Origin of the sequence: Pontibacter roseus DSM 17521 (assembly GCF_000373265.1) — a bacterium.
GTDB lineage: Bacteria > Bacteroidota > Bacteroidia > Cytophagales > Hymenobacteraceae > Pontibacter > Pontibacter roseus.
This window is the reverse complement of sequence record NZ_KB890761.1, coordinates 971,564-1,029,234: the sequence shown is the minus strand read 5'-3', so window position 1 is coordinate 1,029,234 and position 57,671 is coordinate 971,564. Positions and strand designations below refer to the sequence as shown.

Annotated in this window: 34 protein-coding genes, 1 tRNA gene and 1 pseudogene (1 of these 36 cut by a window edge); 22 read left to right on the top strand and 14 right to left on the bottom strand. The window is 50.8% G+C overall.

Going from position 1 to position 57,671, the window contains the following annotated elements; translation table 11 throughout:
- Both B051_RS0104770 and B051_RS0104765 read left to right on the top strand, forming a co-directional pair.
- Positions 1-83, top strand: partial view of an O-methyltransferase gene (locus tag B051_RS0104770; RefSeq protein ID WP_018477038.1) — the end only. Its footprint begins 562 nt before the window's first position; the window shows 83 of its 645 coding nt (coding positions 563-645); its start codon lies beyond the left edge, outside the window; its stop codon occupies positions 81-83.
- A 295-nt stretch (positions 84-378) separates the two neighbouring features.
- Positions 379-2,775, top strand: coding sequence for a LysM peptidoglycan-binding domain-containing protein (locus tag B051_RS0104765; protein WP_018477037.1), 2,397 nt, complete (start codon positions 379-381; stop codon positions 2,773-2,775).
- 117 nt (positions 2,776-2,892) lie between these two features.
- Here B051_RS0104765 and B051_RS0104760 read toward each other — a convergent pair whose 3' ends face one another.
- A complete protein-coding gene (locus B051_RS0104760; RefSeq protein WP_018477036.1) occupies positions 2,893-4,221 on the bottom strand; it encodes an MFS transporter in 1,329 nt (442 codons plus the stop codon).
- 440 nt (positions 4,222-4,661) lie between these two features.
- Here B051_RS0104760 and dnaE point away from each other — a divergent pair, with 440 nt between their 5' ends.
- Positions 4,662-8,285, top strand: a complete 3,624-nt coding sequence (dnaE, locus tag B051_RS0104755; protein WP_018477035.1) for a DNA polymerase III subunit alpha — start codon at positions 4,662-4,664, stop codon at positions 8,283-8,285.
- A 326-nt stretch (positions 8,286-8,611) separates the two neighbouring features.
- On the top strand, positions 8,612-8,938 hold the full coding sequence (gene trxA, locus B051_RS0104750) for a thioredoxin (protein WP_018477034.1): 327 nt from the start codon (positions 8,612-8,614) through the stop codon (positions 8,936-8,938).
- Positions 8,939-9,012: 74 nt separating this feature from the next.
- On the opposite strand, the gene B051_RS0104745 is transcribed toward trxA, so the two are convergent.
- The gene (locus B051_RS0104745; RefSeq protein ID WP_018477033.1) at positions 9,013-9,507 is read right to left on the bottom strand and encodes a DUF421 domain-containing protein; all 495 of its coding nucleotides are present in this window, start codon (positions 9,505-9,507) and stop codon (positions 9,013-9,015) included.
- A 44-nt stretch (positions 9,508-9,551) separates the two neighbouring features.
- Positions 9,552-11,480, bottom strand: coding sequence for a hypothetical protein (locus B051_RS0104740; protein WP_157578499.1), 1,929 nt, complete (start codon positions 11,478-11,480; stop codon positions 9,552-9,554).
- Positions 11,481-11,624: 144 nt separating this feature from the next.
- On the opposite strand from B051_RS0104740, the gene B051_RS0104735 reads away from it, so the two are divergent.
- From B051_RS0104735 to B051_RS0104725, 3 genes are all read left to right on the top strand, one after another.
- Positions 11,625-12,038 (top strand): DUF5329 family protein, encoded by a 414-nt coding sequence (locus B051_RS0104735; RefSeq protein WP_018477031.1) that lies wholly within the window; start codon positions 11,625-11,627, stop codon positions 12,036-12,038.
- A 77-nt stretch (positions 12,039-12,115) separates the two neighbouring features.
- A complete protein-coding gene (locus B051_RS0104730) occupies positions 12,116-12,478 on the top strand; it encodes a SpoIIAA family protein (protein ID WP_018477030.1) in 363 nt (120 codons plus the stop codon).
- A gap of 248 nt (positions 12,479-12,726) precedes the next feature.
- Positions 12,727-13,443 carry an OmpA family protein gene (locus B051_RS0104725; RefSeq protein ID WP_018477029.1) on the top strand — a complete coding sequence of 239 codons (717 nt, stop codon included), beginning with the start codon at positions 12,727-12,729 and terminating at the stop codon, positions 13,441-13,443.
- 79 nt (positions 13,444-13,522) lie between these two features.
- On the opposite strand, the gene B051_RS0104720 is transcribed toward B051_RS0104725, so the two are convergent.
- Together B051_RS0104720 and B051_RS0104715 are read right to left on the bottom strand one after the other, a co-directional pair.
- Complete coding sequence (locus B051_RS0104720; protein WP_018477028.1) at positions 13,523-14,047, bottom strand: hypothetical protein; 525 nt, start codon at positions 14,045-14,047, stop codon at positions 13,523-13,525.
- A 90-nt stretch (positions 14,048-14,137) separates the two neighbouring features.
- Positions 14,138-15,277 carry a cystathionine gamma-synthase gene (locus tag B051_RS0104715; RefSeq protein WP_018477027.1) on the bottom strand — a complete coding sequence of 380 codons (1,140 nt, stop codon included), beginning with the start codon at positions 15,275-15,277 and terminating at the stop codon, positions 14,138-14,140.
- Between the two features lie 173 nt (positions 15,278-15,450).
- On the opposite strand from B051_RS0104715, the gene B051_RS0104710 reads away from it, so the two are divergent.
- Positions 15,451-16,170, top strand: a complete 720-nt coding sequence (locus B051_RS0104710) for a TVP38/TMEM64 family protein (RefSeq protein ID WP_018477026.1) — start codon at positions 15,451-15,453, stop codon at positions 16,168-16,170.
- Between the two features lie 68 nt (positions 16,171-16,238).
- Positions 16,239-16,312 (top strand) — tRNA-Arg (locus tag B051_RS0104705).
- A 204-nt stretch (positions 16,313-16,516) separates the two neighbouring features.
- Here B051_RS0104705 and B051_RS0104700 read toward each other — a convergent pair.
- From B051_RS0104700 to B051_RS0104690, 4 genes and pseudogenes are all read right to left on the bottom strand, one after another.
- Positions 16,517-18,472: a T9SS type A sorting domain-containing protein gene (locus B051_RS0104700; RefSeq protein ID WP_018477025.1), complete on the bottom strand. Its 1,956-nt coding sequence runs from the start codon at positions 18,470-18,472 to the stop codon at positions 16,517-16,519.
- Between the two features lie 133 nt (positions 18,473-18,605).
- A pseudogene (locus B051_RS23035) lies at positions 18,606-18,749 on the bottom strand (hypothetical protein); the annotation flags it as partial.
- A 190-nt stretch (positions 18,750-18,939) separates the two neighbouring features.
- Positions 18,940-19,200: a hypothetical protein gene (locus B051_RS0104695; protein ID WP_018477024.1), complete on the bottom strand. Its 261-nt coding sequence runs from the start codon at positions 19,198-19,200 to the stop codon at positions 18,940-18,942.
- Positions 19,178-19,537: a hypothetical protein gene (locus B051_RS0104690; protein ID WP_018477023.1), complete on the bottom strand. Its 360-nt coding sequence runs from the start codon at positions 19,535-19,537 to the stop codon at positions 19,178-19,180. The genes B051_RS0104695 and B051_RS0104690 overlap by 23 nt, the downstream gene beginning before the upstream one ends.
- A 252-nt stretch (positions 19,538-19,789) precedes the next feature.
- Between B051_RS0104690 and B051_RS0104685 the strand changes: the two genes are divergently transcribed.
- From B051_RS0104685 to B051_RS0104660, 6 genes are read left to right on the top strand one after another with little or no spacing between them, the layout of a single operon-like run.
- The gene (locus B051_RS0104685) at positions 19,790-21,352 is read left to right on the top strand and encodes a type I restriction-modification system subunit M (RefSeq protein WP_018477022.1); all 1,563 of its coding nucleotides are present in this window, start codon (positions 19,790-19,792) and stop codon (positions 21,350-21,352) included.
- A gap of 27 nt (positions 21,353-21,379) precedes the next feature.
- Positions 21,380-23,062, top strand: a complete 1,683-nt coding sequence (locus B051_RS20905; RefSeq protein ID WP_018477021.1) for an AlbA family DNA-binding domain-containing protein — start codon at positions 21,380-21,382, stop codon at positions 23,060-23,062.
- 2 nt (positions 23,063-23,064) lie between these two features.
- Complete coding sequence (locus B051_RS0104675; RefSeq protein ID WP_018477020.1) at positions 23,065-24,528, top strand: type I restriction-modification system subunit M; 1,464 nt, start codon at positions 23,065-23,067, stop codon at positions 24,526-24,528.
- Positions 24,525-25,757, top strand: coding sequence for a restriction endonuclease subunit S (locus B051_RS21925; RefSeq protein ID WP_018477019.1), 1,233 nt, complete (start codon positions 24,525-24,527; stop codon positions 25,755-25,757). The genes B051_RS0104675 and B051_RS21925 overlap by 4 nt, the downstream gene beginning before the upstream one ends.
- A 10-nt stretch (positions 25,758-25,767) precedes the next feature.
- Positions 25,768-28,734 carry a type I restriction endonuclease subunit R gene (locus B051_RS0104665; RefSeq protein ID WP_018477018.1) on the top strand — a complete coding sequence of 989 codons (2,967 nt, stop codon included), beginning with the start codon at positions 25,768-25,770 and terminating at the stop codon, positions 28,732-28,734.
- Between the two features lie 32 nt (positions 28,735-28,766).
- Positions 28,767-29,381 (top strand): hypothetical protein, encoded by a 615-nt coding sequence (locus B051_RS0104660; RefSeq protein ID WP_018477017.1) that lies wholly within the window; start codon positions 28,767-28,769, stop codon positions 29,379-29,381.
- 50 nt (positions 29,382-29,431) lie between these two features.
- Here the strand turns inward: B051_RS0104660 and B051_RS0104655 are convergent, their stop codons facing one another.
- Positions 29,432-30,088, bottom strand: coding sequence for an SOS response-associated peptidase (locus B051_RS0104655; protein WP_018477016.1), 657 nt, complete (start codon positions 30,086-30,088; stop codon positions 29,432-29,434).
- A gap of 274 nt (positions 30,089-30,362) precedes the next feature.
- On the opposite strand from B051_RS0104655, the gene B051_RS0104650 reads away from it, so the two are divergent.
- Both B051_RS0104650 and B051_RS20895 read left to right on the top strand, forming a co-directional pair.
- Complete coding sequence (locus B051_RS0104650) at positions 30,363-30,869, top strand: hypothetical protein (RefSeq protein WP_018477015.1); 507 nt, start codon at positions 30,363-30,365, stop codon at positions 30,867-30,869.
- A 60-nt stretch (positions 30,870-30,929) separates the two neighbouring features.
- Complete coding sequence (locus tag B051_RS20895; RefSeq protein ID WP_018477014.1) at positions 30,930-31,547, top strand: hypothetical protein; 618 nt, start codon at positions 30,930-30,932, stop codon at positions 31,545-31,547.
- Between the two features lie 1,029 nt (positions 31,548-32,576).
- Here the strand turns inward: B051_RS20895 and B051_RS20890 are convergent.
- Together B051_RS20890 and B051_RS21920 are read right to left on the bottom strand one after the other, a co-directional pair.
- On the bottom strand, positions 32,577-41,462 hold the full coding sequence (locus B051_RS20890) for an MBG domain-containing protein (protein ID WP_169336194.1): 8,886 nt from the start codon (positions 41,460-41,462) through the stop codon (positions 32,577-32,579).
- A 692-nt stretch (positions 41,463-42,154) separates the two neighbouring features.
- Positions 42,155-42,844, bottom strand: coding sequence for a helix-turn-helix transcriptional regulator (locus B051_RS21920; RefSeq protein ID WP_018477012.1), 690 nt, complete (start codon positions 42,842-42,844; stop codon positions 42,155-42,157).
- A gap of 472 nt (positions 42,845-43,316) precedes the next feature.
- Between B051_RS21920 and B051_RS0104630 the strand changes: the two genes are divergently transcribed.
- The 5 genes from B051_RS0104630 (at position 43,317) to B051_RS21810 (ending at position 49,186) form a co-directional block, all read left to right on the top strand.
- Entirely contained in the window at positions 43,317-44,174 is an 858-nt protein-coding gene (locus B051_RS0104630; protein ID WP_245539579.1) for a DUF3575 domain-containing protein, read from the top strand.
- A gap of 251 nt (positions 44,175-44,425) precedes the next feature.
- Positions 44,426-46,399 carry a hypothetical protein gene (locus tag B051_RS0104625; RefSeq protein WP_157578497.1) on the top strand — a complete coding sequence of 658 codons (1,974 nt, stop codon included), beginning with the start codon at positions 44,426-44,428 and terminating at the stop codon, positions 46,397-46,399.
- A 287-nt stretch (positions 46,400-46,686) separates the two neighbouring features.
- Positions 46,687-47,022 carry a hypothetical protein gene (locus B051_RS0104620; RefSeq protein WP_157578495.1) on the top strand — a complete coding sequence of 112 codons (336 nt, stop codon included), beginning with the start codon at positions 46,687-46,689 and terminating at the stop codon, positions 47,020-47,022.
- Positions 47,023-47,500: 478 nt separating this feature from the next.
- Positions 47,501-48,289 (top strand): hypothetical protein, encoded by a 789-nt coding sequence (locus tag B051_RS0104615; RefSeq protein ID WP_018477008.1) that lies wholly within the window; start codon positions 47,501-47,503, stop codon positions 48,287-48,289.
- A gap of 402 nt (positions 48,290-48,691) precedes the next feature.
- On the top strand, positions 48,692-49,186 hold the full coding sequence (locus B051_RS21810) for an SOS response-associated peptidase (RefSeq protein WP_281163453.1): 495 nt from the start codon (positions 48,692-48,694) through the stop codon (positions 49,184-49,186).
- A gap of 155 nt (positions 49,187-49,341) precedes the next feature.
- Here B051_RS21810 and B051_RS0104605 read toward each other — a convergent pair whose 3' ends face one another.
- On the bottom strand, positions 49,342-51,444 hold the full coding sequence (locus B051_RS0104605; protein WP_018477005.1) for an Ig-like domain-containing protein: 2,103 nt from the start codon (positions 51,442-51,444) through the stop codon (positions 49,342-49,344).
- 584 nt (positions 51,445-52,028) lie between these two features.
- Positions 52,029-57,671: Ig-like domain-containing protein (locus tag B051_RS20875; RefSeq protein ID WP_071594846.1), on the bottom strand; the 5,643-nt coding region annotated here is incomplete at its 5' end.

Sequence of the window (57,671 nt, the reverse complement as noted above, 5' to 3'; positions counted from 1 at the left end):
ACCGCAAGGTGCATGAGGACCAACGGGTGGAGAACATCCTGCTCCCCGTGCGGGACGGGCTGTTGGTGGCCAGAAAAAAATAAAGAAGGGCGGCCCTAGTGCCGCCTTTCTTTTTGCACCTCTCAAAGCCCTGCACGCGGCTATACCTATACCTCTCAGGCCGCCCCTGCCTGTTATATTGCCCGTCCCACACCGGGCTAAAAAATTTATCTGAAATAACTTCGTTCTAAGCTTTAGAATAAGCGGCAAATTGCGTTAATTTTGCAAGTGTTTCCCTATATACGGAACCGCCTATATTTTAACAAGTTATCAACAGCTGTTTCAACAGACACTAGAGCCTGTTTCCACATTTCAGCCATGCATTACCCGATTACGCTTATGAAGAAATCCGTACCCTTCCTCCTCCTGCTCGTGCTGCCATTGCTCGCCTTGGCACAAGGCGTGACAGTGCCCAATAACCTATATTTCGCCGACATCCACCTCCGCATCTCTGACCGGGCGCAGGTGGAGATTCAGAAGAAGGTGGATGCCCTGCACCGCAGCCCGAAGTTCTTCCAGATGAAAGTGGAATTGGCCGACGCCTACTTCCCGCTGATAGAGCGTACCTTCAAAGAAGAGGGCGTTCCGGACGATTTCAAGTACCTGGCGCTGCAGGAAAGCGGCCTAAGAGGCGATGCCGTGTCTACTTCCAACGCGGTGGGTTATTGGCAGTTCAAGAAAGAGGCGGCAGCTGACTTCAACCTCCGCATGGACCATGTGGTGGATGAGCGACGCCACATCATAGAAGCCAGCCGCGGGGCAGCCAAGTATTTCAAGCGCAGCAACAACTACTACAACAACTGGTTCAACGCGCTGCTCTCCTACTACCACGGCTATACCGGCGCTAAGGCCTATACCAAGGAATCAGATAAGGGTAGCAAGCGGATGGACATCACAGAGAAGTCTGACCCCTACCTGCTCACGTTCCTGGCGCACAAAGTGGCGTATGACAACTTCATAGGCAAAAGCTCGCCTCCAGTCGTGTCGCTGCGTGAGCTGCGCGCCACCCCCGGCCAAAGCCTGGCTGATATCGCCCTGGCCCACCAGACCGACCCCTCCGAACTGGAGAGGTATAACAAGTGGCTCTTGGGAAGCTCCATACCTGCCGATAAAGACTATTATGTGATGTTGCCCATTCGTCATGGCAACTCCGAGCCTGCGCTGGTAGCATCGAGCAGCAGCACGCCCACGCCAACCAAGCAGATGGCTGGCAAGGCAAGTGCCGCGGCGTCTATGGTGACCCTGAACAACCTCAATGCGCTAATCGCCCGAAAAGGCGACACCAAGGATAAATTGGCAATGCAAGCCGGCATCACCACCCGCAAGTTCTTGCGCTACAACGACCTCCGCAACTTCGACAAAATCACAGAGGGCACGGCTTATTACGTAGAGCCGAAGCGCCTCAACGCTGACAAGGAGTACCATGTGGTACAGCCCGGCGAGACCATGCAAACCATTTCGCAGCAATATGGCATCCGGATGGATTACCTGATATTCAAGAACCGCATGAAGCGCTCAGAGGTACCTGTGCCCGGCCGCGTGCTGTGGTTGCAGAAGCGACGCCCCGCCAAGGTGCCGGTTGAGGTGCGCGACATGAAGCCTAGCCAGGCAGCCGCTTCGCCTGTTAAGCCGGTTCAGGAGACAAGAACTTCACAGCCAACTGCTACGGCCAAGACAAACTCAACCGAGCCAAGAGCCAAGCAGGAGAATGTATTCACCCGCTTCATCAATAGTTTCAGCAGGTTCAAAAAGCAGCCGACAGAGGCAGAACCAACCGCTGCCACTGAACCGGCTGCCGTGGAGGAAGCAGCCGTAGCGGAAGCTCCACTGACCGAAGAACGTCCTGCAGAGGTGAAAATAGTGGAGCTAGTTGTGCAGCCTGAAAAGCAACAGCCGAAGCCGGAAGCGACAGTTACCGAGCAGAAGAACAACAGTGCTATTCTATACCCGGGCAAGAAAACAGCAGAGACACAAGCAGCTGCCACAGCGCAAACCACTGAGGCTGAAGAAGCCAACACTACTGCTACACAGGGGGCTGAAGCAACAGAAGAGAATTTTGAGTGGGCAGCGCAGGAAGAAGAGGAACTCGAGACAGAGCTGCTGGTTGTGGAATCCACGTCTCCGGTAAGAGAAGCTTCTGCCACTGCAGCTCCCCAGACAACACCTGCCACCAAACCAGCCCGGCATGTGGTGAAACAAGGCGAAACGCTCTACAGCATCTCCAGGCTGTATGCCGTGTCGGTGCACGACATCACCTCCTGGAACCAGCTAGGCGACACACCTATCAAAATAGGCCAGGAGTTGGTCATTGCCGAGCCTTTGACGGTGCCTGCCGCCCCGGCTGAGGAAACTGTGGCCACACCAGGCGCATCAGCCACTAACGGCATACATACCGTTGCCCCCAGTGAAACGCTGTTCCAGTTGTCACGCCAATATGGAGTATCGGTAGCGGAGCTGCGGGAATGGAATAACCTGAAGGAGAACGACCTGTCCATCGGGCAGCAGCTACGGGTGGTAGCGCCTGCGACGCAGAAGAGCACCACACCAGCCACTCCGGAAGAGAAACCGGCGACCACCTTCAATGGCTCCAGCACCTACCATACCGTGGAAACAGGCGAGAGCATGTATCAGATATCCCGCAAGTATGGCGTCACCATCAAAGACATCATGCAGTGGAACAGCAAAGGCGACTTCAATGTAAAACCAGGCGAAAAACTGCTGATAAAGAAGAAGTAGATTGTCTTTCTGAAGCAGGATAAATGAATTAAACAGGAAGAGCCGGCTCATGCAGCTGGCTCTTCCTGTTTAAGGGCAACTCTACCCGCTTTTGTCGAGAATACCTTTGTCCGTAAATCACCTCTTCCCGGGAGGGGCAGTCAGTTTGGTGGCGGTGCGCAGACCGGTCGCAATCTCGGGCACGATGCCCAGGCGCTGGTAAATGGGCTGCACCATTTCCCGCAGCCGCTTCAGGCTCAGGGCAAAAGGGATGACACTGATGGCACAGAGGAAGCCACATCCCAGCAAGGTATAGGCCACGCCAACTTGCTCTGCCACGGTACTTGCCAGTATACTGCCAAGCGGCGCCATGCCCATGAAGGCAGTGGCGTAAAGACTCATCACGCGGCCCCGCTTGTCTTCGTCTACCAGCGTTTGCAGCAGAGTATTGCAGGAGGCCATTGTCACAATCATGCCAAAGCCTGTGAAGAGCATGAGCACCAGCGACAGCCAGAGCACGGTGGAAAAAGAGAAGGCCATCAGCGCCGTACCGAACAATGTCATGGTGAAAATAATCACCTTACCTAGCCCTAGCACTGATTTACGCTGCGCCAGGAACAGCGCCCCCGACAAAGCCCCCAACCCCGATGCACCCATCAGGTAGCCCAGCGTGTTGGCACCACCTTGCAGGATGTCGCGGGCGAACACCGGCAGCATCACACTGAAAGGCATCCCAAACAGGCTGATTAACCCCACAATCAGGATAAGCGTCCGGATGGGAGGAAAACCAAAGGCGTAGGAAAAGCCCTGCTTGAGAGAGGTCCATACGTTCTCCTGCCGAAATTCCCGCACGAAAGGGGTTAGACGGAGCGTCAGGAGTGAAGCCAGCACCGCCAGGTAGCTCACTGCATTAATCAGGATACAGACACCCTCCCCTACCCAGGCAATCAGCACCCCTGCTATCGAAGGCCCTACCAGGCGGGCCATGTTGAACATCGAAGAGTTAAGCGCAATGGCGTTGCTGATGTCTTCGCGCTTATCTACCAGTTGTACCACAAACGCCTGGCGGGTGGCTACATCGAAGGCATTGATTGTGCCGAGCACCGCCATCAGCGTCAGCACATGCCATACCTGCACAGTACCGGTCAGCACCAATGTAGCCAGGGTACCCGCCTGCAGCATCGACAGGAACTGGGTGACCAGCAGCACATGATGGCGATTGAATTTGTCGGCCAGCACCCCGGCAAAGGGGCCTAGCAGGAAAGAGGGGATTTGGTTAGCGAAAGTGACGGCCCCGAGCAGGAACACGGAGTCGGTGAGGCGGTATACGAGCCAACTGATGGCGATTTGCTGCATCCAGGTACCGATAAGCGAAACGCCCTGCCCCATGAAAAAGATTCGGTAGTTGCGCGACCGCAACGACCGGAACATAGCCCCCATCTTTCCTGATTTCACCTCTTCCGCCATAGTTGACTCTCTTGCTATACCTTGCCTGAACAACACTGCTTACGCACCACAACACCCTCAGAGTTATAAGAAACTGGATTATTGCCTCGAAACCGGATGCTCGCCTCGCGCAGCAGGTATAGTATGGCTTCATGTAGACAGGCAGCGACATGCTATACCTGTTGAGGGCTCAGGCCGGCCTCTATACCTGTAGCATACCAACAACCCGTGCTGCCATTGGAAGGTGAACAGCCAGAGCGTATGGCCACTCGGACGGGCGAATTAAATGGAAGCGCCGGAGACTTTTGTCCCTGCTATTTTGTTCTCCGGGTAGCTAATTTTTTTGGGTAGCGCCTCTATTTTCCGTAATTTTAACATCCCGATAATGACTTCTCAGGTATAGACTTTCCTGTCCTGCGAGTCATCTAAAATTCAACATTCGTACTCCATAATCCCACTGAATGCCAGTTTTTTCGCATTTACATACGCATACCCAGTACTCGCTCCTCGACGGCCAGGCCAGCATCAGCGCGCTCATGAAAAAGGCGCAGGCCGATGGCATGCCCGCCGTGGCCATGACCGACCACGGTAACATGTTCGCCGCCTTCAACTTCGTAGCGGAGGCTAACAAGTATAACGTGAAGCCAATCGTGGGCTGCGAGTTTTACCTTGTGAAGGACCGCCACCTGAAGACTTTCAGCAAAGAGCAGAAGGACGTGCGCCACCACCAGTTGCTGCTCGCCAAGGACCAGGAAGGCTATCAGAACCTGGCCAAGCTCTGCTCGCTCTCTTACATCGAAGGGGTGTACAGCAAGTGGCCGCGCATCGACAAAGAGTTGTTGCTCAGGTATAGCAAAGGCCTGATTGCCACCAGTTGCTGCATCGGTGCCGAGGTGCCGCAGGCCATCTTGTGGAAGAGCGAGGAAGAGGCCGAGGATATTTTCAAGTGGTGGCTGGATGTGTTCGGAGAGGATTATTACATCGAAATTCAGCGCCACGGCCTGCAGAACATCGACGGCACCGGCAAGAGCCAAGAAGACATCAACCAGGTGCTGCTGAAGTGGGCGAAGAAATACAACGTGAAGGTCATCTGCACCAACGACTCCCACTACGTGGACCAGGAAGACTGGAACGCGCACGACATCCTGCTGTGCGTGAACACCGGCGAGGACCAAAGTACCCCCGTAGGTGACTTCCAGACGCGCTACTACCGTTTCCTGTCCGATGACCAAAAGGTGATTTACGACACCGTGGACAACGTGCGCCAGAAGTATAGCAACCAGGCCGGTATCCGCCAGATGCTGCAGCGCATCGATGAGGCAGGCCCCAGAACACGCTTCGGCTTTCCCAACGACCAGTTCTATTTCAAGACGCAGGCCGAGATGAACCAGCTGTTCCGGGACGTGCCTGAGGCTGTGGACAACACCAACGAAATCGTAGACAAGATAACGCCTCCCAAACTGAAGCGCGACATCCTGCTGCCCAATTTCCCGATTCCGCCAGAGCATGCCGACGCCGATGCCTACCTGCGTCACCTGACGTATGTGGGTGCCAAGAAGCGTTATACCGACATCACCCCTGAGATTGAGGAACGCCTCGACTACGAACTGCGCATCGTGCAGACGATGGGCTTTGCCGGCTACTTCCTCATCGTGCAGGACTTCATCAACCGCGGCCGTGACATGGGCGTGTTTGTGGGCCCGGGTCGTGGTTCGGCGGCCGGATCGGCGGTGGCCTACTGCATCGGTATCACGAACATCGACCCCATCAAGTACAACCTGCTGTTCGAGCGATTCCTGAACCCGGAGCGTGTGTCCATGCCCGATATTGACATTGACTTTGACGACGTGAACCGCCAGCGCGTGATTGACTACGTGGTGGATAAGTATGGCAAGACGCAGGTGGCCCAGATTATCACCTTCGGTACCATGGCGGCCAAATCGTCTATCAAAGACGTGGCCCGGTCTACCTCCCTGCCGCTCGCAGAAGCAAACGAACTAGCCAAAATGGTACCCGACACACCAGGCACCACGCTGGCCAAGGCCTTTATGGAGAACCTGGAACTGGCTGCCATACGCGAAGGAGACGATGCACGCGCCGCTGTACTCAAGCTAGCTGAGAAACTGGAAGGTTCTGTCCGTAACACAGGTATACACGCCGCCGGCGTCATCATCGCACCGGACGACATCACCAATTACATACCGGTCTCTACTTCCAAAGACTCCGACCTGCTCGTGACGCAGTTCGATGGCAAGGTGATTGAGAGCGCCGGCATGCTCAAGATGGACTTTTTGGGTCTGAAAACCCTGACCATCATCAAAGATGCGCTGGAGCTCATCAAGAAAAACCACGGCGTTGAGATTGACATAGACGAAATTCCGATTGACGACGAGAAGACGTACCAGCTCTACCAGCGTGGTGACACCATCGGTACGTTCCAGTTCGAGTCGGAAGGTATGCGCATGTACCTCAAGGACCTGCAGCCTACCAACATTGAAGACCTGATTGCCATGAACGCTCTGTACCGTCCGGGCCCGATGCAGTTCATCCCGAACTTCATCAACCGGAAGCACGGACGCGAAGAGGTGGAATACCCGCACGAGCTGCTGGAACCTATCCTCAACTACTCCTACGGCATCATGGTGTACCAGGAGCAGATTATGCAGACGGCCCAGATTCTGGCCGGTTACTCACTGGGAGGTGCCGACTTGCTGCGCCGCGCCATGGGTAAGAAGGACATGAAGAAGATGGCCGAGGAGCGGGAGAAATTCATTGCTGGAGCCTCTGAAATCCATAAAATCCCAGCCAAGAAGGCCTCTGAGGTGTTCGACGTGATGGAGAAGTTCGCCCAGTACGGCTTCAACCGCTCCCACTCCGCCGCTTACTCTGTAGTCGCCTACCAGACGGGTTACCTCAAGGCCCACTACCCTGCTGAGTACATGGCCGCCGTGCTCACTAACAACATGAACGACATCAAGAAGGTGACGTTCTTTATTGAGGAGGCGCGCAAGCAAGGGGTGCCCGTATTGGGTCCGGATGTGAACGAGTCTATACTCAAGTTCAACGTGAACGAGCAGGGGCAGATACGCTTTGGCCTGGGTGCGATAAAAGGCACCGGTGAAGCCGCCGTCGAAGCCATCATCACAGAGAGAGAAAAGAACGGTATATACCAGGATATCTTTGACTTCTCGAAGCGCATCAACCTGCGTGCCGTGAACAAGAAGACGTTTGAAAGCATGGCCCTGGCCGGCGCCTTCGACTCTTGGGGGCTATACCACCGCGCCCAACTTATGGAGATACCGGAAACCGAGAACATGAGCCTGTTGGAGAAGGCTGTCAGGTATGGCAACAGCTACCAGGCAGAGCAGCAGGCCGCGCAGCAGTCACTGTTTGGGGGAAGTGCCGCTGTGGCCGCCCCGCTGCCGAAGATACCGGAGGTGCAACCGTGGACGCAGGCCGAAATGCTGCGCCGTGAGAAAGAGGTGGTGGGCTTCTACATCTCTGGCCACCCGCTCGATCAGTTCAAGCTGGAGATTGACTCCTACTGCACCTGCTCCCTCGACAACATCACCGAGTACAAGAACCGCGATGTCAACGTGGCAGGTATGGTGTCGGAAGTAGTCATCCGGACGGCGAAGAACGGCAACCCATTCGCCCTGTTTTCCATCGAGGACTATGACTCCACCATGCAGATGGCGCTGTTCGGAGAGGATTACGTAAAGTTCTCACCCTACCTGAAGACGGGGCTATACCTCTTCATCCGGGGCAAGGTGCAGCTGCGTTACCGCACCGAGGACCAGTGGGAACTGAAGCCAACCAACATCCAGCTGCTCGGCGATATCACCGACAAAATGGCACAGGGCGTTCACATCAACATCAACCTGCAGCACTTCACTCCTAACCTGGCGGAGTCGTTGGAGAATGCCATTATGACCAGCCCAGGCCAGAAGCGCCTGGAGATAACGCTGCACGTACCGGACGAGAAACTGGCGCTGCCGACTTACTCCCGCAAGTACAGGATTGACCCGAAGGCGTTTCTGGAGCAGATAAAAGGGATGGGATTGGGCGAGTGTAAGCTGATTTGATAGATTTGCAAATTTGAAGATAGGAAAATCCCAAAATGATTTTTTCATCTCTTCAGGTATAGAAAGGGTATGCTGCAGTAGTGGCATACCCTTTCCCATTTTTACCCAAACGCTTGCATTTGCAACTTTTATCAGCAACATTTGTTTATACAAATGAATAGACCTTACCCAAGCAATTGCCGTAAGTATAAGTTCGAAATAGGCAATGGGCTGCCCCGTCAGACAGGACAGCATGTCAGGCAAGGAGAGTTTGGGCTTAAATTTGACAAGCTCTTTATTGTTACTATATTTAATACACAGAATTTAACCAACAAAACGTTAAAGTTATGGCTAACAAAGCATTAGAAATCACTGACTCTAATTTTGATGAAATCATCAATTCAGATAAACCCGTGCTGGTAGACTTTTGGGCAGAGTGGTGCGGCCCTTGCCGCATGGTAGGCCCTATCGTAGAAGAACTGGCCGGTGAGTATGAAGGCAAGGCCGTTATAGGCAAAGTGGACGTAGACGCCAACCCGCAGACGTCTGCCAAGTTCGGCATCCGCAGCATCCCGACGCTGCTCGTTTTCAAGAACGGACAGGTAGTGGACAAGCAGGTAGGCGCTGTGCCTAAAAACGTACTGGCTGGTAAGTTGGACGCACAGATGGCCTAATGTAGGCCTGCTATACCTTAAAAAGGCGCGGCCTCTCCTAACCGGGAGAGGCCGCGCCTTTTTCATGCCGTTTCCTAATTCTTCTTGATGATGGTGATGTCTCCGCTGCGCTCCAGGCAGGCGTACTCAATCTGGTCTATACTTGTCACGCCTCCCTTTCGCATCGCCTCCTGCAAGTCATTCTCCGTCAGGCTCAGTCTTTTGATTTCGTCTTCCTGCAGCTTCCCTTCCTTGACCAGCATGGTGGAGGTGCCCTTTATGAAATTGCCAAAATAACCCGATGTGCTGTAGGATAGGAACGCCAGGAACCGGTGCAGCAGCACCAGCACAAACGAGGCGAAGAGCGTGGGCCACAAAGGTGAGTTGCCTGTGATGGCGCGGCTCAGGATGGAGCCATAGATAATACCCAAAACAATATCAAAAGCCGTGTGCTTGCCAAAGATGCGATTATTCCCAATCCGCATGATGAGCAAGGCTGCAATGAAAACCAGCACCGCCCTGGCCGACATCTGCCACCAGTTGAGTGTGTCTTCGTGTATACCTAGCAGATTGTTAAAGAAGTCTTCCATAGGCTCTTGCAAACGGCTTAGCCAAATGGAATGTTGTCAGCGTGTTACTCGCAGTCGCAGAGCTTCTTGTCCAGTTTACAAAGCGTGTCGTGGTGCTGCTCCACTTCCTGCATCAGGCTTTTCAAGTGCTTGTTGTACTGCTGCACCTGCTGTAGCTTGGCTGCTTCAGGCTCGCTCTTCACCAGCTTGTCCAGGGCTTTGATGGTATCCGCAAAAGCCCTGCTCTTCTCTCCCAACTTGGCGTAGTACTGGTTCATGCTGTCGTCGGAGCTGGCGACGGCTATGGCCTGCAGGTTGCTTTGGAGGCACAATTGCCCACGCAGGTGCTGGAGCACCTGCTGCTCGGCGGCACTGCGCAGCTTGGCCGTTTCACTTATTTCCTCCCTTACCCGGGAGCTCTCATAGCGCTTGTTGTACTCGTTCACCGCCTCTTTCACCTTTTCGCGGCAGCTTAGGCAGTTGCTGGTGTTGGCTTTGTCCTGCAGGGCATTGCGCAGTGGGATGGTTTCGTCCGATGCCTGGGTGTCAGCCAGTTTTTTTACCTCCGCCTCAAAAACCTCCCGATACTGCATGTCCTCCAGCCGTTTGGTCAGGCGCACGATGGACTCGCCCTCTACCGATGCCGAGAGGTATTCCGCCCGGGGCAGTTCCACCGCCGACAGCTTGGCCAGGGCTGCCTCCCGCTTGGGTGGGGTGTCCCATGCCTTGGGGTTGTTCTCTAGCTCGCGCAGCGTGTTCACCAGCACCTTGCCGTTCTTCAGGTTGTGGTCCGCCTCCAGGTATAGGTCGGCATTGGCCAGGATGGATTCATACTCGGACCGGAAGATATTCTTGTAGGTGGTGTTCTTCTCAAACTCCTGTTCGCGGGCGTCAAAGGCGGTTTTGAGCCGCTTGTACTCCTGCATGATGCCAAACAGGTTCTTGGCGTTAATCTCGGGGCTGTTGTTGCGGTAGTTGAGGCGGTAGGCGTTCAAGTTCTGCTTCATCTCCGCGAAAATGCGCAGGAACTCTACATATAGCTTCTCCTGCCGGAACGTCTCGTCGTTCATCAGTTTAGAGTCATAGGCGGTCTGTATCTTCTGTTTGCGCTTCTCAATCAGGTCCAGCGTCACCTCGTCCCCGGTCACCACGTCCACCCGGTAGAGGGACTTGTAGTTGGCCACCACCATATAAGGATAGTCTTTGTAGCCTATCACCTCCTCCAGTTGCTTCCGGTCCAGCTTGCTTGAGTTCTTGGCCAAGTAATCTGCCAGCCGCGAAGTCCTGATGATGACGGTCTTGATGTCGCCGGGCACGAACACGTAGATTTTGACTGAATGCAGGCGCGTGTCGAAGTCCTGCCCTTCGTAGAGGCGTATGGTGGAGCTGAACTTGTACTCTTTCTTTTTGGTGCGCGAGCTGAGCAGGTTGCCGAACTCCCCCACCAGCGACATAACAGCCACCGAAGGGTTGCTCAGGTTAGACAGGTTCATCAGCTGGTTGGCCACCAGATTGAACACCTGGTCCCCGTCCTGGTTGGTGACGGCCTTGGCATTGATGGCGGCATCGATGCTGTTTTGGGCAGAGGTGAGCGGCATCTTATCGATGATGCGCACCACTTCCAGATGGTCGCTCACCTGGGTATGATAGTCGGCTTTGTCTTTGTTGATGTAGAAGTTGTAGAGCGGGTATACGATTTGGTCGTTGCCGAACAGCTTCAGGTTTTTGAGCTGGGCCGTGATGAACAGGTACTCCAACTCGTGGGCGTAGCGCTTCTTATCCTTCTTCTTCGCGCCGGACTCCAGCTCGTTCAGCACCCGGTTGAACTTGCCGCCATTGAACAGGTAAATGTCTGTGGACAAATACTGCCATTCATCCGAAAATTCAAATTTATCGTTGTAACTATAGCCCAGCCGAGTCTCAATGTTCTGCTGGGCGAAGGCCTGCTGGCACACCAGCAGTGTCGTCATTAAAAGGGGTAGAATTATTTTCATACAAGGCGTTTTTGCCGTTACAGCGGCAGAAAAGGTATAGCTTTTGCTGTGACCTTAACGTTTTGTCTTAAAATTAAGTGCGCCGGAAGAGCAAATATATGGCGCGTTTTCAGCAAATCATTCAAAATAAAGAAGTACAAACTCATGCATAAGATTTTGATACTGGCGATTGCTTTTTCCTCTGTTCAGGGCGTGGCCCAACAGGCGGTTGCACAGGCGATTGTTCGTACCGCCAACTCCCATGGCACCATCTCCGAAGAGCAGAAAGTAGACAGGCTCATTGCATACCTGCGCTCCCTGGAGGGAGCCATATTTATCCGGAACAACAGCGAATACAAACCCGAACAGGCTGCCAGCCACCTGCAGTCAAAGTGGCAGAAGCACGGCGCGCGCGTGAAGACGGCTGAAGGCTTCGTCTTGAAACTGGCTTCCGAATCCTCGTCCGGCACGCCCTACAGCATCCGGTTTCCGGACGGCAAAACGCTTACCTGCCGCGAGGCCCTGCTGCAGGAACTGCAGCGTATAGCGGGTGGTCGTGAGCAAATCGGTACAAATTAAGGTATAGGCGTCTGTCTGTAAACGCATTAGCCAAAACGCAGGCAGCGGAGCTACGTACTCCATAAAAAAGACTTGCCATGCTACAGCTGTTAGAGGAGTCAAAAGATGACCTGGTCGCTATGCGGCTCATAGGGAACGTAGACAAGCACGACTATCAGGTTATGCTTCCCATTCTGGAAGAGAAGATAAAGCAGCATGGCAAGATACGCGTGTACGCCGAGCTGCAGGACGTGGAAGACCTCTCGATGCGGGCACTGTGGGAAGACCTGAAGTTTGATTTCAGGCATGCCGCCGACTTCAGCAGAGCGGCCATCGTGGGCGACCGGAAGTGGCTGGACTGGCTCACAGTAATGGCCTCCCCCTTCACGACAGCCAAGATGAAATACTTTGAGTACACAGACCGGGACCAGGCCCTGGCATGGGTGCAAGGAACTGAATAGGAGCAACAGCTATACCTAAGACAAAGCGAGAGCGGCGGACCAGCACAAGGTTCGCCGCTCTCGCTTTTTCAGTGCACTTGGGTCGAGTCTCTACTCCTGGTGCCCCATCCATACCTGTAAAAAGCCTCCATTTGTGGCGCTTATTTTATACCAGCTTTGGTTTGCAGTTCGTTCTTTACCATATTTGCCAAAAGTAAAAGTATTACTATCGTTTTTACATTCGAGTAACCAACCAACAATACATACAGATGAAATTCAACTTCACCAAAGCCTCCATGTCCGTGCTGCTGTGTGCAGCCATGCTGTCCTCTTGTGTGTCGTCAAAGAAATACGACGAGCTGAAGGCGAGCAAAGACGCCCTGGAGCGTGAGCAGGCAGCCAGCCGCGACAAAGTGAACGAACTGAGCAACACCCTGAAGCAACGCGAGCAGAAGCTTGCCGAGATGGAGCGTGCCATGAACGAGCAGCAGAAAATCCTGGATGACCTGCGCACCGAGGTGAACAACGCCCTTGCCGGCTTCAACCAGGGCGACCTGAGCGTGAACATCAAAGATGGCAAGGTATACGTGTCCATGTCAGACAAGCTTCTTTTCGCGACGGGCAGCACCAAAGTGAACGCAAAAGGCAAGGAGGCACTCGACCAATTGGTGGACGTGCTGAAGAAGAACCAGAGCGTGGGCGTGATGGTAGAAGGCCACACCGATGACGTGGAAGTGCTCGCCGGCACCAAGAACATAGCCGACAACTGGGACCTGAGCGTGCTGCGCGCCACTGAAATCACGCGCCTGATGACGCAGCGCGGCCTCTCTCCAGACAGAGTTACTCCGGCCGGCCGCGCCTTCTTCCAGCCAGTGGACACAGGCCGTACCCCCGCCGCCAAGGCTAAGAACCGCCGCACGGAAATCATCCTGACCCCGGACTTCACCGAGATTTACAAAATCCTGGGCATTCAGTCACAGAAGTAATCCCTATACCTGAAACAGAAAGGCCGGTGCTCTCTAAAAGAGCACCGGCCTTTCTGTTTATGCCTATACCTGAGGGCAGCTATACCTCTATACCTTTGCCCAGTTCCTTTGCCCGCTCAATGGCCTCCAGCAGCTCATGCGGGCGGTGAGAGCCAATCAGGAGCGGCTTTTGGTTGTAAAAGTGAAGCAGAATGCCTTCAGAGCCTGACGTGCTGTAGGCCTTGCCTTTGTCGCCCCAGCGTATACCCCAGCCTCCATAGTCCCTGATGGGATTGTAAGTAGTTTTCTCGTAGTTCCGGACGAGGTGCAGCGGGAAGCGCACCGGTTTGAGATGGAAAGGCGCAAATCGCACGCTCAACACACCTGCCCGCACCTCGGTAGTCAAAGACATCCAGTAAAAGAAAAAAGGAAGCCCGAAGCCTATCAGGGCCGCCATTATGCTCAGCGGCACATCCGACACGGGCCGGCTGCCGAAGGTACCACCCAACAGGACCTGGTACACAAAACCTGCCAGCATGATGGCTGCCAGACCCAGCAGCAGCGCCCACAGCCAGAACTGCGTGAACCGCTGCCGCTCCCTGAAAAGTACCTGCTCTTTGTCCATTGTTCTAATATACGAAATCTGATGCCTATACGCAAATAGCCGCCCCGCTTGCCAACGGGACGGCTATAATATGTAAGCTTACTGAAAACCCTAACCGATGGCCTGCTCCAGGTCAGCCAGCAGGTCTTCGATGTCTTCTATACCTACACTTAGGCGAATCAGCGAATCGCTCAAGCCTGCTTTCAGACGCTCTGCGCCCGGTATGCTGGCATGCGTCATAGAAGCCGGGTGCCCGCACAGCGACTCCACACCGCCCAGCGATTCCGCCAAGGAGAAGTACTTGAAACGCTCCAGCACCTGAATGGCATCCTCCATCCTATCGCCTTTCAGCACAAAAGAAATCATACCGCCGTAAGAGCGCATCTGCTCCTTGGCCACCTGGTGGTTCGGGTGGTCCTCCAGACCAGGCCAGAACACCTTCTCTACCTTGTCGTGGTTCTTGAGGTATTGGGCCACAGCACGGCCGTTCTCGCAGTGACGCTCCATGCGGATGTGCAGCGTCTTGATGCCGCGTAGTACCAGGAAGCAATCCTGCGGACCCGGCGTGCCACCGCAGGCATTCTGGATAAAAGCCAATTTCTCATGCAGTTCGTCGTCTTTCACCACCACGGCACCCATCACCACATCGGAGTGACCGGCCATGTACTTGGTAAGCGAGTGCATCACAATGTCTGCGCCCAGGTCAAGGGGCGTTTGCAGGTATGGCGTGGCGAAGGTGTTGTCGGCCACCAGCAGCAGGTTGTGCTTTTTGGCGATGGCCGCGCAGCCTTTGATGTCGATGATGTTGAGCAGCGGGTTGGTGGGCGTCTCCACCCAAATCATGCGGGTGTTCTCGTTCACCAGCGCCTCCACCTTGCTCAGGTCGCTCATGTCGGTGAAGTGGAATTTGAGGCCGTAGTTGGCGAAAATCTTGGTGAAGATGCGGTAGCTGCCGCCGTACAGGTCATTGGTCGAAATCACCTCGTCCCCTGGCTTCAGCATCTTGATGATGGCATCGATGGCCGCCATACCAGAGGCGAAGCAAAGGCCATGCTTGCCGTTCTCCAACTCCGCCAGCGCATTCTGCAGCGCGGTGCGGGTGGGGTTGTGCGTGCGCGAGTATTCATACCCTTTGTGGTCGCCAGGCGAACGTTGCACGTAGGTGGAAGTCTGGTAAATGGGCGTCATGATGGCGCCTGTGGTTGGGTCCGGCTCTATGCCAGCATGTATAGCTTTTGTTCCGAATTTCATACGCTTTATCTTTTAAGTGTATATGGTACGCTGCAAGTTAATAAATTTACCCTTCCGAAGGCCGGATAAAGAAGTAGCTTTCACCCCAGTTGGCCTGCTTTCCGTATCGTATACCCTTACCAACCCGTATGCCTCACGATAGGTATACCCTTGACTGAACCAAACACGCGCCCATGCTCAACCTGCCCATGCTGCGGACCTTTATACGAGAGAACGCCACTTCGTTTGTCTCGATGCTGCTGTTGGTGGCGGTGCCGCTGGTGGTGAGCTCCACGGCCGCTATTTTCCTGTATCAGTACCAGGACCTACTCCAAGACCTGAGTTGGGCCCAGATGCTGCTATACTTCGTGGTTATCTCCATCACCATGTCGCTGGCGCTCACGCCCACCACCTTTGTGGCATTGGTGAGTGGCTTCTACCTGGGCTGGGAGGGCTTTCCGGGGGTAGTCATCTCCTATGGCATCGCCTCCCTCATTGGCTATACCTTGGCTCGGCTCATAGACCACGGCAAAATGATGAGTTTCCTGAACCGCTTCGACAAGACCATGTACCTGATGCAGGAGCTGCGTGACCAGAGCTGGAGCCTCATCTTTTTGACGCGCATCTCGCCTGTGCTGCCCTTCGCGCTGATGAATTTCGTGCTCTCCCTGCTGCAGGTAGACAGGACACGGTTCTTCCTGGCGAGCATCGTAGGTATGCTGCCGCGTACGCTCTTCTTCTTTTGGATTGGCACGCAGGCCAGTGACGTAATCAAATTGCTGCAGGACCCCGACAGCGGCAAGGGCAGCCAGTTGCTCATGATAGCCCTGATTATCATTTCGATAGGCGGGCTGTACTTCGTTTTTGACCAGGCGCTGAAGAAAGCCCTGCGCAAAGCCACCGCTAAAAATTGAGAAAAAATTGCCTGAGGGCTTGCATTGAAAGAAAAAAGGCCTTTACTTTGCACTCACAATAACGGAATGGTCACGTAGCTCAACTGGATAGAGCATCTGACTACGAATCAGAAGGTTAGGGGTTCGACTCCCTTCGCGACCACTTGGAAATCAGCCACTTACAGGTAAAACTGCTAAGTGGCTTTTTTATTTGCATACGATTTGCATATAATCTTATCTAAAAGTTGTTGCATTTCTGATTTTCACATCGTTGCTTCTTTCCATTTTGTTATGTTTCAAGCAAAGCATGTTTATTTTGAAGACCTGCTCCAAAACGGCTTGAAAACAGAAGTTGTCATAAAACCCTTTAATGTCTTAAGAGCTTCACTACATTAAGATTGCCATCTAACAAAACCCGAAGCAAGTAGACTCCAGGGGTCAGTTCCGGCAAATCTTCCAACATAATAGTATTTGCTTCTTTGAGCAGTGGACTAAAATTAAGTCGATATACCTCACGTCCATCAAGTGCTGAAAGTATAACTTCACCATTCTTACCAACCATCCGTGAATCTAAGTAAATAGTAAGGTTACGCACGAACGGATTGGGAGAAATTCTTAGCTTAGTCATGGGCCACTTAGCTTTCTTAGCCAAGGCTATTACTTTGCTAAATTCATATTTACCATCCAAATCAAGTTGTCTTATTCTATAGTATAGTAAAGAAGCATCTATGTGAAAATGCTGGTCCAAAAACTTGTAGTTACGCTTTATTGTGCTGTTTCCGGCAGCAGGAACTTGCCCAATTTCTGAAAAGGTTCTCCCATCAATGGAGCGTTCTATCAAGAATGACTTTGTTTCGATTTCAGTTGCAGTTGCCCAATTTAGCTCATTTCCTTCCGCTATAGCCCTACCCTCAAATGAAAGCCAAGTGACCGGTAAACTCACAATTTCTTTAGTAGATATTTTCAGCACCCAATAATCCCTACTACCCTTCGAGGCTTCAGATTTGTCATACCCAATTCCTGAAGTGGAATATCCACCTATCAAATAATTTCCCCCACCCACAGAGGTGAGTGAGGTTAATATATCTTCATCTCCACTCGCTTTGAAAGTCTGTTCCCATTCCATATTACCAACGGCATCAAGCTTTACAGCCCAATAGTCAGCATATCCTATCGTATATTCTGATTTGTCACCATTTCCTCCATTAGACCTTCCCCCAACTAGAAAGCCACCGTCTTCTGTTGAGATAAGGGAAGACAAATCATCATAACCACTGCCTCCAATAGCTTTATCCCAAACTTTGCTTCCATCCGCATTGAGCTTCACCATCCAAAAGTCAGTATATCCTTTACGAGGTTCAGACTTGTCACCAGTATCATCCGAATAAGACCACCCTCCCAACAAATAGCCTCCGTCAGCCGAAGTTGTAAGAGCATATAACTCATCGACACCGCTTCCCCCATACGCTCTATCCCATACTTTAGTACCATCAATATCAACTTTCACCACCCAATAGTCACGGTAGCCCCTGCGGTCTTCCGTCTTATCATAGTCAGCCCCAGATGCAGACCATCCGCCCAATACATATCCACCGTCGAAAGTATTCGTAAGTCCATGTAACTCATCAATACCACCTCCACCAAAAGTCTTGTCCCAAACCTTAGTGCCTTCGGCATCAATTTTCACAATCCAAAAGTCACGGTAACCCCTATTAATCTCAGTTTTGTCTTCCCCGATATCAGATGCAGACCAACCACCTAAGAGGTAACCTCCATCAGAAGTACTGGTAAGCGAGTTCATTTCATCCCATGCGCTCCCTCCAATAGTCCTGTCCCAAGCCTTGCTCCCATCGGAATTTATCTTTACCACCCAAAAATCATGACCTCCTTTACTAGATTCTGTTTTATCTCCCCCGATGCCGGATTCGGACCAACCACCTAGAAGATAACCTCCATCTGGTAATGTAATCATCGCTTTCAACATATCATCACCACCACCACCAATTGTTTTATCCCATGCTTTACTACCATCAGAGTTAAGCTTTATCACCCAAAAGTCATAACCACCTCTAGTACCCTCTGTCTTATCACCGCTAGCTTCCGATTTAGAACTTCCACCCAAAAGGTAACCTCCATCAATAGCAGTAGCCATAGATTTCAATTCATCGTAATGAAATCCACCAAAAGTCTTATCCCAAACCTTCGTAACCGGCGCTTGGGCTAAAAGTGGACTTATAAGGCAAGGGTAGACCACTATCAGCAGCATTATGCGTTTTATTAGCTTCATGATGGTACTGTTGATACAATTATCAGTTTTTGACATCGATGCTAATGATTTTCAGGTTTTAGTTATACATACCGAGGGATTCATCCCTGAGATTGATTGATTATCTTCATAATTGCATAAGCAAGTTACTAGCAAACCGTATTAAACTCGCAAAGGACAAATAAACATATTAATAATTATATATTTTAATAATTTTATGAAATATATCATATAAATTTGAATTGTTAGCCGCGGAAATAGAAAGTTTCTTACATTGGGAGAAGGAAGTCATTTTTAGCCCTAAACTAAATCTACCTAAATCATTGCTACTACGTTCTTCATAGGATTCCTAGAAACCGGTCGCATGGCTTGTATCAACTTGTTATTGTTCATACTGGCCACATCATCCTTTATTGAGAGCTAGGTTGAAACCCCTTTCTAGTCAAAAACTATCTATATGATTTTGTCTCCGGTTGAAGTAGAGTTTTCTACCATATTGGCAATTCCACTTCATATCTAATCGCTCACAATATCTCAACCACTGATGCAGCCTCAGACTTGGCAGATAGCCCATTCAGTATTGCCTCCCCCTTCACAGCTTGAAAGTCTATGATGATGCCTTTTTCCTGCTTTACGCTGAGGTTGATTCTAGAGGAAACCGCCCGTTCCGGGTAGAGGTATCCAGTGTTGCTCAGTCCGGACAGAACGGGTCGTTTGTTGATGTGCAAATCGAACGCCCTTACTTCAAAGCCTTGCGATTCCTCATGGCCGCTGCCAGTTGGCAAAAATGTCGCGCTTGACCTGCGCGTTGGTTTCCAGTCCCTGCAACACCTCTCTGGGATAATACCTGAAGTAGGCCGCATCCTTTTGCCGGATTCTCTCCTTTATCTCATCCACCACCTGCTCTGACAACACGACCCCGTTTAGCAACTGCCGGGCGGCCTCCGCTCGCAGCAGGTTCACCGGTTGGAACTTGCTGCCAGCCCCGCCATACTCATCGAAGATTTCCTGAACATCTTCCTCCGCGAGGGCATTGATGGCCTTGTATAGTTCCTCCGGCTGCTCCGCATAGGTTCTATACCGAGTTGCTACCTGTCTGACGAATTCGAATTGTGTTTGCATGGCTATATGGGCGTTAGGCTATGGTAAATCAGCCGATTAACTTGATGAAGGAACAGCCTTCACTCCAACTGAGATTTATTTCGCTCATTATCAGGCAACTTGGCCTTTGTGCATACTTGAAGGTGGAGCGGCCTGTTAAATGTTGTAACTTTATAGGTTTAAATATATATTTTAATCCTAAATTTCAATAAGTTTATTACAAGTTTCAACAGATAGCCTACATGTGGCAGGGCTACCATCAGTACCCGCCAAATGGCGAAACAGAAATCAATTGGTCACCCATACCTTAAGAAGGAAATAGTGCAGTTAGATTTACAATTACAAAAAGATAAAATCACCCTGTCCCAGCTGGAGCAGTACCTGGCCAAAGCTGCTTGGATACTGAAAGGGCCCATAGGCGCTTCGGATTTCAAGGCCTACATCTTCCCGATGCTGTTCTTCAAGCGCATCTCGGACGTGTATGACGAAGAGTACCAGTTGGCTTTGGCAGAGTCTGAGGGAGATGAAGAATACGCTTCCCTGCCGGAGTTCCACCGCTTCGGCATACCTACTGGATGCCACTGGCAGGATGTAAGGGAAACGACTGTAAACGTAGGCCTGGCTTTGGAGAAGGCCTTCCGGGGCATTGAGCAGGCGAACCAGGAGTACCTGTATGGTATCTTCGGGGATGCGCAGTGGAGCAACAAGAACGTGCTCTCGGACCACCTGCTCCTCAACCTGGTGGAGCACTTCTCCCAGTACAATCTGGCTAACTCCAATGTGGACCCCGATATGCTGGGGCAGGCATACGAATACCTCATCAAGCACTTTGCTGACCTCACTAACAAGAAGGCCGGTGAGTTCTATACCCCGCGTTCGGTGGTGCACCTGATGGGGCTCATCATCGACGCGCATGAGGGGGAGAGCATCTACGACCCGGCCTGTGGCACGGGCGGCATGCTGCTGGAATCCATCAACCACCTGAAGGAAAACGGCGAGGACTACAGAACGCTCAAGCTGTATGGGCAGGAGAAGAACCTGACCTCCTCCTCCATCGCCCGCATGAACATGTTCCTGCACGGCATCGAGGACTTTCAGATTTCACGGGGCGACACCCTGCGCAATCCTGCTTTCTTTGAAGGAGACCGACTGAAGGCCTTTGACTGCGTGATAGCCAACCCGCCCTTTTCGCTGAAAGGATGGGGAGCCGAGAACTGGGTCAATGACCCCTACGGCCGCAACATAGCGGGCGTGCCGCCGGAAGGCAATGGGGACATGGCCTGGGTGCAGCACATGATAAAATCCATGCGGCCTAACACGGGGCGTATGGCGGTGGTGCTGCCGCACGGTGCCCTGTTCCGCAAAGGGGCGGAAGGTAAGATACGCGAGGCCCTGCTGCAGCTGGACCTGCTGGAGGCGGTGATTGGCCTGGCGCCAAACATTTTTTACGGTACCGGTCTTGCGGCCTGTATCATGGTGTTCAGAAGCCAGAAAGAGGAAGGCAAGCAAAAGCAGGTGCTCTTTATTGATGCCTCGGAGCAGATGCGCGTAGGACGTGCGCAGAATTATCTGGAGCCAGCGCATGTGAACCAAATCTTTGCGTGGTACAACGACTTTCAAGATGTGCAGAACCATGCAAAGGTGGCCACGCTGGAGGAGATTGCCGGAAACGGGTATAACCTGAATATTCCGCTTTACATCGAGAAGACGGCAGAAGATAATTTGCCTACGGTAGAGGAAGCGTTGGATGACCTGAAGCAAGCTTGGAAGGAGTGCCTGAAGGCAGAAGAGAAGTTCAAAGCGAAACTGAGCAATTTTGGTATTAAGGTTTGCTAACTTCCCATTGCGGCAAAGCAATTAGTTATGACTATAATAGAGTTAGATAAGAAGCTGAAAGCAGGAGAAGGAACTCGCATTGAATTCAAAGAGGCTCAGAAAGGGGTTCCCACAACGCTATACGAAACAGTTGCAAGCTTCTCGAATACTGAGGGAGGAACAATCGTGCTGGGTGCTGATGATACAGGCAAAGTGCTAGGTATCGATGCTTCATTGCTCAATGGGTATAAGTCTGATATCATCACCAGCTTAAGTTCGCTGGAATGTATAAACCCTACCCTACTACTAAGCCCAGCCGAAATTGCCCATCCAGATGGGAATGTGATTGTGCTTCAGGTGCCTGCCAGCTCACAAGTACATACTTATAAGAAGCGGGTATACTGGCGGGATGCTGATGCTGACCTGGATGTAACAGATAACCAGCATAAGGTAGGAGAAATTTACCTTCAGAAGCGTCAGCTATTCTCAGAGGCTAAAATATACAAGTACTTAACTTACGAGGACCTGGAGCCTAAACTGTTTGATAAAGCCCGTTCTTTGATACGAGGCTTTAGTTCTTTACACCCTTGGGTAAGTGCCTCTGATGAGCAGATACTAAAAGAGTCATCCCTGTATAGGAAAGATTATACAACAGGAGAAGAGGGACTTACATTGGCTGCAGCGCTCATCTTTGGTAAGAACACCACTATTCAAAACCTGTTACCGGCCTACAAGGTGGAGGCAATGGTGCGCAGAGTAAATGCGGACCGCTATGATGACCGGATTACCTTACGTATCAACTTAATTGATACTTACCTAGAGCTAATGGACTTCATCAAGAAGCACCTGAACGAACAGTTCTTTACAGAAGACGGACAGCGAAAGGACCTGAGAGAGCTCATCTTTAGAGAGGTGATTGGCAACTTGGTGGTACACCGGGAGTATACCGATGCCCGCTCGTCAGAAGTTCTGGTATACCAGGACCGGGTGCTCACAACAAATCCTAACCGTCCTCTGTTCCATGGTCCTCTGGAGCCTTTTAACTTCAGCCCGTATCCTAAAAACCCGAATATACGCAAGTTCTTCACCGCCTTTGGCTGGACCGATGAAATAGGCTCCGGAGTACGCAATACTCATAAATACCTAAGTATTTATGTACCGGGGGCTACCCCGCTATTCTATGAGAATAATGTGTTCCGCACCGAGATTCCTTTAGCTGTGGTGACCTTGCAACCATATACCGAAGAACTGGTAAGCTGGCTCCAATTATCTGCCGAAGCAGTGGCCCACGTAGCGGAAGGACTATACCATGTACAGTTAAACCCACAGTGGAAGGGAAATAGCTGGGAAGATTTACTACTAAAGTTGGTACCAAGCTGGTATACCTTTGGTACCAAGCTGGTAGCACTTAAATGGCCTCTAAAGCAACAAACAGACGCTAAAGACATACAGATGGTACCAAGTTGGCAGCAAGATGGTACCAAGGTATTAGGAAAGAGAGTGAGATATCTACTTGCCATAGGTATACTGACCGCGACTCCAGCTAAACTGGAGGAACTGATGCACTGGATAGGGTATAGCAACCGTGCAAGTTTCAGAGAAAACTATCTGAACCCGATGCAACAGGAAGGGCTGGTCGAGAAGACAAACCCTGATAATCCCAACGACCCAGAGCAGCGGTATCGCTTAACCCAAAAAGGAGCCCTGTTTATAGCAGGCAAGATTATTTAAAGATGACCCAACAACAATTAGAAAAATACCTCTGGGGTGCCGCCACCTACCTGAGAGGACATATAGACGCTGGCGATTACAAGCAGTACATTTTCCCGCTGCTTTTCTTTAAGCGCATTTCGGATGTTTACGACGAAGAGTATGCACTGGCGCTGGAAGAGAGCGATGGCGATTTAGAGTATGCCGCCTTTGAAGAGAACCACCGCTTCCAGATACCACAGGGTGCGCACTGGAACGATGTGCGGGAGATAACGGTGAACGTAGGTATGGCCCTGCAGGAGGCGATGCGAGCCATTGAGAAGGCAAACCCGGAAACCCTGTTCGGAATATTCGGCGACGCCAGCTGGACGAACAAAGACCGCCTGAGCGACGAGACGCTGACCAACCTGATAGAACATTACTCGCAGCATAAGCTGAACATGCAGAACGTGCCCGACGACCAGTTGGGCAATGGCTACGAATACCTCATCAAGCAGTTTGCCGACGACAGCGGTCACACGGCAGCGGAGTTCTATACCAACCGAACGGTGGTGCGCCTGATGACGCTGATGATGGACCCGCAGCCCGGTGAGAGCGTGTATGACCCTACCTGCGGCTCAGGCGGCTTGCTGCTGAACTGTGCGCTACAACTGAAGGCGAACGGACAGGAATACCGCTCACTGAAGCTGTATGGTCAGGAGATTAACCTGATTACCTCGGCCATTGCCCGCATGAACATGTTTATGCACGGCATTGAGGAGTTCCAGATTGTACGCGGCGATACCCTGAGCGAGCCAGGCCTCTTGGAAAATGACGAGCTGAAGAAGTTTAACGTGATACTGGCTAACCCGCCCTACTCCATTAAAGCCTGGGACCGCAAAGCCTTTGAGAGCGACCCGTATGGCCGTAACATCTGGGGTACACCGCCACAGGGTTGTGCCGACTATGCCTTTCAGCAGCACATACAGAAAAGCCTGGACCTCCAAAACGGGCGCTCCATTTCGCTTTGGCCACACGGCATACTTTTCCGCGACTCTGAAGCTGCCATGCGCCGAGCCATGATTGAGAGTGATGTAGTGGAGTGCGTGATTGGCTTGGGGCCAAACCTGTTCTATAACTCCCCGATGGAGGCTTGCCTGCTGGTGACGAAGAACAACAAGACAGAAGAGCAGAAAGGCAAAGTGTTGTTCATTAATGCGGTGAAGGAGGTGAGACAGGATAAGAATATTGCTTTCCTGGAAGAACGACACATACAAACCATTTACAATGCCTACAAAGGCAATGAAGATATACCTGGATTAGCTCGTGTAGTTGATGTAGCGGAAATAATGGCTAACAACGGGAAGCTGGCTATCAACCTGTATGTGGAGCCTGAGAAAGATGCCGCTAACAAAGGTATAGCCTTAGAGCAGGCGCTGAAAAACTGGGAGCAAAGCTCTAAGGAGCTAAAGCAATCTATGAACGAACTATTTGAGATACTGGGATGATGCTGGCTGAAGAAATACAAACAACATTTGAGATAGATAAATCATCCTGGACTAAAGTAAAGCTCGGGGATGTAGTAAGAGAAGTACGTGAAACGGTGAAAGACCCAGTAGCCGAAGGTATTGAGCGTATTGTTGGACTGGAGCACCTGGAGCCTGAAAGTCTGCACATCAGGACTTGGGGCACGCTTACTGACGGAACCACTTTTACTAAAGTGTTCCAGAAGGGGCAGGTGCTTTTTGGCCGCAGACGCGCTTATCTGAAAAAGGCAGCCTTGGCTACTTTTGATGGTATCTGCTCAGGTGATATTACAGTGCTGGAGGCTAAGAAAGGATTACTGCCAGTGCTTTTACCCTTTCTGATACAGAACGACAAGTTCTTTGACCTTGCTGTTAAGAACTCAGCTGGCTCTCTTTCTCCAAGAGCAAAATTTGCTGACTTCGCGGATTACGAACTTCTTCTTCCACCTGTTGACCAGCAAGAGCAAATAGCTGAACTGCTTTGGGCTGGGGATGAAGCTGTGAGTAAGGGTATTGAAACCTATAACATTTGTAACCACTACTACATTTCTTACCGTGAGCTTTTATACTTACACATGGATGGAAATGCTCCATTAGTTTTCAATTCTTTGTTAAAAGAGAATGTTAGCTCTAGTATAAAATTCACAAAGTTAGGGTCGGTGCTAACTGATATAAGATATGGCACATCAAAAAAGGGAAATACTCAAGGTATAGGTTATGAGGTAATAGGAATCCCTCATGTAATCAATGGGAAACTTTCCTTGGACTCAATAAGCCACGTGTCATTAGATGAAAAAGAGTATCAAAGCTGTAGGTTAAATTTTGGCGATATAGTTATTGTAAGGACTAACGGGAATCCTGAATATACAGGCAGAAGTGCACTTTATGATGTAGATAATGGACATGCCTTCGCTTCATATCTGATAAAGATTTCGGTTAACACAGAACTCTATAATCCTGAATTCATTTTGAAATACCTCCAATCAGTAGCAATAAGGAAGTACTTCAAAAGAAATGCTACTTCATCAGCTGGCAACTACAACATCAATACTGAAACTATTAAGAGTGTTCCAATTCCAGTAGTGCCAATAGTAAAGCAAAATGAGATTGTACAGCAATTAAAGAAAGTAGAACAGACTCAAAATGATATTGTAGCATATAATTTCAATACTTTAAATCTACAAAAGTCCCTTATCAACCAAATCTTCTAACCCAAAGCCTATGAGCTTTAACGAACTGAATAGCGTTGAACATTACATTGTTCAGCAACTTAGCGGGATAAACCTCAATCACCGCAATTGGGCGGATGAGCAGGTGCCTTATGGTTTTCAGTGGGCTTACAAGCCAGCTTCGGCCATAGCGCGTGGGGTAAACGAGGTGCTGGTGGAGAGCGAACTGCGCGAGGCGCTTATTCGCATTAACCCCGAGATTGCCCAGAACTCCGAGCGTGCCGATGAGGTGATTTACAAGCTAAGAACTATTCTGCTCGCGGTGAACCAAATTGGTCTGGTAAAGGCCAACGAGGAATTCGCTAAGTGGCTCACGGGCGAAAAGACCATGCCCTTTGGCGAGAATAACCGCCACGTACCGGTTCGGCTCATAGACTTTGACAAGCCGCAAAGCAACAGCTTTGTCATCACCAACCAATACCGCATTCACCACCACGAAACCAAGATACCAGACATCGTGCTGCTCATCAATGGAATTCCTGTGGTGGTGGGTGAGGCCAAAACGCCTATCCGGCCGGCTGTGTCCTGGCTCGATGGTGCCCACGAGATTCACAACATCTACGAGAATGCTGTGCCGCAGCTTTTCGTGCCCAATATCCTGTCCTTCGCTAGCGAAGGCAAAGACTTGTACTATGGCTCGGTGCGCTGTCCGCTGGAGTTCTGGTCGCCTTGGCGTCTGGAGGCAGACGAGGATGAGCTGGTAAAGAAACTTGGTCTGAGCAAAGTAGGCAAAGAGCTAACCGACCTGCTGCACCCCATGCGCCTGCTCGATATCCTGCGGAACTTCGCCCTCTACTCCACCGATAAGAAGAAGCGCCGAATAAAGGTCATCTGCCGCTATCAGCAGTACGAGGGTGCCAACAAGATAGTAGAGCGGGTAAAGGAAGGTCGCCTGAAGAAAGGCCTTATCTGGCACTTCCAGGGTTCTGGTAAATCGCTGTTGATGGTGTTTGCCGCACAGAAGCTGCGCCGCCTGCCGGAGTTAAAAAGCCCGACCGTTATCATACTGGTGGACCGCACCGACCTGGACACGCAAATCTCCGGCACCTTCAACGCCGCCGATGTGGCCAACGTGCAGACCACAGAGAACATTAGCGAGCTGCATGATTTGCTGGCGAAAGACACCCGCAAAATCATTATTTCCATGATTCACAAGTTCCGGGACGCCAAGCCGAACATGAACACACGCGACAACATCATCGTGCTGGTGGATGAGGCGCACCGCACCCAGGAAGGCGACCTAGGCCGCCAGATGCGTGCCGCCCTGCCAAATGCCTTCCTGTTTGGCCTGACTGGTACACCCGTCAATAAGGCCGACAAAAACACCTTCTGGGCTTTCGGTTCGGAGGAGGATGACAAAGGCTACATGTCACGCTATACCTTCCAGGACTCCATACGCGACAGAGCCACGCTGCCCCTGCACTTCGAGCCGCGCCTGGTGGATGTGCACGTAGACAAGGAGACGATTGACAAGCTCTTCAAAGAGTTGAAAGACGAAGCCGCCCTGAGCGACGAAGAAGCCGATGCGCTGACCAAAAAGGCGGCTAAGATGTCGGCCTTCCTGAAGTCCCCTGAGCGGGTGCAGACCATTGTGGAGGACATCGTGCAGCACTACAAGGAGAAGGTGCTGCCCCACGGTTTCAAGGCCATGATTGTAACGCCGGACCGCTTCGCCTGCGTGCAGTACAAGGAAGAGCTGGACAAGCATTTTGTGACGGAAGCCAGCAAGGTGGTCATCTCCACCAGCGCCAACGATGACTATAACTTCAAGCAGAAGTGGGCTGCCGACAAGTCGCAGCAGGAGAAAATAGTGGATGAGTTCAACGACCCAAACTCCCCGCTCAAGTTCATCATCGTGACGGCCAAGCTGCTTACCGGCTTTGATGCCCCCATCCTACAGACCATGTACTTGGACAAGTCCCTGAAGGACCACACCCTGCTGCAGGCCATCTGCCGCACCAACCGTCTATACCCGAACAAGAACTTTGGCCGCATCGTGGACTACTTCGGCATATTCGACGATGCCGCAGAGGCCCTGCAGTTTGACGAGGAGAGCGTGAAGAAGGTGGTCACCAACATGAACGAGCTGCGTGAGCGACTGCCGGCAGCCATGGCTGACTGCCTGAGACATTTCGAGGGTGTGGACCGCACCATGGATGGCTTCGAGGGGCTGGAGGCAGCGCAGGACGCCATCAGGACGGTCGAGCAAAAGGATGCCTTTGCCGTGGATTACAAGTACCTGACCAAGCTCTGGGAGTCCCTGTCACCGGATGAGGTGCTTAACCCTTACCAAAAGGATTACAAGTGGCTCTCGCAGGTATACGAGTCAGTAAAACCAACCGGCGACCCTATTGGTAAGCTGCTCTGGTTCCGCCTCGGTGCCCAGACCACCAAACTGATTCACGAGAACATACACGTAGGCGGCATCGATGACTTGCAGGAGTTCATCCTGGATGCCGACATAATCGATGATTTGTTCAAGAACCCCAACTCCAAGAAGGTGAAGCAGCTGGAGAAGGAGCTTATCAGGCGCTGGAGCAAGCATGCTACCAACCCGAATTTCGTCAAGCTGAGCGACCGGCTGGAGGACATCAGAAACAAGGCGGAGCGCGGCCTCATCTCCAGTATCGACTTCATCAAGGAGCTCTGCAAGCTGGCTCAGGAAACACTACAGGCAGAGAAGGATGTGGAGTCGGTGGTAGTGCAGAAGTCTGCCACAGCCGCTCTCACCGAACTGTTTCTAGAACTGAAGACAGACCATACCCCTGCCGTGGTAGAGCGGTTGGTGAACGACATTGACCAGATTGTGAAAGTGGTCCGGTTCAACGGTTGGCAAACCACCGCCTCCGGTGAGCGCGAAGTACAGCAGGCTTTAAGGAAGACGTTGCTCAGGTACAAGCTGCACAAGGACCAGCAGCTGTTCGAGCGGGGCTACGCTTATATCAAGGAGTATTATTAGAGTAAGACTTTCACTGTTTCACGTACTTTTTTATGAAGACCTTTATCTCGAATTTGATACCCAAGATGCAGCGGTATTCCCAGCAGCTGGACGACCTGACGCTGCTTACCAAACAGCACTGGGTGGTAGTGGATGGCAACAGTGATACCAAACAGGTTTACATCTTTCGCGAAAACAACACGCTCCTCATCTCTCAGAATGGGCAGGTTGAGAAGGCCAGGTGGGAGTACCTTGGGCACAAGACTGTGCTGATAGAACGCAAAGATGGTATTCACTTATTTAAGCAAGGGTTCTTCAACGAGAGTATCCTTGTCTTGAAAATTGACGGCAGGGATGAGTACGTTTTCTTGGTCAATGAGACTAAATACGCTGTCGAGTTCTCTTCTCCTGAAAGGATAATAGACTTTATCAACAAACAATATTATGCTCTGCCAGCAACGGCTGCAGAACGGGTGCCCTCTCCAAGTTTGAATCTATACCCCGATACCTTTGATATCATGGAAGGCGAAATGGAAATTATTCAAAAAGGTTCTCAATACATGGCACTGCTTAACAATCGTCCTGCGCCTGACGGCAAGTACAAACTGGATGACATGTGGTACCTTCATGTAAAAAATGGAATTGTCTTTCAGGAATCCGACTCGTGACACTTCACTAGACATCTGAATTTCCTGTACTTCACCAGAGGCTATATTCCCTATAGAGAGTTCAGCACCTCGGGTACGTTGTTCAGCGGCGAGTTCACCAGCGGCGAGACAGGATACGCTTTCATTTCACTCGGTCTGTAGGGCACCAGCAGCGACAACAGCTGCGGCTCGTGCTCATCCAGCCACAGCTCCTCCGCCTCCGGTGACAGCATCACCGGCATGCGGTCATGGATGGGCTTCACCACCTCATTGGCTTCCGTCGTGATGATGGTGAAGGAGTGCAGCACCTCGCCTGTGCCTTTGTCCACCCACTCATCGTAGAGCCCCGCGAAGGTGAACAGCTCCTCACTCTTGAGCAGGATGCGGTAGGGCACCTTCCCCTGCTCCGTCACCTGCCACTCGAAGAACCCGTCCGCTGGCACCAGGCAGCGCTTCGACCTCAGCAGGCTGCGGAAGGAGGCCTTCTCCGCGAGCGTCTCCGCACGGGCGTTGATGGCACGCTTCACGGCCTTGGCGTCCTTGGCCCAGAAGGGCTGCAGGCCCCAGGAGAAAAACTGCAGTTTGTCCGGCTGGTCGTTGGTCACCACGGGCAGCGCCTGGCTAGGGGCGGCGTTGTAGTGGTCCTCCTTCAAATACTTCTCTACCAGCTTGGCCGCCTTGGATTTGCCTTTACTAGATTTGGGTACTATCGTATACCTTCCGCACATCTCACCTCAATGATTGGTCTATATTCCCTGCAACGGAAAGTAAAGGTCATTGGGTAACATTCTTAGAAAAATAAGAAAATCTTACGAGCTCCTCTTCCAGTCATATCCTCATTGGACTTGCAAAGAAATCTCATGCTGCTATAACACAGGATGAAATTTATAATAATATTTATTTATTAAAATATACTAATTTCGTAGTTCTACTTCGAAGCTATTTCAAATCCCTTATTCAAAAGTAAGAATGAGTAAAACAAGACTACTATTGGTAATAATCATGACGCTGTTCCTGCTGTCTCCAGACTTTGCATTTGGTCAAAAAAGCGATGTGTATGACGAGCTGTCCAGTTCCTTTAATTACGGTAAAAAATCGCTTGAATATACGGAGGCATCTTTAGGCTACATCAAGAAGAGCCACCTACAAAGCTCCGTTGAAGATGTTCAGTTATATGCCAGGAGAGCTAAGAATGAGATAGACTACGCCAAAACCCAAACTGGCTATGCAGAGTCAGACGCATCTGATGCTGAAGATGAAGCCAGTGACATCGGTTTTGACAATACTGAGGACGAAGCGGATAATGCTGAAGGAAATTTTTACTCGGCAAAAGGTAAATTTGATGAAGCATATACTTATCTGAGACGGGTGGAACATGCAGATAATAAAGAAGATGCTGATTACAATTTACGAAGAGCTAAAAGCTCCATTGAGGATGGTCTCAGATATTTGAGCTATGCATTAGAAGATTTGAATGACGCAGTAGATGAACTAAACAACAACAATTGATTTGCTAAATGTGTCCCCTTTCAACTTCTCCTTCAACGACAATAATTCAGACTCACAACAATGAAGAACATATTATTTACCATCATATTTCTAACACTTAGTAATGTCCTATTTGCTCAGGTGAACCCTGAACATGTATGGGTGGATGGGTATACAAAAAGTAATGGCACATATGTCAGTGGGCATTATAAAACGAAGTCAAACGAAACCGTTAATGACAATTTCTCAACTATCGGCAATATAAACCCTTATACAGGGCAACCTGGCTGGAAGCCCCGCGATTCAAAGGTTGTATATGATAGTTACTATAACTACGACATACCAAGCAGTTACATCTACAAATCTAAAGCAGACTATCACTTGGAAGTAGTCAACTCCTTGAATTTGCTTACTAACCTTCTTGATGAGCATCTTCCAAGTGAAATTGACAGACCCTATTGGACTTTAAATAATTCTAAATTATATACTCGATTTCAGATGAATGTTTGGGAAGCTGACGAGGAATACTTTGCTAAAGCTTTTCTTTCACTTTATTTCAAAGAAGCAGATTTGTTGTCAGGTAATAAAGAGTTGATAGATTTGTTAATAAAGGTTGGACTTGGCTCTGTAAATGTTAAAACTCCAAATCATACATTTGAAATCACCCTAGATGAAGTGAAGAGATTTGAAAACCAATAGAAACCTGCTCTTGCATTGCTCTACAACCCTATCACAGCATCAGTCGTTGTGGCTAAGCATGATAGTAAAATCACAGGTGAGTATATAGGTGGTTCTACCTGAGCAGATTGGGTAATCGGCTTTGGGCGAGGCTCAGTGCACCTCCTACTAGACCTATTTTTTATTATAATAAATTATAGGCTTACAGTTGTAAACGCAGAAAATGCAGAAATTTTATAATTGTAGTCCCCAAAGTATGGAGGGGGTATCAAGGGGGGGAGGGGGATACCCGGATACCGGGGGGATAGCCTAAAATCATTTTCAATACGGAATTTTCCTCAAACAATACACATGAGGTGCTTTAAGACCGCCAATTATGCTCAAATTATTGTTTATCTAACTCTTAAGTAACGATTTAAAGAACTAATCACAGCTTAATACAAGGCTATAATTCAAGGTTTGAGCTGAGTCATGAACGTTAAATGGCAGTTACGGAACATATAAATTATTAGGCGTTCAGATGCTTTACCAGTTATCGATTGCATTTAATTATATGCTAATTTAATCTAACTCCAAGAAACCATCGAACCGTGGGATTTAGTAAGCATGGCCTCCTTAAACTTCAGCTCTTCCACATCCCTTGGCAGCTATAACAGGTGCCGGCTGTATCAGGGACTTCTCACTCTTAGTACACATGCCGGAAGGCAACTTCTATCAGTGGCCAAAATGACAGCTGTCTCCTTTTTCTCTACAACTGGCCACACCTTACTACGTCTGGTTTGGCGCCAGAATATTTCCTCAGTGGTCTTATTTAAGCTCTTCTGCCGGATCGCTGGAGGTTGTTGCATCTTCGCAAACTGCAGCTTCCGTCCCAATAGGTTAGAATATCTAGCCGCGCTGAACCGCAGAGACGAGTAAGACAAGGCTTTGTATTCCTGCAGAAATGAGCAGAGGCATTCCTGATATCAGGAATGCCTCTGCTAAATTCAATCTTTTGGGTTTTCTATAAACTCTTTAAGTCTATTTCGATTACCCTAAAAGAGACAGCCATCACTTTTTGAGCACCATCTTCAGACTTTGGGCTTTCGAAGCTGTTATCAGACGGGCGATGTATACGCCTTCTGCCAGGTTACGGGCGTCCAATTCATACTCGTATACCTGCCCGGCCTCAGCCTTTCCAGTTGCCACTTTCTTGATAAGTGCACCCCTCACATCGTATACCTCCAGCGCAAACTGCTCTTCTTTGTCGAAGGCGAAGCGAATTGTCGTTCTGTCAGCAAAAGCATTCGGATAGTTGTCGAAGCGAGCAGCAGACAAGCCATTCAGTTCACCAGCGGTTTCGAGTTTCTTTCCTTTACCAGGTGTGGTAGCAATTGGCTCCTCTTCAGCTGGTAAGTTCGCAGCGGCTGAAGTACCGTAAGTGCTCAGTATCCGGATGTTGCCACCATTCAGTGTCATCATTTCAGACCTACCTCCCAGCCAATTGGTCGATAGCATCAGTTCACCTTTTGACGTTCTGAGCGTGATGCTGATTTGGTCTTTCACACCAGTAACAGTGGACTCGAATGCTTGAACCGATAAGTCAAGCGCACCACCCATACTGATTGGGTTATTCGAATCTGTCACATCGGTCAAGTTAGCTTTTGTGTTGAAGTCCGCTCTGCGACCTCCTGTTACATTGGCTGTTCCGAGTGTGTTGATGGCATTACTCTTGATTTGATAAGTTCTGACTGCACCATTGACCTTTCTTCTGAAGATGATGTTTGCCTGGCCCTGTATGTTTTTGCCAGACTTGTTCCACTTCATCGTGAATCCGAAGTTAACCTTTGAGTTTGCATAGGCAGCGTAAGTACCTGCAGAATTGCTTACTACTAGGTGGCCACCACCATTCACGAAATCCTTCCCTGGGACTGCTACGGTAATTACTGTGGCATCCTCCACTTTGCCCGTGTAGTAATCACCTACAGCATAAGCCAGTACTTCATAGGATTTACCACCGGCACTCAACTCGGAACTGTTTATCGTCACAGTCTGAACACCTGTTCTGGCAACACCAACAGTTGTGTTGGACTGATTCAGTAAATCAACAGGCAGGATACTGACACTGCCAAGCTGTGGAGCAAACCTAGCTTTCGCGTTGGTAATAATGCCTCTGGCATCAACTCCGTCGTTCCTGTCCGTGACAGTAGCCAAGTACTCTACATTGGCAACCAACGATGTAGAGTTGGCCGTAGCAAAATACTCTAAGCCGGAGTAAACAACTTCAGCATCTTCTACCTTAACCGTCATGCTCTGAACACTACTTGTTGAGCTGCCCAGGTTAGAAGAACTAGGCGTGTAAGTTGCTATTACGTTGTACTGAGCCGGTTTCAGGTCAATCTTAACTGTTGAGCTTGCCTGTCCGTTTACTGCAGTTGCCGTTGCCAGCAGGTTAGCTGCCGCTACAGAGCCTAGGTAGAACTTAACAGTACCAGCAGTTGCATTTACCTCGCTCTGAGCCGTAGCAGAGGTAACGTTAGCAGCGAGCGTAACATTATCGGAGTACTGAACAGGTGAGATAGCAGCCATAGCAATGCTGGTATTTGCAGCAGTGACGGTGAAGGTGGCTGTATTGTAAGTAATATGATAGTTGCTAAGCTCAACTTCCGGGTTAAGTGTGGCAGAGACAACATAAGAACCTACTCCTTCACCTGGTGTGCGGCTATAGTTTGCAGATACACCATCGCTAGCGATGAAACCAACTAAAGAACCTGTCAATGGTGGGTCATTTTCTCCAAACGCTTTGGTATTAGCGAGAGGTGTAACCGAAGCAGCTTTAGCGGTAATCACACCAGCTGTATTGGTCTGGTAAGATACACTATAGTTGCCACCGTTATTGCCGTCGTTGATTACCAGGCCGAAAGCCGTCAGCGTCTTACCGCTGGCAACAATCTTAGATTCAAAAGACTGAGTGGGAGCAGTTGCCACTTCATCGCCTGACTGAAGAGCAGGAACAACAGGAGCTGCAGAAGATGAATTAGTGCCATTGTACACTCTGCTATCTGCATTGGCAATCACTGTAATTGGTCGTTGTGAAACGCTTGCTGTTGTTGTGGCAGTTAATGAAGTCAACTTATAGTTAGGGTGATCAATCGTTACTGTAGCTGTAACCTCTTTATCACCGCCAACATGCTTATCATCAAATCTGGCACTATTAACTGCCACATGTACGACGTCAGTGCCAACTACATCAGCCGCTGGAACGCTGCCAGTCGCATCAGCATCGACGTTACCATCATACAGCTTGTTGTTAGCAGCTATTGAAGCTGTGAGCTGTTTCTGTGTGATGTCCAGTTCAGCGCCAGTGTAAGATAATGCGTAGTTGTCGCTCAGGGCAACTGTACCCTGCTCGATGGCATAAGAACCTACGTTCTCTCCGGCTACTCTGCTCAGGGAGCCCGTGAACCCGTCATCGCCTACAAGCGAGCCAGCAGTGATGGCGTAAGTCATGTCTGGGTCCGTCTCGCCGTAGGTCTTGCTCTGCGCATCGGCCGAGATGGTGATTGGCCTTGCAGTCACAGTCAGCGTTCCGTCGGTAGCAGATACCTCATAATTGCCCAGTGCGTCACCGGTAAGTGTGGACTCAATTGGATAGGTGCCTGTTGCGCTAGCCTTGGTGGCAGCTGTAGCATACGAAGCGGTGATTTCATCACCAGCCACTACACCGATGACTGTACCTGTAAATGCAGGGTTCTCGTCGCCGTACACTCTGCCACTATTGTCTGCAATGACAGAAATCCTCGCCTTCGTTATCTCAAACCCAGCGGTGTTATAAGTGATTGCATAATTGGAGAGCTCTTCCTGCGGTTGCAGCGTCGCACTGATTGTGTATGTATTTACTGACTCTCCCGGTGTTCGTACAATGCTAGCTGTAATACCATCGGCTGTGACAAAACCACTGGTTGAACCAGCCAAAGCAGGGTCTACGGTACCGTACACCTTACTGTTAGCCACTGGCGTTACGGAAGCCGGCTTCGGCGTGATATCAGCTGCGGCACTTGCTACTTCAGTCAGCTTGTAGTTATCCTTATCCTGTCCTATCAACTCTGCCTCTGCCAGCATCACTGTTTTTCCATCAGTTGCATTTTTGTCGCTGAACGTGGCCTTTCCGCCAGACAGCTGCACATCGTCCTGGCCGATTACCCCCTGCAGGCTCCGGCCGGTTACGATTGCTGCGGCTGTGCCGTCGTATACCTTGTTTGCCGCTTCAAATGCTCCCGTAATCTCTTTGGCAGTGATGGAAGCTGTCGTGGAAGCCGTTGAGTTGCCTAGGATGTAGTTAGGGTTGCTAATCGAAACAGTAGCGTTCACCGTTTTGTCTGTGCCTGCGTTCTTCGTATCGAAGGCTGCACTACTCACAGTCACCGTTACATCATCCCCATCGACTACATCAGCTGCAGGAACGGTGCCGGTGGCTGTGGCGGTGGTAGTGCCATCGTATACCTTGTCCTCCGTTGCAATAGACGCTACCAGCGCTTTCGGTGTGATTTGGAACGTAACAGTCTCGTCCACCACGAGGGTGTAGTTGCTGCTCAGGCCCAGCGTGCCTCTTGTGATGGTGTAAGGTCCAGCATCTTCTCCGTTGATTCTGGACAAGGCGCCTGTGAAGGCATCAGTGCCCACCAAAGCAGTGTTGGTAAAGCTGAGAACAGGGTCACTGCTGCCGTATACCTTGTTTTGGCCGGCTATAGGCGCTACCGTAATAGCCTTTGGTGTGATGGTGAACAGCGAACCTTCCGTAAGGCTCAGGCTATAATTCCCACCCAGACTGAGTGTTCCTAGCGAAACAGAATAGGTGTCAACATCTTCACCGACGGCTCTTTCTAGCTTACCCGTGAAATCATCACCTTCAACAAGCGAGCCCGATGCTATATGATAGGTAAGCTCCGGATTAGAGGCGCCGTATACCTTGCCCAACGCATCAGCCGTTACGACCACACTGCGTTTTTTGATTTCGAAATCAGCTCCTTCATATGTGAGAACGTAGTTAGCGTTAGCCGTCAATGACCCCTTGCTAATCGCGTACATACTTACGTTCTCACCGGGAGCCCTCTCTAAAGCACCGGTTAGGTGAGCAGCACTGACTAGACTACCAGTAGTGACTTTGTAGGTCAGCACTGGCTCATCGGTGCCATATACCTTTGTCTGGCCTGCATCAGCAGTTGCCGTTATAGCACGAGGATTGATTGTTAGATTTGCGCTGGTTGCCCCCTGGTAGTTTTGGTTATCAATCGTAATGCTGACTTGATAGGTATCGGCATCAACTTGCTCACCGTTTGTGACTATAACCCCAGTCAAACCTTCAGGCACTGTAGCAACAGAAACGGTTTTAGCGGTGCCATCATAGGTATGCGTGGTGTTGCTAACAACAAAAGAAGCATTGGCTTTGCCTATGACCAGATTACCCTTTACAGCGGCAGCCTGATAGTTTTCATTATCCAGCGTCGCTTCCACTTCATACGTGTCGGCGTTGGTCTTGCCGTTGTTGCTGATGCTAATACCCGTCAGATTGGCTGGAGATGTTGTCGCTGTGGCCGATTTCACACTCCCGTCATAGGTATGGATTAGGTTCTCTAATGTGATGGTTGCGATGGCTTTGCCTATCACCAGCGTGGCAGTGGAAAGGTCACTGCCTGAAGCTAACTGGTAGTTAGGGTTAGCCAAGGTAGCTAGGACAGTGTAAGAGCCTGCGTCAATTGGTTCTGCTACGGGTGTAGCTCCCTGTTTATAAGAGAGGCTTATTCCGCTCAGTCCTTCCGGGCCGGTTGTGGCTGTTGCCGCCTTACCGGTGCCATCGTAGGTATGGCTTAGGTTACCCAGATTAATGGACGCGTTGGCTTTGTCAATCACCAACGTACCAATGACAGGATTTGCCAATTGATAGTTATCATTTACAAGTGTGGCTGTAATAACATAACTACCCGCATTGGTTGGAGACGCAGCCGCGGTGCCGCCCTGGGAATAGGCCATACTGACACCTGTGAGCACGGCAGGATTTGTAACATAGGTTGCATCTTTGGTATTACCGTCATACGTGTGTCTCAGGCTTTCCAGTGTGATGGTTGCGATGGCTTTATCAATCTCCAGGGTAGCTGTGCCTGGGCTTGACGCCAGTTGGTAGTTGGCATTGGTGAGCGTGGCTTCCACGGTGTAGCTACCTGCCCCTGTTGGCGAGACAACCGGAGTAGCGCCCTGCCTGTAGCTTAAATTCACTCCGGCAAGGCCCTCTGGGCTCGTCGTAGCAGTTGCCGCTTTGCCCGTTCCGTCATAGGTATGGGACAGGTTTCCAAAACTAACAGTCGCTATGGCTTTATCTATCACCAGTGTTCCGGTTACAGGGCTCGCCTGGTAATTGTCATTGCTTAGGGTGGCTTCCACAGTGTAGCTACCTGCATTAACGGGTGGTGTAGTGGAACTTGCGTAGGTGGTACCGTTGGTGCCGGTATACGTCACAGTCACCCCACTTAGGCCAGTAGGGCTGATGGTATAATTCACCGTTCGGGCGCTGCCGCTGTAGGTCTGGCTCAGTTCCTCCGACACCAAAGCGAGTGTAGCTGCAGCTTTATTAATGCTAACATCTACAGAACCAACCGGACTGGTGCAGCCATTCACGGTAGCGGTCACGGAATAAGTACCCGCAGCTGCCATCGTCACGTCGCTGATTTCAGGATTTTGTGCTGTAGAGGAGAAGTTATTCGGGCCTGTCCAGGTGTATGTCGCTCCTTCGATGCTTGACGCCTGTAACTGCAGTGTGCTGCCATAGACAACATTTCCGTTGCTGGCAGCTGTTGGCGCGCTAGGCTGGGCTTTTACTTCCACCTGCTGCATGATACTGTAACTGCAGTCGCCTTGTGTAATCGTTAGTTTGGCAGCATGTATACCAGCAACCGTATAGGTATGGCTGATGTCTTTGGTACTGTAATCGGTAGTGCCGTTGTTGTCAATATCCCAGGCATACGTTGCGTCTGCTAGCAAACCCGTGGAGGTATTAGTAAAACTGTTAGCTGTACCTATACACACAGGCGTGGCGGTGAAGGCGACCACAGGTGCCGCATCATTGACTACGGTTACTGTAGCATTGGCTGTGTGCGATAGGCCTGCTGCATCAGTCACGGTAAGTGTAACCGTGTTCTCTCCGGCATCAGCGCAGGTGAAGGTTGACTTGCTTAGTGACAGCACCAGCGCATCAGCAGCGGTGCAGTTGTCGGAAGAGCCGTTGTTGACAGCAGCCGGTGTTAAAGCGCTGCCTTCACTTAGGTTTAGCGTTACATTCTGGGCTAAGGCAATCGGTGGGGTAGTGTCTTCCACGGCGACTGTGGCTTCTCCACTGACTGTACCTGTACAGGTTGCATCAGATACGCTCATTAAACTATAGTTCGTTTTATCGCCAGGTGAAACCGGTATAACTAAAGGAGAATTAGCAGTAGAAACAGTTACTTGTGTCGTATTATCGAGATAAGTAACACTCCAGGGACCAGTTCCTGTGAGAGTAATGCTTATAGCAGCTGAAGCTCCCGGACAAATGGTTCCTCCTCCTGTTAAAACCGCCGTAGGGGATGTGTTTACTGTTACATTAACAGCTGTTCTTTCACTTTCACAACCAGCTGCGCTAGTCTGGCTCACATAATATGTTTTTGTTGATAGGGCATCTGTGCTGGATAGCATGGCCCCACCAGTCTGGGCACTATACCATTTGAGATTGGTACCAGTGGCTACCAAATCAGCTACTGTTTTATTGTCTGCACTGCAGAATTTCTGAGCATTCGCCGCAGGTGCTGATGGGCAAAGTCCTCCCCCATGTAATCGCGCTATTCTATTTCTCACTGTTCCATTGAAGGAGGTGAAATTCCCCCCCACTACCACTTTGCCGTCGCTCTGCACAGCTACGGAGTATACAACGTCATAAAAGCCTGTACCGGGGTTGAAGGCGGTATCCAGTGAGCCGTCTGCGCTGAGGCGGGCAATCCTGCTGCGAGGCGCGCCGTTGAAGGAGGTAAACTGTCCCCCCACTACCACTTTGCCGTCGCTCTGCACGACTACGGAATAAACTTGGTTATCGAAGCCTGTACCGGGGTTGAAGGAGGTGTCCAGTGAGCCGTCTGCGTTAAGGCGGGCAATCCTGTTGCGGGGCATGTCGTTAAAGGAGCTAAAGAATCCCCCCACTACCACTTTGCCATCACTCTGCACGGCTGCGGAAAGAACAAGATTATTAAAGCCTGTTCCGGTATCAAAGGCGGTATCCAGTGAACCGTCTGCGCTGAGGCGGGCAATCCCGTTGCGAGGCGCGCCGTTGAAGGAGGTAAACTGTCCCCCCACAACCACCTTGCCGTCGCTTTGCACGGTTACGGACCAAATATAAAAATTAAAACCTGTACCGGGGTCAAAGGAGGTATCCAGGGAGCCGTCGGCGTTAAGGCGGGCAATCCTGTTGCGGGGCGCGCCGTTGAAGACAGTAAAGTCCCCCCCCACTACCACTTTGCCATCACTCTGCACGGCTGCGGAAAGAACAAGATTATTAAAGCCTGTTCCGGTATCAAAGGAGGCGTCCAGGGAGCCGTCGGCGTTGAGGCGGGCTATCCTATTGCGAGGAGTGCCGTTGAAGGAGGTAAACCACCCCCCCACGACCACCTTGCCGTCCGGTTGAATGGCTACGGCACGAACTTCTTGGTTGAAACCCGCCCCAGGGTCGAAGGAGGTGTCCAGGGAGCCGTCGGCGTTGAGGCGGGCTATCTTATTGCGAGAAGTGCCATTGAAGGAGGTAAACCCCCCCCCCACGATAATCTTGCCGTCGCTCTGTACGGCTACTGTACTAACAGAATAGTTGAAGCCTGCTCTGGGGTTGAAGGCAAAGTCCAGAGAGCCGTTGGTGTCGAGGCGGGCAATCATGCCAAGGGCAGTTCCGCCACTGGAAGTGAAGGTGCCGCCCACGATAACCTTGCCGCCGCTCTGCACGGCTATGGAGTAAACGACATCGTTAAAGCCTGCTCCAGGGATGAAGGTGCCATCCAAAGAGCCGTTTGTGTTGAGGCGGGCAATCCTGTTGGGAGAAGTGCCGCTGAAGGAGGTAAATTGTCCCCCCACGACCACCCTTCCGTCGCTCTGCACGGCAACGGAGTGAACAGCACTATTAAAGCCTGCTCCAGGGATGAAGGTGCCATCCAAAGAGCCGTTTGTGTTAAGGCGGGCAATCTTGTTGCGAAAAGTGCCGTTGCAGTAGGTGAACACCCCCCCTACGATGACCTTGTTGTCTGGTTGAATGGCTACGGAGTAAACAGGATTGTCAAAGCTTGCGTTGAAAGTGAAGTCCAGAGAGCCGTTTGTGTTGAGGCGGGCAATCCTACTGCGAGGAGTGCCGTTGCAATAGGTGAAGCTCCCCCCTACGACCACCTTGCCGTCATTTTGCACCGCTATGGAATTAATAAGATTGTCAAAGCTTGCGTAGAAAGTAAAGTCCAAAGAGCCGTCTGAGTTGAACCGGGCAATCCTACTGCTAGGAGAAGTGAAGGTGCCTCCCACTACCACCTTGCCGTCGCTCTGTACGGCAACGGATAGAACAGGATTGTTAAAGCCTGCTCCGTTGTTAAAGGAGGCGTCCAGGGAGCCGTTTGTGTTGAGGCGGGCAACCATGCTGCGAGGAGTGCCATTGAAGGAGGTAAAATACCCCCCCACGATAACCTTGCCGTCGCTCTGCACAGCAACGGAGTAAACAACACCGTTAAAACCTGCTCCGGGGTCAAAGGAGGCGTCTAGGGAGCCGTTTGTGTTGAGGCGGGCAATCCTGTTGCGAGGAGTGCCATTGAAGGAGGTAAATTGTCCCCCCACGACCACTCTTCCGTCGCTCTGCACGGCAACGGAGTGAACAACACCGTTAAAGCCGTCACCGACATTGAGGTTCAAATCAACCGTGTTGAAGCTGTTATCGATACTTCCTGGTAAGCTTTGGCCATGCGCAACAGAAAAACTACCTGCAGCAAACCAAAGAAGCGTTGTTATAAAACAGATATTATTTACAATATATTTTAAAAGTGGTTTAGCACCTTTCGTGGTGACAATCGGTTCATTATTGAACCTTTGAGGAGTTGGTTCTGCTTCTGAATTTTCCAGTAATTCTAAGTTAGAATCTAAAGTAGATGTTGTCTGCATATTTACTTGATGCTTAGGTAATAGTTTAAGGGAATAACATAATAATAGAATATTACCCACGCACCGTTGCGTGTAACAGGGGTTCCAACTTAAAATTGATATTTAGTATTTTAAAAAGTTAAATTTACAATTAACCAATTTGATTAACCTATACCCACTTACGGGTATTTTTGTATTTTTTAGATACTATCATGCACTCTTTGCTCCAAAAATTTACTTGATTAGCTGTAGGATGAATAGAAGATAATTTGTGGTTTTCTACGAGACATGCAGTGTTGGCTGACACGCCTCACCCATAGCAAAGAATGACCTTCCCGTGAGTACTTGATTATGTTTGAGTAAAATCAAATAGCAACAGCCTAATTGGTAATGTTGCCTCCATCTCGAATACACTTCAAGCAAATAGCCATAAGCTACAAGCAGTTTATGCCAGTCCCAACACGAGCTTAAATCAAATCGAAAGCCCTGGCATATTCGCAGAGTTCGAAAAAAGAATTCGTGTTGAGTTTTTGCCTGATGTTCCTCCGATGGGTCTCGACGGTGGCCGTAGAGATGAACAGGATTTCCGCTGTTTCAGGCGAGCTTTTGCCTAGGGCCATAAGCCTAAGAATCTCCCGTTCGCGTTTGCCCAGCCTGCTGAAAACATGGTGATTCTTTCTCAGAAAGTTGTTCTCCTCCAGCAGGCGGGAGACCTTGGCAGTCACATGGTGTAAAGGGTCTACCGGGAAAGCAACGGTGAGGGAGAGTAAAGGCTTGCCCTGCTCGTCCTGCAGCAGCACCTTGATGCTGCTCATATGCCACACCCACTCCCTGCTCCTTGAACTGCGCACCTGCTGAAAAAACGAAATGCTCTCCCCAGGGTGGTTGCGCTCCAACAGGCTTGCTATCCTAGGCACGTACTCCTTAGAGTCCTCCTCATTGAAGAAGCGGGAATGGTACTCAATGCCGAGCTTCTTTATCTCCTCCAAGGATATGCCTAACAGGGTTTCTCCCATCGGGGAGATATACTCCACAGCCCAATCGCGCAGGTTGTGGATGATGACCACGCCTGGTATGTCATCAGCAACAGTTGCAATGGTGGCTATCTTTTCTTCTATCTTCTTCCCTAAGCTGTTGCTGATTGGTGTTCCGGGCATATACGTTCTATAATATAAAAAAACAGCTACAGGACTCGGCAAAATGCCTACATTATACAAAGCTATCACTTACTCATCTGGATGTTCATACCTAGTAATCAAAGGATGGAAGCTAAAAAAAGAAGAGTTTTGAAATATAACGGTTACAAGTTTTTTTAGTTATATTTTAATAAACAAAATAGCCTATTTGTTTTGACGATAGCCATAGCACAGGGTGACCAGTGTTCTCCATGGCGCTCTGCAGTCATGCATATGTACACAATCAGTACAATAGTGTTGTTTTGAAAACACTTCCTGATTTTGAACTCTGTGCCTACCCACCTAAAATCAGGGATTAAGCAACAAACAGCGGCTCTTGCTTCGCTCCACAATCTATAAGCAACTAGATAACTTACAGAAGTAAAATATACTCGTTTCCAAGTATTTTAACTATGACTTATCATTTGGATTTTTGCTCAACGAATTGTACTTTATGAAAATAACCTTTACATTTATTTTTGCTGTGTCTGTATTTACCTCATTTGCTCAGGCAAGCTACACCCCAGTAGATGTGCCAGCAGATACGCTGCAAGCTTTACCCTCGACAACTCCAGCTCTAATTACCACCAGTCAAGACACTGCGAGGAAAGAGGTCTTCAGGAAGAATATAATCAAGGTAAACCTCTCTTCCTTTCTCCTGTACAACAACAGCATCAGCTACGAACGCTCATTGACCAGGAAAATTTCCTTCGTGGTCGGTTACAGGTATATGCCGCAGACCACGGCCAATTCTTCCTATCTAGTACGAAAAGCTGTAGATAAGTATGGAGAGGGTGATGAGGAACTGGAAAATGACGTGAACTCGACTTTGATAGGAAATAGCGCTTTCACCGGAGAAGTCCGTTTTTACTCCGGCCAGCATCCTGGAGCTCGAGGCTTCTATCTCTCGCTTTACGGGCGATATATGAACCTCAGCGCCGCTTTCCCTCAAAAATATGAAACCGAAAGCAGAATCTACACCATCCCTTACGATGGAAAGATTAAAGGTTTTGCAGGCGGAGCAATGATTGGGGCTCAGTGGCTAATAGCCAAAAGGGTGACCTTCGACTGGTACATTCTTGGTGGGCACTACGGAAAACTAAAGGTTGACATGCCAGCCGTTACTGACTTGACCACTATGACATCTGAAGAGAAGAGAGGACTGAAGGAAGACATAGAGGATACCAATGGCGATTTGAAGGACAAAACGGATTTGGAGGCAACTGTTACGAATAATGGTGTCAGCGTGAAGGGCACTGCACCGTTTGTTGGATTACGAGGCTTTGGATTCAGTTTAGGTTTAGCTTTCTGAAAAAGCTTTTTTGGCACACTTCTCTGGCCGTTGAGACTAATACAAAGGTTAAGGGATTGGGCTCGAAGGGCATGCGCCGTTCGCTGGCATCAGGAGCTTCGGCTTGAAGTTGCCATTATGTTCTCATAAGCATCCAAGTTTAAGGGCACTCAGGCAGAGGCTCAGGTATATATTGTTAGAATCAAAGCTTGAAGAGCCCACTGAAGTGTGCTTTTTCTATACATCTCATATTACACAATCACATCAAGTACATGCAAAAAAATTACGTTCCCATCTTAGTATTCCTAGTTTTGTTATTGACTTCCTGCTTAGAAAAGCATGAGCCTGTAGTACCCTCTAAAGCAGTACCTCCTGTAAGAAAAGGGTTAATGGCAGGTAAAGTCATCTGGCCTAGTAACGCTAAGCTAGACACAACTGGTGTGAGGGTACACTCTTTCAAAGGGGCAGAAAGAATTATAAACGATTCTTATGTGGCTGACACAATAAACAAGTTTTCAACCCTCTTTGTAACTAAGCCTGATGGCAATATTATAATGATGAGGTACAACTATCCTGGTCAGTCGGATAATGACATCACACCTCAGTCTACAGCACTAGCTATTCTTATGAATGCGCCAATAACATTATCCTTATCAGATGAAGGGCAGTTACAAATGATTCAAAAGATTCAGATGGACCCGGGATACAAACATTTGGTTCAAGAAGTGACAAATGCAGTCGTAGCCGGAAGAGCAATCAACGACACTACTAATGCTTCAATGTTAGAGGCAACCAGCCGGTTATTCAACAATGCCTCGAATCAGAGACTGTTAACCTACCGTGGAACTCCATTAAAAATAAGGACATCTAATCCGGGTACGTTTTCAATAGAGAACAACAGGGTAGCACATAAATATGTTGTAGGTATTTATAAAGAGAATGTCCGTTTGGAGTCTTTTATAATTGAAGGCACACAAGCATTTGCATCCTCTTTTTCAGAAATTCTCAATGGCGTTTTCGGAAGTGGCTATTCAACTCCTGATCAGAAAATCTATACCAATACCAATGACGGAATATATATGTTTAAAATCCGCTCTGGTAAGCCTGGGACGGGTGATTCTGCTTTAGAGTATAATGAAGCATTAAATGAGAATGTAATATACTATGCGATTACGTTAGCTTTCAAGCATCTCCCCCTAATAGGAGCAGAGTGCATCTACTCATTAAAGAAAGCTATTCAAGAATCTATTATTGGAGCCGTATCATTAAAAGAAGCAAAAGACGCAAATGAACTTACTGATAAAATCCTTGACTACTGCAGCCATATTTTCAGCACCAACACATCTTTGTTTGAAGACTGCCCAAATTTTGAGAAGCCAAACTATAACAGTTCATTTTTGCCCTCAGTAGGCAAGCTATTCAAATTTATAGGAAAGGTAGGTGAGGTGGGTGAAGCATTGAATATAACAACCCATATTTATGATTTATACAATTCAAGAGCTGCAATTGATACATGTTTTCAGGTTCTGGATAAAAAAGTTGTAGCATGTAATTCCATAACATCAGTAAAAGTTGATGCCGGTACTGTCATGCCTAATGACACGAGTGGCTTCGTTCATTCCACGTCTATCCCATTACTAATAAAATATTCTGGTATCAATCCAACACGGGTAGCCATTACCACAGGAGGAACACAGCTGCCAAGCGAAGGGGACTGGCAATCGGTTTCTGCTACCAACGGCACATTGGCCTACACGTTCAACACATCTTTTGAAACAATGGCTTCCCGGGGGATGTGGAAATTAAAAGTTTACCTGCGAACAGAAGCGGGTGTAAGCGCCCCCTATAGCATGAATGTACACTACAGCTACCTGACATCCTATACCCCTCCTTTTACTGAGGGTAGAACGGCAGAGGAGGTCAACAGAGATGCGTTGCCTATCTCGGGCATACCAAGTCAAGTAACATCCAGCAATGTAAAGCTAGGAACGTATGCAGTGTATTCTGCCGAACCTAGCATTATATGCAGAGGTCGCTCAAGTGAATTATACATTAATGTACAGTCTAACACATTGTCTGAAATCCAGGCTGGTGGCTATTCACATTTAAAATTTTATGATGGGAATGGATTACCCCTTACAGTCCTGTATTTACAGCCTTTTAGATTTTACCAGAGGGTATGCTTGAATGAAACGGAATCCATTTACCATGCTAGAATAAAGTATGTAGAAGTTTTCTTCAGGTAATCTTAAATCTGTAAAATGAAAGGCTAGCTTCAAATTGTGGAAGCTGGCAAGCACTGCACAGGCCTCAAGTAGAAGCGGACCGTGCTCCTCAACCGGCTGAGCGCCCTGTTCTCGGCGCATGAACCACAGGCATCCGTAATCGCATCCCACGGGGAGGTAAGAAGTTTGACGCCAAGATAGCAAGGTGTGAGGCCCAGATAAAGGCTGTGCACAATTTGGCGGAATGGCTTCAGGATATAGCATACAAACCTCTCACCACCCAGGGAGTGGGCCTCTCACCCTGGCCAATGTATTGGCAGAGGCCTAGGGAGTTCATGTGGGGGAAAGAGAGACAGGGACCAGTACCCGAGAAAAGGGAGATTTCTAAAATAGGCAACAGCAGAATCAGAGCAGCCGTTTACTTCCCGGCCCTGGTGGTCAGTCGGCACAATGCTGCCCTGTGGGCTGTTTACTGGCGCATCAACGCCGGGAAGGCAAGCAAGATGGTGGGCGTGGTGAGCTTGCAGCGCAAACTGCTGGTTATCCACTCGCTCTGGAAGAGCGACTTGCTCTTTGAGGACAGGGGGCCTAACCTTCGGGGACTAGGAGAGAAAGCGTCTTCTTCGTCAATAGAAATTGTATAAAAGCCTCATAGTGTTTACTTGATTTTTAAAACAGCACCTCTTTGATGCACTTCGGACCCTATTCCGGCGCTAAAGCAATTTCTCTTCTTGTGTTGAGTATCAGAAAACCTTTCTCAATGGAGCCACTTGGAAACAGTCCACACAGAAAAGTCCAGCATTTCTAGCAGTCTTTGCCTACTTGCAAATCCTATTCTATGCTGGTAGTCTCCTAGACTTCAAATCATCTTACCCTCGGTTATGTGTCTAACTTTCCTATCTCTTTAAACATACATTGTGATTTATAAGACGGCAGAACAGGGCTCTAGGCACAGCAATTAGCACATGCATCGGTCTATGTCTCAGCAGATGGCCGTCTCACGGTAAAGCGGACAGGCTGATATTAGTAAAACCGATAAGATTTGGAACAGGCAGCCCTTCGCGCGATACGACTTATGACTGATAATTGTATATTCACCCACATTCGCTACTAGAGACAATTATGGGAAGACTTCTTTTCTTTATGCTGAGCGTTCTGCTCTCTTCCTGTTACAGGGAAGAAAGCGGCCAGAAGCTGGTGCTGATTAAAGACGCCTGCAAGAGGAACATCTTCCAGAACGAAACCCTGACGGCAGGGTTAAATGACGAACTTGATGCAGCGGGAATGATGCGTGAAGATTCCCTGCTTAAGGCGGACTTGGAGAGGATTGTCTCCTGGAGGCGAGGCTTTGTAAGGAATCCTACCATCGAAAACCTGCTGTTGTTCTCTGATTCCATAGAGCACGCACACCACAAAAGCTCTTCATGGGGTTATGACTATTCGGCGCCAGTGAGTGAGCTTAGGGAGCAAATAGAATCACCCCCTGATAGTATGGCCTTCTACAGCCTTCTATACTATGCCACTGCCGGCGAAGGGACATTGCTGCAGCTAAAGGCAGCTCAGAGAGGTGCTGTAAATTTAGCGACTTGGAACGTCTCCTCCTACCTGGATAAAAGCAGGTATCGACTAGGAGACACTGTTTTCCTCACGGTCAGCACCGCAGGCTTCCACTCCGGAGAATCGGCTTTTGATTTTTCCCAGATTACCTGCAGGAACTTAGAGAGCGGGGTGACAATAAAGCCAAAGATAGTCAAATCAGGCCCTCACTATATTCTGATGTACACACCTGATACCTATGGTGCATATGAGGTAACGGGTGGTTTCCACAACAGACGGGAGGACAACTTTGGATACTCCTTAAAAATTAGAAACGGGTTCGAGGTAAACCCCACAGTGCCTGACAGAGGCTGACCCGTTCGGTGGCTACTGAGCACCTGCTTAAATCTTGTCCTTGTTGCGGTTCTTTGTTGTAGAACCCGCTCTATGTGTGGCATTTAATCCCCGAAACTTATCAGACTCTCCTTCAAGTCAAAAGAGGCTTATAGCTAGGCTTACTGCGGCAAAGGGCCGCTATTACATTGACTTCTGTGCATGCAGAGCATTGTATTTGCGTACTGCTAAAAAGTAAGTTAAACCATTCTTGTTATGTGCGGAAGATATACAGTCGTACCCAAGTCTACCAAAGGGCGCTCCAAAGCGGCTGAGCTGGTGGAGAAGCACCTACAGGAAGCGCACTACAACGCGGCCCCGAGCCAGGCNCTGCCCGTGGTGACAAACGACCAGCCGGACAAGCTGCAGTTCTTCTCCTAGGGCCTGCAGCCCTTCTGGGCAAAGGACGCGAAGGCGGTCAAGCGCGCCATCAACGCACGAGCCGAGACGCTGGCGGAGAAGCCTTCCTTCCGCAGCCTGTTGAAGTCAAAGCGCTGCCTGGTGCCCGCGGATGGGTTCTTCGAGTGGCGGGTGACGGAACAGGGGAAGGTGCCCTACCGCATCCTGCTCAAGAGCGAGGAGGTGTTCACCTTAGCGGGGCTGTGGGACGAGTGGGCGGACAAGGGCACAGGCGAGGTGCTGCACACCTTCACCATCATCACGACGGAAGCCAATGACGTGGTGAGGCCCATCCATGACCGTATGCCCGTCATCCTCTCGCCGGAGGCGGAGGAGCTGTGGCTGGATGAGCATGAGCCGCAGGAGGATTTGCTCGCCTTGCTGCGCCCTTTCAAAGCAGAGGAGATGAAGGCATACCCTGTGTCACCGCTGGTGAACTCGCCTGTCAACAACGTACCAGAGGTGCTAAACTCGCTTTAAGCCCCGATGCCACAAGCCATTCCCGGCCAGTATAGAACGAGGCTTCGTTGCCCTGTCGCTGATGTAGGCGGTGGGGAATCTGCCATAAGGATATCCATGCCCGCAGCGCTAACCGAGGGTTCAGTCATAAGGAAGACACTTTATCGATTGAATCCCTAGGTATCGAAACTATACCTGGCCGAGCGCTGGTTGCACCGGTTCATCAGCTCAATCTGCCATTTATAACTTGGATAGAATGCCTTCATGGTTTCGAGCGGCGTCTTCCCTGAGAGACAGCTCTTTTTAAACCTTATTTCGACGACGCCCTCGTTCGGTGTCCCCGATTTCAGCCGCGCGTCGTACCCGTTGCTGGAGTTTTCCCACTGCCAGGCACCGGGACTCCAGAAGTAGAGCCTCACCGGATAGCACTGCTGTTCCTGGGGGCAGTGGCCATAGTAGGAGCCGCTGGTCAGCACGCCGGAGCCGTTGGCCCGGAACGACACCAGGATGGAGACACCGTTGCTGGCATCGCAGGCGAACTCCACCTTGGTGATGACGGGCGCCGAGATGGCCCCCAGCTCGCATTCGCTCAGCGCCTTGGCCGAGAACAGCACCGGGGCGCCCGCCAGCGGGGTGCCATCCACTTTCCGGGCCAGCGCCTCCACCTCCTGCTCTCCTGTTCCTCCCAGCGTCCACGCCACCTGCGCGATTCCGTAGGCGTCTGTCACGGACCTGGCCGCGCTCAGCACGCCTCCGCCCCTCTTCATGCTCCATTCCACCTCGACGCCCTCCAGCCCCTTGCCGTTCACGTCCGTCACCTTCGCCTTCAGCGGGCTGGGCAGGGCCTTGCCGGGCGCGGCGCTCTGGTTGTCCCCGCTGGAGAGGAATAGGGCGTGCGGCCTGCGCTGCGGGACCAGGATGGCCTTGTAGGTCCTGGTGCTCTCCTCAAGCTCGTTCCGGTAGGTGACGGCGAAGGTGAAGGCCTGCTCCGCCCTGGAGGAGGAGTTGAAGGTGACGGAGAACCTGTCCGCCTTCCCGGTCGGCTTCGTCACGGTGACCGAGGGGTTGTCGAGCACCTTCACCTCCCAGTCGCCCAGTGACCTGGTCGCCACCGTCTCGCTCCTCACCGCGTACCCGGGGAAAGGCCCGAAGGGGCTGCCGAGGGTCTGGGTGTAGAGCCTCCTGGCCTTCTCCAGCAGCGTGACGGCCTCCTTGATGAGCGCCGACTGGCTGGCGGCGTCCTCGGCCCTCAGGGTGCGGAAGGTGACCCTGGGGGCGATGGTGAACGGCTCGCCCTTCAGTATCCGCAGCTCATCCGCCGCCGTGCGCATCTCCAGGCCGCTGGCCAGTTCCCGCTCCGCCCTGTCGAGCGTCACCTTCAGGGTGAAGGTGGGCGCCCAGTAGGCCAGGTCCAGCGCCACCATCAGAATCCGGCTGAGGTAGCTGAAGGTGAAGGACTTCTTCCCGGTCACAAAGGACATGGCCGCGTCGAAGCCCAGCACGCCCACACCGATGGTCCCCGCCACGGCCCCGACCTTGACCAAGGAGGCGGCCGCGGCCACCGTAGCGATGGTCCTGGCCGTCACGCAGAACGCGGAGGTGCAGTCATCCCAGTCGCCGGTCCGGAGACTGGGGCCGGAGGCAGCGCCCGGGTCCCCCTGCCGCCTGCCCAGGCCGGTCCCCGTCGCGTTGAAGGCGGCGATGGCCTTCTGGGCCTCGATGAAGTAGGCGTCGTTTGCCTGTATGATTTGCGCCGCGGCGAGCTGCTCGGCGGCGGGCAGCGCCCCGAAGCGCTGCATGGCCTGCCCCAGCTCCTCCTTGGCCCTGGACATCTCCACGGGGACGGTGGCGGCGCCCGTGCTGGCCTTGTAGTCGGCGATGTCCTGGTCCAGGTCCCCCAGGAACTCCGTCACGTAGGCCACCGGGTCGGCGATGGCCGCAGGGGCGGCGATGGTCAGCTCCAGCGGGTCCTTGGCGAAATCTGCTCTCACCGCGTGTGTGCCGGTCGGGAGGTCCCCCGGCACCAGTAACGTGAGGGAGTTGTCCATGTTCTTGACCGCCTTTACTTTTCTGGTGCCTATTTCGAGGTCATACTCCTGCTTGGCTAGCGTGTGGCCCTCCACCTGGATGACGGCCAGCTCGTATCCCCTCACCGAGGCGGAGGCGATGCTAAGCGTGCCATCGGCTGGCACGGCTGGGTTGGGGTCCTTGTCGGAGTCGGATGTGCTGCAGGCCGCTATGAAGAGCAGCATGAGGAGAAGGGCGTAGAGTCTCTTCATAAGGGGGAAAGGGTTGGGTGAAAGCAATGTATGTAGCCAATAATCCGCAAAAGTAGCAAAAGCAACCTCGTTTTCCACTACCTATATCTGGGTATTTGAATTTAGGGAGAGTAGGTGGACAGGTAGACTGAGATGCCTCTATAGGCTCGATGGCCAGTATCGGAATTGCTGGTGCGGAAGCGATGGTGCAGGCACGCCTTCAGTCATGTCAATCAGGAATACCTTATCGAGGTTTACTGCTGTTATGGGGATGAAGGAAGAAGGTGCTTTGCTCTCAAAGGGCTAGTTGATGCCGGTAGTCTCCACATCGTTGCGGAATTATTGTCTCTATCCCCTAATTGTGAGTAGTCTACGTAGTGCAGTCTCTTAAAAGCCGCTACTTTAGCCAACTTTTAACATAGCTGGGTCCCCAGGGACTGCTCGAAAGCCTATCAGTTAACGCTGAGAGGCTTTTGTTTTATGCGCTTCGGACGCTATAGCAGTTTTATTTCGCATCAGCTGCAGTTTTGCTTCCTAACCGCATAAAACAAAAGCGGAGCTGATTATGAATTCATCAGCTCCGCAGATACTATAACAGCTTATTTTTACCGCTTCAGCACAGCCTTCAGGCTCTGCACCTTGGATGCGGTGGTCAGGCGGGTGATGTACATGCCCTCGGCCATACCCTCGCCCCTCAGTTCATACTCATAGAGCTTGCTGGCCACTGCGGTTCCGTTAGCTATGCGCCTCACCAGCACGCCTCGCATATCGAACACCTCCAGCACATACTGCTCCTCCTGCTCCAGGGAGAAGGCAATTCTAGCGCTTTCGTTGAAGGGATTCGGGTAAGCTGTTAACGCATGCTCATACTCTGTTGCCTGGAGCGCTGAGGCGGTGCTTGTGGCAGTCACTTTAAAGTTGGACTTGCTGGTAGCAGTGCCACCTGGTGTGGTGACAGAGATTTTGCCACTCGTTGCCCCCAATGGCACACGCGCCTGAATCGAAGTCGCACTCGCTATGGAGAAGGTGGCGGCTGTCCCATTGAAACGTACCGCCGTGGCACCTGTGAAGTTGGTGCCGGTAACTGCCACTACAGTGCCGACAGAACCAGACGTAGGTGAAAAACTGCTGATAGTAGGTGCTGGGTTGGAACTGGTTACGGTAAAACTTTGCTTACTCGTGCCGGTACCTGCGGCAGTAGTCACCCTGACTTTTCCGCTGGTAGCACCAGCAGGAACCGTCGCAACCATACGGGTGCCGCTCTGCACGGTATAGGCAGCGCTCACACCATTGAAGGTCACAGCAGTTGCATCTATAAAGTAGTTGCCCGTGATTGTCACAGCGGTGCCAACCGGGCCACTGGTTGGAGAGAATGAGGAAATAGTTGGCACTTGGGTAGAGGGTTTTGTAACCGTGATACGGACAATCTCCTGCGCTGACAGCAACCCATCTGTCACAGAGAAGGTGATACTATGCTCCGCTGTTTGGTTACCCGATGGAGTCCAGGAAAAGGTGCGGGTGGAAGCGTCAAAAGTCGCACCAGCAGGCAGCGGTGCTGCTTCGTAAACCAGGCTTTGCATAGGTTCATCCGCATCAGTAGCAGAAACTATAAAAACTAGGTTACTATTCACGGCTACCGACTTAGCTCCTATTGTGACGAGCACCGGTGCCACATTCACTTCGTTTACCGTAACAGTTATCACTTCCTCACCCGACATAGCTGGCGTACCGTTATCAGTGACTCTGACAGTAAAGGTATAGGTACCAAAGCCATCTGCCTCGGTAGGTGTCCAGGAGAATACACCGGCTGGTGAGATGGTGGCTCCGGTTGGGGCTCCCACCAATGAATAGCTCAGGGTGTTGGCAGGCAGGTCGCTGTCTGTAGCTGATGCTGTGAATGCAAGCTGGGTCAGCTCGTTCACGGCCTGTGCGCCAATGGCTGCCAGTACAGGCGCTGTGTTTACCTCATTCACCTGTATCTCTATTTCCTCTTCGTCTGAGAGTGCCCCATCCGACACCACCACCTTCACGCGGTAAGTACCAGGCCCTTGAATTTCGGTAGGTGTCCAAGAGAAAGCACCCGCTGCAGTGAGAGTAGCCCCTGTGGGATAAGTACCTGTTGGGGGGGCTGCCAGGCTGTAAGAGAGTGAGCCGTTTGGCAACCCATCATCTGTGGCAGAAGCCTGGAATGTGATTTCTGATAATTCATTGACAGACTGATTTCCTATAGCGGTCAGCACGGGTGCTGCATTGAGAGACATAGTCAGACTATTGGATGTAGCTGGACTTCCGGTGGCGCATATAGCATCAGAGGTCAACTCTACCGTCACCACATCCCCGTTTGCCAAGGCAGCCGATGTGAAGGTGGCGGATGTCTCTCCTTCAACCGCTATGCCATTCACCTTCCACTGGTATGCTGGGTTCTCGCCTCCGTTGGTCGGTGTGGCCGTGAAATTCACGGAGGTGCCAGCCGCCACTGTGGTAGAAGGGTCTGCAGCGATGCTCACGCTGACCGGTAGTGCTTCTGTGATGGCGACAATATTGGTAGTGACAGTCTCTGTGCCGTAGGTAATGACAGCTTTGTAGATGCCTGTTGTAGTTGGGGTGTAAGCAGTAGTAAGGGTCGGTGCAGCCCACTTTTGGATGCGGTGATTGCCAGTATCTACAATATACATATCTCCATTAGCATTCAAGACAATGCCAGTTGGATATAAAAGTTGATTTGCCGCAGAACCGCCACCACTACTGGCTACTCTTACACCACTTCCAACACCTGGAGCCCATTTAGTGACGCGATGAGCATCAAACTCAACAACAAATATATTGTTGTTCCCATCAAGAGATAAATCGTAGGGAACACGAAGTTGATTAGAGGCAATTCCTGAACCATTACCACCTGCTACAGTTACTCCAGTTGTAACTCCTTGTGCCCACTTCTGTACACGATTATTAGAAACATCATTCACATAGATATTACCACTTCCGTCCACATAAATTCCTGAGGGATTGTTAAGCTGATTGGCTCCTGCCCCCTGCCCGTTACCCCCTGCTACGGTGACACCGCTTGCTGCTCCGGGTGCCCACTTCTGGACGCGGTGGTTACCTTGGTCCACAACATAGATGTTGCCACTGTCATCTATAAAAATTCCATAAGGAAGATTAAACTGATTGGCTCCTGCCCCCCGCCCGTTGCCGCCTGCTACGGTGACACCGCTTGCTGCTCCGGGTGCCCACTTCTGGACGCGGTGGTTACCTTGGTCCGTCACGTAGACATTACCATTTTCGTCCACATAAATTCCTGAAGGACCATTAAGTTGATTGGCCTCTAATCCAAACCCATTTCCCCCTGCCACTGTAGTACCTTCTTGAGCAGGAGTTGGCATTATAGTAGCTATCACCTCACTGCCATTATACCAAACTATTCTGTCTGCTTCAGCAGCATTACTAACATTAAGTATAGCATCTGGCATACATTCCGCCGATGTGCTAAGCACAGGTGCAAGACGCACGGTCACTTGGGCGCAGGAGGTGGTGTTGTATTGGCTCTCAGCCCGCACGTAATAAGTTGTGGTTTGGGATGGGCTCACGCTAATAGTAGCTCCGGTACCCACTTGTGTTCCACCGCAGCTGGCACTGAACCACTTCCATACCGCTCCGTCGCCCAAGGTGCCCCCTGAAACGCTGAGTGTGGCGCTGCCACCGGCACTGATTATTACAGGAGAAGAGCTTGCACCGCTTGGCGCTGTAGACAGGCTCTTGATTGTCATAGTCAACGCGTTGGATACGGCAGGACTATCACCCGCGCAAGGAGCATCGGACGTAAGTTCTGCCATCACTACATCGCTGTTTGCCAAGTTGGCCGAAGTGAAGGTGGAGGAAGTCTCGCCTTCCACCGCTACACCATTAACTTTCCACTGGTAGGTGGGATTCTCACCGCCGTTGGTTGGTGTGGCCGTGAAGGTGACGGAGGTGCCTGTAGCCACTGTGGTGGAGGGATTTGCGGCAATGCTCACACTCACAGGCAGGCTTTCTGTGATAGTGACGGTGTTGGTGGTGACAGTCTCTGCGCCATAGGTAACGACGGCCTTGTAAACTCCTGCTGAAGTTGGGGTGTAAGTGGTGGTAATAATTGGTGCGGCCCATTTTTGGATGCGATGGTTATTAGCATCAGCTACGTAGATGCTGCCGGCATCATCTATGAAAGAACCATACGCGTAGTTCAGTTGATTAGCTGCTGAACCTGCTCCATTTCCACCGGCAACAGTGATACCAGTGCTTGAACCAGGTGTCCACATCTGCACCCGGTGATTATGCCCATCGGCAATGTAGATGTTGCCACTATCATCTACAAGTACATTTGTTGGATTTTCCAATTGATTTGCAGCTGCCCCTTGTCCGTTTCCGCCGGCTACTGTTGTACCCTCAATATCTCCCGAGACCCACTTTTGTACTCGATAGTTATCTAGGTCTGCAACATAGATATTGCCGCTAGCATCCAGGAACACATCGCTTGCGAACCTAAACTGGTTTGCCGCGGACCCCTGACCGTTCCCGCCAGCCACAGTCACGCCCTCGCTAGCACCAGGCGTCCACTTCTGCACACGGTGGTTATTTCGGTCTGCCACATAAACATTGCCAGCGGGGTCTACAAATAAACCACTTGGGACATTCAGCTGTTTTGCTCCAGCCCCCTGCCCGTTTCCGCCGGCCACTGTCTCGCCCTCGGTAGCCCCCGGTGCCCACTTCTGCACCCGGTGGTTCCCTCCATCAGCAACATAGATGTTGCCATCACCATCTACGAACAAATCAAAGGCATTAGAAAATTGATTGGCCTCCGGACCAGAGATAACCCCACCAGCTACAGTGGTGCCTTCGGTTGCGCCAGATGCCCACTTCTGTACCCGGCTGCCATCTGCAATATAGATGTCACCGTCAGTAGTCACAAATACACTATTGGGGGAGCTTAGCTGATTTGCTGCAGTTCCTTGTCCACTTCCCCCAGCCACAAGTGTACCTGCCTGCGCAGGAGTTGGCAGTATAGTAGCTTCCACTTCATTACCCTTGTACCAAACGATTCTGTCTGCTTCAGCAGCATTCGTGAGACTCAGTGTAGCCTCCGGCTGACAATCCACTGAGGTAGTCAGAACAGGTGAAAGGTGTACTGTCACTTGGGCGCAGGACGTGGTATTTTGTTCGCCCTCAGCTCGTACATAGTAGGTTGTGCTCTGTGATGGGCTGACACTTATGGTAGCCCCTGTACCAACTGAAGTACCTCCGCAATTGGAACTGTACCACTCCCATACCGCCCCGTCACCCAAGGTGCCCCCTGACACGCTGAGTGTGGCGCTGCCACCGGCACTGATTATTGAAGGCGAGGAAGAAGCACCGCTTGGTGCCACAGACAAGCTATTTACCGTCATGGTAAGGCTGTTGGATGTAGCCGGATTGCCCGTGGCGCAAACAGCATTAGAGGTTAATTCTACAGTCACCACATCGCCATTTACCAAAGTGGCGGATGAGAAGGTGGCTGATGTCTCGCCTTCCACTGAGGTGCCGTTCACCCTCCACTGATAAGCGGGGTTCTCGCCGCCGTTGGTTGGTGTGGCCGTGAAGGTGACGGAGGTGCCCGATGTCACTGTGGTCGGAGGAGCTGCGGCAATGCTTACACTTACTTCCAAAGATGGTATTATGGTCACGTCCACCTCTGCTCTATCGCTCTCACATTCGTTCACAGTTTGGCTTACATAGTACTTTCCTGTTTCCAATACCTCTGAGCCTGCCAAGGCGGTGCCACCGGTTGCTGAACTATACCATTTGAGACTGGTCCCTGTGGCTTCTAAATCAGTAATCTTTTTATTTTCTGCACTACAAAAACTTTGAGCTGCAGCAGATGGTGCTACAGGACAAAAATCACCTAAGAGTAGTCTTGCAATTCTGGTTCGAGATATACCGTTTAATCTAGCGAATGCCCCTCCAGCCAGCACCTTACCGTCCGGCTGCAGGGCTAATGACCTTACATCATTACTGAAGCCTTCGCCGGGGTCGAAAGAAACATCGAGCGTGCCGTCGGCATTGAGGCGCGCGATGCGGCCGCGGGGCGGAGTGGTGAAGTGAAAGCTCCCACCCACCAGCACCTTTCCATCAGGCTGCAGGATCAGTGAAAATATTCCACCGTTGAAGCCGGAGCCCGGGTTGAAGGAGGCGTCGAGCGTGCCGTCGGCGTTGAGGCGCGCGATGCGGCTGCGGGG

What these genes read in the sequence shown, in the direction of transcription:
- B051_RS0104660 (WP_018477017.1), top strand. Translation starts at nt 28,767, where the DNA reads ATGAAGACCTTTATCTCGAATTTGATACCCAAGATGCAGCGGTATTCC.
- B051_RS20895 (WP_018477014.1), top strand. Translation starts at nt 30,930, where the DNA reads ATGAAGAACATATTATTTACCATCATATTTCTAACACTTAGTAATGTC.
- B051_RS0104710 (WP_018477026.1), top strand. Translation starts at nt 15,451, where the DNA reads ATGCTCAACCTGCCCATGCTGCGGACCTTTATACGAGAGAACGCCACT.
- B051_RS0104620 (WP_157578495.1), top strand. Translation starts at nt 46,687, where the DNA reads ATGTATTGGCAGAGGCCTAGGGAGTTCATGTGGGGGAAAGAGAGACAG.
- B051_RS0104725 (WP_018477029.1), top strand. Translation starts at nt 12,727, where the DNA reads ATGAAATTCAACTTCACCAAAGCCTCCATGTCCGTGCTGCTGTGTGCA.
- B051_RS0104655 (WP_018477016.1), bottom strand. Translation starts at nt 30,088, where the DNA reads ATGTGCGGAAGGTATACGATAGTACCCAAATCTAGTAAAGGCAAATCC.
- B051_RS0104760 (WP_018477036.1), bottom strand. Translation starts at nt 4,221, where the DNA reads ATGGCGGAAGAGGTGAAATCAGGAAAGATGGGGGCTATGTTCCGGTCG.
- B051_RS0104690 (WP_018477023.1), bottom strand. Translation starts at nt 19,537, where the DNA reads ATGCAAACACAATTCGAATTCGTCAGACAGGTAGCAACTCGGTATAGA.
- B051_RS0104685 (WP_018477022.1), top strand. Translation starts at nt 19,790, where the DNA reads ATGGCGAAACAGAAATCAATTGGTCACCCATACCTTAAGAAGGAAATA.
- B051_RS0104765 (WP_018477037.1), top strand. Translation starts at nt 379, where the DNA reads ATGAAGAAATCCGTACCCTTCCTCCTCCTGCTCGTGCTGCCATTGCTC.
- B051_RS0104615 (WP_018477008.1), top strand. Translation starts at nt 47,501, where the DNA reads ATGGGAAGACTTCTTTTCTTTATGCTGAGCGTTCTGCTCTCTTCCTGT.
- B051_RS0104650 (WP_018477015.1), top strand. Translation starts at nt 30,363, where the DNA reads ATGACGCTGTTCCTGCTGTCTCCAGACTTTGCATTTGGTCAAAAAAGC.
- B051_RS0104630 (WP_245539579.1), top strand. Translation starts at nt 43,317, where the DNA reads ATGAAAATAACCTTTACATTTATTTTTGCTGTGTCTGTATTTACCTCA.
- B051_RS0104700 (WP_018477025.1), bottom strand. Translation starts at nt 18,472, where the DNA reads ATGTCAAAAACTGATAATTGTATCAACAGTACCATCATGAAGCTAATA.
- B051_RS0104625 (WP_157578497.1), top strand. Translation starts at nt 44,426, where the DNA reads ATGCAAAAAAATTACGTTCCCATCTTAGTATTCCTAGTTTTGTTATTG.
- B051_RS0104715 (WP_018477027.1), bottom strand. Translation starts at nt 15,277, where the DNA reads ATGAAATTCGGAACAAAAGCTATACATGCTGGCATAGAGCCGGACCCA.
- B051_RS0104745 (WP_018477033.1), bottom strand. Translation starts at nt 9,507, where the DNA reads ATGGAAGACTTCTTTAACAATCTGCTAGGTATACACGAAGACACACTC.
- B051_RS0104740 (WP_157578499.1), bottom strand. Translation starts at nt 11,480, where the DNA reads ATGAAAATAATTCTACCCCTTTTAATGACGACACTGCTGGTGTGCCAG.
- B051_RS0104665 (WP_018477018.1), top strand. Translation starts at nt 25,768, where the DNA reads ATGAGCTTTAACGAACTGAATAGCGTTGAACATTACATTGTTCAGCAA.
- B051_RS0104735 (WP_018477031.1), top strand. Translation starts at nt 11,625, where the DNA reads ATGCATAAGATTTTGATACTGGCGATTGCTTTTTCCTCTGTTCAGGGC.
- B051_RS21920 (WP_018477012.1), bottom strand. Translation starts at nt 42,844, where the DNA reads ATGCCCGGAACACCAATCAGCAACAGCTTAGGGAAGAAGATAGAAGAA.
- B051_RS0104675 (WP_018477020.1), top strand. Translation starts at nt 23,065, where the DNA reads ATGACCCAACAACAATTAGAAAAATACCTCTGGGGTGCCGCCACCTAC.
- B051_RS20905 (WP_018477021.1), top strand. Translation starts at nt 21,380, where the DNA reads ATGACTATAATAGAGTTAGATAAGAAGCTGAAAGCAGGAGAAGGAACT.
- B051_RS21925 (WP_018477019.1), top strand. Translation starts at nt 24,525, where the DNA reads ATGATGCTGGCTGAAGAAATACAAACAACATTTGAGATAGATAAATCA.
- B051_RS0104720 (WP_018477028.1), bottom strand. Translation starts at nt 14,047, where the DNA reads ATGGACAAAGAGCAGGTACTTTTCAGGGAGCGGCAGCGGTTCACGCAG.
- trxA (WP_018477034.1), top strand. Translation starts at nt 8,612, where the DNA reads ATGGCTAACAAAGCATTAGAAATCACTGACTCTAATTTTGATGAAATC.
- B051_RS0104605 (WP_018477005.1), bottom strand. Translation starts at nt 51,444, where the DNA reads ATGAAGAGACTCTACGCCCTTCTCCTCATGCTGCTCTTCATAGCGGCC.
- B051_RS0104730 (WP_018477030.1), top strand. Translation starts at nt 12,116, where the DNA reads ATGCTACAGCTGTTAGAGGAGTCAAAAGATGACCTGGTCGCTATGCGG.
- dnaE (WP_018477035.1), top strand. Translation starts at nt 4,662, where the DNA reads ATGCCAGTTTTTTCGCATTTACATACGCATACCCAGTACTCGCTCCTC.